This window comes from Roseibium porphyridii, from assembly GCF_026191725.2.
In the GTDB taxonomy this organism is placed as follows: Bacteria; Pseudomonadota; Alphaproteobacteria; order Rhizobiales; family Stappiaceae; genus Roseibium; species Roseibium porphyridii.
Genome location: NZ_CP120863.1, coordinates 1,139,537 through 1,197,207, shown reverse-complemented (window position 1 = coordinate 1,197,207; position 57,671 = coordinate 1,139,537). Strand labels below are relative to the sequence as shown.

Here is a 57,671-nt window from a genome sequence, read left to right as displayed (position 1 = left end):
AATTCGCCTGATCCTGGCGGGGAAGGTTCGGGCAGGATCAACTGGTTGTCCTGGCCCTATCGGTCTGGGAACTGACCGGCCCCTTTCAGTTCGGCTACAAAAAGACGAAGCCCCGGAATTTCTTCCGGGGCCTTGAATGTTGAACCGAGCTGCATGTTAGTGGCTGGCGGGTGTCACCATGGCACTGATGGTGTCCTGGACGTTCAAGACGCCGACTGGTTGTCCATCACCATTGACGACACAGGCTTCGCCCTCGCCGGTCTCTGCGAAGGTTTTCGCGGCTTCTTCGAGCATAATGCCGCTTTCGATGGTCAGTCCGCCTTCAACGGTCTTGGATTTATCCATGACCGTATCGACCAGGATCACGCGGCCGCGATTCACCTCTTTCACGAAGTCGGCGATATAAGCATCTGCGGGATTGAGAACGATGTCTTGGCCCGAGCCCTGTTGAATGACAGCGCCATCTCGAAGAATTGCAATCTTGTCGCCAAGCCGCAGTGCTTCGTCGAGATCGTGCGTGATGAAGACGATGGTCTTGTGCAACTCTTCCTGCAGATCCAGGAGAACCGTTTGCATGTCCATGCGGATCAATGGATCGAGCGCCGAAAACGCTTCGTCCATCAGCAGGATATCGGCGTCGTTGGTCAACGCACGCGCCAGGCCGACGCGCTGCTGCATACCACCGGAAAGCTGGTTCGGATAATGATCCTCAAACCCTTCCAGACCGACACGCGCAATCCAACGGGCCGCCCGCTCTTCCGCCTCTTTCATCGGCACGCCCTGGATTTCAAGTCCATAGACGGTGTTTTTCATGACCGTTCGATGCGGCAACAGAGCGAACTTCTGGAACACCATGGCAGTCTTGTGGCGGCGGAATTCGCGAAGCTCATCCTGGGACATCTTGCAGACGTCCTCGTTGCCATAAAGAACCTCACCGTCGGTCGGATCGATCAGCCGGTTGATGTGCCGGATCAAGGTGGATTTACCCGACCCGGACAGTCCCATCACCACCTCGATTTTGCCACCGGGCATCGAAATGTTGATGTTGTTCAAACCGAGCACGTGATTGAACTTTTCGTTCAATTCCGTCTTGGACATGCCCTCCTTGACCTTCTGGACCATCTCTTTGCCGTTTGGTCCGAAGATCTTGTAGAGATTCTTGATCTCAATGCCGGTTGCCTCAGCCATGGACGACCTCCGAGTGTTTTTGAAGGCGCTTGCCATATGCCTGGGTCGCACGGTCAAAGATAATTGCGATTGAAACGATTGAGAGACCGCTCAGCATTCCAGCCGTCAGGTATTGGTTGTTAATCGCGTTGAGGACCTCTTGTCCAAGTCCCTTCACGCCAATCATCGAAGCAACGACGACCATGGACAGGGACATCATGATGCACTGGTTGATGCCTGCCATTATGGTTGGCAGCGCCAGCGGCAATTGGACATTCATGAGTTTCTGTCGCGCATTGGACCCGAAGGCATCTGCGGCTTCAAGCACATCTTGATCGACAAGCCGGATCCCCAGGTTGGTCAGTCGGATCATTGGCGGGATCGCATAGATAACAACCGCGATCAGACCCGGGACCTTGCCAATCCCGAAGATCATGACGACCGGGATCAGATACACAAAACTCGGCATGGTCTGCATCAAATCCAGCACCGGGTTGACCATCCGTTGGACACGGTCAGAGCGCGCCATGAGAATACCGATGGGAATGCCCAGAACAATTGCCAGCATGGTGCAAACCGTCACCATGGCGACTGTACGCATCGTGTCTTCCCAGAGCCCGAAAACCCCGATCAGAACAAGCGCAACAACCGTGCCGATCACAATGGATACTTTCCGGCTCAACAGGAAAATGATCACAGCAAATGCTGCAAGCACAATTGGCCAGGGAGAGTTTATCAGCAGCTGTTCAAGAAAAATCAGGAAGTCCTGTAACGGATCGAACATCCTGTCGATGATGTCACCATACGCCCTGGTGAACTCTTTGAATGATCCATCAATGGTTTTCTTGATTGCTAGCAAGTTGCCCCGGCTAAGCGAGGGAAATTCGATCCAGTCCATCTGTGTCGTCCCGATGGTTTTGCCCCAAATGAAAAGCCCGCACATTAGCGCGGGCTCCAGTATCGTCTCGGCAGCTTAGAGCGATGCCTTGATTTTTTCGGCAGCTTCCGGGCTGACCCACTTGGTCCATACATCCTCGAAATTTTCCAGGAAGTAGTATGCGCCGTCTTCATTGGCAGCCTGGTTGTCGCTCATCCAAGCCAACACCTTACCGGCTGTCCGGTTGTCCCATGTACGGCCCTTAATGTAGTCCATCGCCGGACCAGCCTTGTTGGCAAAGTCGTCCGTCACAACGGTGAAGACTTCGGACTTGACCCAGGAATTCGGCTTCGGATCAGGACAATCTTCAACAACGGTGCACTTGTCCCACTCGGCTTTGTCATGCGGCACTTCAAAGTCAAGCAATGTCATGTCGTATTTGCCGAGAATGGACGTCGGCGCCCAGTAATAACCAAGCCAACCTTCTTTACGCTCGTTGGCGCGGGCAATTGAACCGTCGAGGCCTGCAGCAGAACCTGGATCAACCATTTCAAACCCGGCTTCATCGAAGCCGAACGCACGGAACAGGTTGCCTGTGGTTATACGGCAGTTCCAGCCAGTGGGGCATGTGAAGAAGCCACCCTTGCTGTCGTCTTCTGCTCCCTTGAAGAGATCAGGACGGGCAAGAGCATCCTTGACGGTTTTGATGCCGTGTTCTTCGGCAATAAACGTCGGCACCCAAAAGCCTTCAACACCACCTTCGTTGAGAATCTCACCGCCGATGATCAAAGAGCCTTCGGAAACAGCCTGGTCGAGCGGTTCGCGCACGGCGTTGATCCAAAGCTCGGGAGCCATGTCCGGCTCACCTTTTTCGTTCATGGAAGTGAACGTCGGCATCGTGTCTCCAGCAACGAGTTCGACATTACAGCCGTAACCGTTCTCGAGGATGATTTTGTCGATCTGGGAGATTGCGCCTGCGGACGCCCAGTTCATTTCGGCAACGGTGATCGTCCCGCAGTCTTCGGCCATGGCTGACGACGCCATCCCGACAAGCGCGGTCGCGGCGACCGTGGCAAACAACTTCTTCATAGGAACACTCCTGTACAGTCTTTTTGCTGATTGTGTTTATGGGCGCAGCTCGCAAATTCTATCCGCGAAGTATTCACGTGCCAGCGCATCCAATTGGAAAGTATATCAAGCAAGAAACGAAGTTCCGACTTGAAGGCATGAATATTGATTATTTTTAATTTAGCCTTCATCTAACGCTTATACGCTACTCTTGCTCTGCAGCCTCTCTGATGAGCCAAACGCTAACGCATGGGATCATCGCCGGTATTTAAACCGGCCCGAAGCTCAACACGCAATACCATTGCACTAAGAAGCCGTTAGCACAACAGTATACTCCCAAATCACACCCCAATCATATTGTTAATTTCAATAGCGCGCCCTCAAGCGACATTTTTATGCCTACAATCGTCATAAAATTTAGTTTTCTTTCAAAAAAGTGATTCTTGCTGACCGAACGGAAGCCCTAAAAATGCACCCAGAGATTGAAAAAACGGGTACAGCAATCGAATTTCAAGGCGCTTTGGAAATCGCAGCGAGCACCAATTCCGTCAGAGAGGCGACAACAGAAGCAGTCGGATGAACAAGAACCAGCTTGCGCACTGCAGTAGTTGTCATTGACAGTTCCTGCAGATTGGATCGTTGAGCATTCAGACCACGCCAATCCGGCACAATTGCTTGACCGGCTCCGCGTGCAACCATCTGCGCAATCGTCTCCAATCCATCCAGTTCGCAAAGGATATGTCCGCTGCGAATTATCCGCTCACAGGCGTTCCAGATCACACGACCACCCCAGGCTTCCCTGTCATAGACGATCCAGGGCAAAACAGCGTCACCGACGTCCTTCTTGACGACACCTGCCGGAAGAATGTGAACCGCCTTTTCTTCGCAGAACAATCTGCTGTGCAGGCTTTTAGGCAATGAAAAGGGCGGTTCAGAAATCAAGACTGCATCCAGGTGACCAGCCACAAGATCCTGGTAGAGGACGCGAGAGGTACCAGGCCGAATAGTGAGCGTTGCCTTTGGCGCATTTTCCTTGAAGGTGTCGATAATTGTTGGACCATAATCAACAAGAACGGTCGAGACCGCACCGAGACGATAAGGTCCACCCAGGCCTTGTGCATCTGTCGCAGAGCTCAGACGCTGCGCAGCCTTCACCAACTCTCGCGCCGCGGGCAAAACGCGAAGGCACTCCGGTGTCGGCTGTGCCGCATGAGAGGTCCGGACGAGCAGCCGAGAGCCAAGTTCTGTTTCCAAGACACGTATTCTTTGGCTGACAGCTGCGGCAGTGAGGTTTTGTGCCCTGGCAGCACCGGCGATAGAGCCACTTTCAACGACGGCAATCAAGCTTTCCAGAAATCTCGTATCCAAAACATTTTCCTACGTAAATCGAAGAAAAAAGATAGTAATTGTTTTGCATGGGTTCTGCTACTACAGGCACGCTCAATTTATGGAGAAACTCATGCAACCCTGCTTCCACCTCGCCTACCACGTAACCGACCTGGATGAAGCACGTACGTTTTACGGTCGCTTGCTCGGCTGCCAGGAAGGACGAAGCGCTGAAACCTGGGTGGATTTCAATTTCTTCGGACACCAGCTCTCTCTGCATCTTGGCAAGCCATTCGAAACAACAAACACCGGCAAGGTCGGTGACCACATGGTTCCGATGCCCCATCTGGGCGTTGTGCTGGCCATGGATGAGTGGAAGGCTCTTGCACAACGGCTCGAAGCCGCTAACCTCGACTTCGTTATTGCCCCGACCATTCGGTTCGCGGGCCAGCCCGGGGAACAAAGCACGATGTTTTTCTTGGATCCGTCCGGGAACCCGATAGAAGTGAAAGGCTTCGCTGACGCTGCAGGGGTCTTCGACAGATGAAACCGATTGTGCCGTTCGTTTCCGAAGCAAGTGAGGACGAGCGAAAGGCCTGGCGCACCGCGTTGCCAATTGCCTTGGCGGGTATTGCCGAAGTCAAAGCCTTCGACACGTTGAGTGAACAGGAACGCTCGCAGGCAACCGTTGCAATTGTTGCCAACCCGGATCCTTCCAAAGTTGCGGCAATGCCAAACTTGGTCTGGGTGCAAAGTCTTTGGGCCGGTGTTGAGCGCTTGACCGCAGAATTGCCCCAGGATGGCCCGTTGATAGTGCGCCTGACCGATCCCCAGATGGCGGAGACCATGTCGGAGGCGGTGCTTGCCTGGTCTCTTTACCTCCATCGGGATATGCCAAGGTACATGGCGCAGCAGCATCAGCGCATCTGGCAGGGACATGAACTACTCCTCCCCGCACACCGCACCGTTGCAATTCTTGGTCTTGGGAAGCTTGGCATCGCATCGGCCAAAAGGTTGATATCAAACGGCTTCAATGTCATTGGCTGGAGCCGGAGCGAAAAGTCGCTCGACGACATCAGAACCTATTTCGGCCAAGACGGTTTGAAGGCTGTCTTGAAACAAGCCGACATTCTTGTGCTTTTGATGCCGTTGACCGATGAAACACGTGGGCTGCTTGACTCAACCGCCTTTGAAAGCTGCAAACCTGGCGCTGCCATCATCAATTTTGCGCGTGGCCCGATCATTGAAACGCCGGCTCTGATCGCAGCACTGAACGGCGGAAAACTGAGCCATGCTGTTCTTGACGTCTTCGACAATGAGCCGTTGCCTCCCGAAAGCCCACTTTGGAGCAACGGCAGTGTGACCATCCTGCCGCATATATCCGCACCAACAATTACATCGACTGCGTCCCAGATCGTCGCAGACAACATCAACCATTATTTCCGGACAGGTTGCCTGCCTGAAAGCGTCGATCGCAAAAAAGGATATTGAAACAAGACGATGCAAACGTCGCAATAGTGTCAAGGGTTGCGACTTATCTGACAGGGAAAAGCCATATTGAACATAGGTGCCACCATGCCAGACCTTCCTATTTTGGGCGCAGCCCTGAACGTGACTTCGCTGAAAACGCATCGGAGCCTGATGCTTGAGAAGCAACGGGACCTCGAACTTCAGGACTTCTGGCCGGCCGAAACGTTGAATGGTGACTGGCAGCCGCTGGTCGACGAGGCCAAGACACTTCTTGACGGACACACCGGCCGCGTTGGCATCCATGGCCCATTCTGGGGCTTTACCATCGACCCGGTTGATGTCGACATTCGTGAGATCGTCAAAAAGCGCCTACTGCAAGGGCTTGAAGTATGTGAAGCCCTGGGCGGAACTCACATGGTGGTTCACAGTCCCTATTCCACTTGGGACCACAACAATCTCGACAACTACGACGGCGCGAGAGATCGCAAGATCGAACTGTGTCATTTGACGATGAAGGACGCGGTCAAACGCGCAGAGGATATCGGCTGCGAACTGGTCATCGAAAATATCGAGGACAAGGATCCCTATGCCCGCATTGAACTTGCGGATAGCTTCGGCTCAAATGCGGTCAGGATATCCATCGACACCGGGCACGCACACTACGCCCACGGCTCTACCGGAGCACCGCCGATCGACTATTTCGTCAAGGCAGCGGGAAGCAAACTCCGTCATATGCATTTACAGGATGCAGATGGCTACGCTGATCGGCACTGGGCTCTTGGTGAAGGCAATATCAACTGGCAGTCAGTCTTCAATGCGATCGGTAAACTCGACAGCGATCCTCGCCTGATTGTTGAGATCAAGGATCACGCAAAGTTCCCGGCTTCGATCGCGAACATGGAAGCACTCGGTCTGGCCCAATAGGATCAGCCAACAAATTTGTGATCAGACTTTAGCGGACAGAAACCCGGCACCGACCTATCTACGGTGCAGAGCCGACCGGCAGCAACCGGCCGGCTTTTGTGATCAACAGACCAGCACTGCCCGGACCATATGCTTGAACTTCCACTCGCTTATCTCGCAGGCCTTTTGACGCTCATAAATCCCTGCGTCCTGCCGGTCCTGCCCATCGTTCTGGCATCCGCTTTGAACGCCGACCGGCGCGCTCCTATCGCGCTTGCCGCAGGCATGAGCGTTTCCTTCGTCACCGTTGGCATGCTGATTGCCACGCTTGGCTACGCCATCGGCCTGACGGAAGAATTGATGTCCAAAGTCGGCGCAACGTTGATGATCGTCTTCGGTCTTGTTTTGCTGGTGCCTGCATTCAGCCAACGCTTTGAGCTTGCAGCAGCAGGCTTTTCCGGTTCCGCCGGCCAGAAAATGCAATCTACCGACACAAGCGGCCTGCGCGGTCAGTTTCTTGGCGGCATCCTTCTGGGTGCCGTCTGGTCGCCCTGCATCGGCCCGACACTGGGTGGCGCAATTGCTCTTGCTTCACAGGGAGAAAGTCTCACCTGGGCTGCACTCATTATGTGCTTCTTCGCTCTCGGTGTGTCGACACTGATCGTCGGGTTGGGACTGGGTGCCGGTGAAACTCTGCGCAATCGAACCAACAAGTTGCGCGGCCTGGCCGAAAGATCCAAACCCATCATGGGCCTCGTATTCCTGACAGTCGGCGTGCTGTTGATCTTCAACGTCCATCACATGGTCGATGCCTGGGCGATGAGCGTCATGCCGATCTGGCTTCAGGACCTGTCTGTTCGTTTCTGACCCTTTACTGGAAAGGATACCCGATGAACCGCCGTCACTTTCTCCTCTCAACCGCTGCAGCCGGACTAACGGCAACAGTTCTGCCCGGCACCGCATTTGCCAGCGAAACCCTTGACTATGCTCCCGGCCTTATCGAAAAAGAGCTTTCTGCAGGCAAGACGGTGTTCGTTGACTACGCAGCGTCATGGTGCGGAACCTGTGCCCGGCAGGAGCGTGTGATCAACGCTCTTCGCGGTGCCAACCCGGCCTACGATCAGGCGATGGTTTTTGTTCGTGTCGACTGGGATGACTACCGGCAGCACGAAGTCACGACTTCGCGGAAAATCCCGCGCAGATCCACTTTGCTCGTGTTGAAAGGCAATCAGGAGCTCGGACGTGTTGTCGCCGGCACGAGCGAAGCTCAAATCAAGTCGCTGATGGACACAGGCCTCCAGGCAGGAAGCTGAAATCTGAACATGCCACGAACCGTTTCGCAATCGCTGTGATGCGGTTCCGCGGAGTTCGTTTCAATCCTGAAACGATGGTTTCAGATTGTTCTATGGATGCGCAATGATGTGCATGGCACGTTCCCGTCGAAACGACAGGAAAAAGCCATGCATATTTTTTCAAAAGAGATCTCGCCACTCGGGATGGGGTGTTGGCCAATCGGCGGCCCAATGTTCAAGGACGGGCGTCCGCTCGGATATTCAAACAGCGACGACTCTGAATCCATTCGCACCATTCACGCCGCTCTGGACGGTGGTATTACCCTATTCGACACGGCCGCAGCTTACGGCGCTGGACATGCGGAGAGGCTTCTCGGCCAAGCTCTTGTCAATCGTCCCGACGCCATGATCGTCAGCAAATTGGGCCTGGCAATCGACGAGACCACAAAGGAAATTCTTGGCGAAGAGGCAAGTCCGGACAGCGTGCTTCCAGCGATTGAAAACAGCCTCGAAAGACTCCAGCGCGACTGCCTCGACATTGTCCTTCTCCATCTGAATTCACTGCCGGTCGATCGCGCGATGCCCATTTTCGAAGAGATGGAAAAAGCGCGCAAAGCAGGAAAGATCCGAGGCTATGGCTGGAGCACTGACTTCACAGGCAATGTCAAAGCCTTGTCGAGGAGAGACGGTGTGGTAGCCATAGAACACGGCACGAACGTCTTTTGCGATACACCCAAAATCCGCAAAGCGATCGCGCACCAAGGCCTTGTTGCCTTCATTCGCTCTCCCTTGGCGATGGGTCTGCTGGGCGGAAACTATCGGAAAGGCTCTGTCATGCCTAAAGATGACATCCGATCAACGGAACAGATGTGGCTGACCTACTACAAGGACGGCAAGCCCAACGCCGAGTTTCTGGAAAAACTGGATACAGTTCGCGACCTGCTCCAGTCAAATGGCAGATCCTTGCCACAGGGCGCACTTGGTTGGCTCTGGGCAAAATCGGATCGCAATTTTCCCTTGCCTGGTGCCCGAACGGTCGCCCAGATCCAGGAACTTGCAGGGGCCCTGGAATTCGGGGCACTCCCGCAAGCCATTGTTTCAGAAATCGACACCCTCATCGGACCAAAGCACGAGGACTATGTAGAAAAGGAACTCTGAATGGGCGTAGCTCAGACGTCATGAGAGTTCGATAAATTCCAACAGCCTATAAAAAACACGGCGGCCACACTGGCCGCCGTGTCCTGTTTCAATCAACCAAATGAACTGCGCTGAAGAACCTTCAGACCGTATGGTCAGCCCATTGCCCAAGGACCGTGGTAGCCGCCGCCATCCCTGTCTGTACGTTCAAAGCCGTGTGCGCCGAAAAAGTCGCGTTGACCTTGCAACATGTTCGCAGTCGACCTGCCGGTGCGCATGATGTCGAAATAGGAAAGTGCCGCTGAAAGGGCCGGAACGGGCAGACCGTGAAGTGCTGCCTGTGCCACGACCTGACGCAGCATTGCCTCTGTTTCCTTGAGCTTGTCTGAGAAGAACGGAGCCAGCATCAGATTGCGTTCTGAATCATCAGCAAGTGCTGCAGACATGTCGTTCAACATGGCAGAACGGATGATACAGCCATTGCGCCAGATACGCGCAATTTGCGGCAACGGCATCGCCCAGCCATATTGCCGTGCAGCTTCCAGGATCAGCCCGAACCCTTGCGCATAACAAACGATCTTGCCGGCAACCAGTGCTGCTTCCAAAGCATCGATGGTCACGGCTTCCCGGTCCATTTCACTGGGTGCGGCGCCGAATTCAGCTTCCCCGGCCTTACGCTCGTCCAATCGTGCCGACATATTTCGCGTCGCGACGGCAGCCTCAATGGCGCTGGCCGGTGTTCCAAGCATCAAGGCCTCGATTGCGGTCCAGCGCCCGGTACCCTTCTGCCCGGCCTTGTCCAAAATGATGTCGAGCATCGGTCGGCCGGTTTCAGGATCAGCGGTCCCGGCGACCTTCCCTGAAATTTCGATCAGGTAGGATTGAAGGATGCCCCCATTCCACTTTTCAAAAACGCGCGCGATTTCAGACGAGTTCATTCCAAAGCCGTCGCGCATAACGCCATAGACTTCAGCGATCATCTGCATGTCGGCATATTCAATACCGTTATGCACGGTTTTCACGAGATGGCCCGCGCCCGCTTCTCCGAGATAGGCCGCACAAGGTTCGTCCTCGTGTTTTGCTGAGATGGCTTCAAGAATGTGGCCAACCTGGTCCCATGCATCCTTCGCACCACCGCCCATGATAGACGGACCGAAACGCGCGCCTTCTTCACCGCCAGACACACCAATACCCATGAAGCGGGGTCCCTTTTCCGCCGCCTCTGACGCCCGGCGGTTGGTATCATGATAGTTGGCATTGCCAGCGTCGATAATCAGGTCTTCGCTATCAAGCAAAGGGCGCAGCGCTTCAATCTGTGCATCGACAGCCTCGCCGGCTGGCACCATCAAAATGACAGCTCTCGGCGATTTGATGGAGGCAACGAATTCCTCAAGCGTTTTCGTCGGTACAAGCTTGTCAGCAAGAGCACCGGCTTTTTCTATGAACTGATCTGTCTTTTCGGTGGTGCGGTTATTGACCGCGATCTGAAATCCGTTCTCGGCAATATTGAGCGCGAGGTTGCCGCCCATTGTGCCAAGACCAATCAGCCCGATTTCCGCGACAGCACTTTCAGAGCTCATGAACAACGCCTTTCTCAAATCGATTTAGAACCGTGTGCAGCGGTGATAGCGGACCGGTGCGCATCCGGCAATCCTTGCATACAAGCGAACACAATTTGAGGAACGCCCTTCAGGCCGAGAACTCCGGCAAACACCAGATCTCGCGCAAGAATCTGAAAGGTCGCATCTATTTGCCTGTCGGTCGAAAAAATCTGTCACACAAGACTGATACCCGATTGCCTGACCGCAACAACCAACGCGGCTCAGCCAAAGGGATCTGTCAAATGAAAAAGCTTCTGATTGCAGCCAGCCTCTTCGCTGCGGCGTCCGTTTCCGCCTACGCTGAGGATTTAACAGGCAAACTCGTCCTCTACACGTCACAACCGAATGCCGACGCACAGGCAACCGTCGACGCGTTCTCTGCAATGCATCCGGGTGTCGAAGTCGAATGGGTTCGCGATGGCACCACCAAAATGATGGCCAAGTTGCGCGCCGAATTCGAGGCGGGAGCACCGAAACCGGACGTCCTGCTGATCGCTGATATGGTCACCATGGAAGGCCTGAAACAAGAAGGCCGCCTGATGGTGCACGAGGGCGCAGACGTTGCTGCGTATGACCCGGCGATCATGGACAAAGACAAAACCTACTTCTCCACCAAGCTGATCACCACGGGCATCGTCTACAACACAAACGCGCCGATGAAGCCGACGTCCTACAAGGATCTCCTGAAAGAGCAAGCCAAGGACAAATTGGCGATGCCGTCACCGCTGACATCCGGTGCCGCTACGATCCATATGACTGCGCTGACATCCAATCCAGATCTGGGCTGGGCTTTCTACGAAGGCCTTGCAGATCAAGGTGCCAATCCGAAGGGCGGCAACGGCGGAACTTACAAGGCGATCGCCGGCGGTGAGAAACTGTACGGTTTTGTAGTCGACTTCCTGCCAATCCGCGAAAAACTAAAGGGTGCCCCGGTTGAATTTGTGTTCCCGGAAGAAGGTGTCTCTGCAGTGACGGAGCCGGTCGCAATTCTCACCACTGCGCAAAACCCCGACGCTGCTAAGGCCTTTGTAGATTTCCTTATCTCTGAGGAAGGTCAAAAACTGGCTGCCTCGCAAGGGTATCTGCCCGCACATCCGGCAGTGACAGCACCAGACGGCTTTCCAGCACGCGATACGATCAAACTGATGGACTTTGACCCGGTCACGGCCCTTGAACAAGATCAGGCCAACAAGTTGAAGTTCAGCGAAATCTTCGGCGGCTGAAAAGACATCCCTTCACCAAAGACAGCGCAGTGCGGACTTTCTCGCCCTGCGTTGTCTTTTTGCCTTTGCGTCCATATGCGCTGCATTCCTGGGCAACAAAAACAGAGTAATTTGAAGACGCATGCTTTCAAAGCTTGCCCCTGAGAAAACAACACTATTGCTGCTTGTGGTCGGTGCGACGACAGTATGCGGCCTGCCACTACTGTTGTTGTTCAAAACCGGACTGGCAAGTGAAGGCAGCCTGGATCTTGGACCGCTTCTGGAGGCGATTCAGAACCGCTCGGTCCAGCGGGCGCTTTGGCATTCCATTGAGAGTAGCCTTTGGTCAGCACTTGGCGCATCTATCCTCGGAACTTGCCTCGCTCTGCTCATCGGCCTGACCGACATTCGCGCGAAAGGCCTGCTGGTCTTCCTCATCCTCTTGCCGATGATGATCCCACCGCACGTCACAGCCATAGCCTGGATACAGGCGCTCGGCCCCGCCAGCCCTGTTTTACAATGGTTGGGCCTGGCACCCGAACTGGGGTCGACACATCCGCTCTATTCACGCGAAGGCCTGGTGCTTTTGCTGACGCTGCAGCACAGTCCACTCGTTTTTCTGCTTGTCCGCGCTGCCTTGCGATCCTTTCCGCGCGAGCTTTCCGATGCCGCCCGCATCTCCGGTGCTAGCGCTGCCTTGATGCTGCGCCGGATAACGCTTCCGCTCCTTGGCCCATCGCTCTTGGCCGGATTTGCGCTGGCCTTTGTTGCTGCGCTTGGCAATTTCGGCATCAATGCGCTGATCGGCATTCCGGCACGTTACACAACCTTGCCGGTGCTCGTGTGGCGGCGCCTGGCCAGCTTCGGACCGGACATTCTACCCAATGTCGCCGTGATTTCCGTCATCCTGGCATTTGTCGCGCTTGCCGCCATTTTTCTACAAAGCTTGTTGCAGCGCCGCATGCGCGCAAGCCTCATCGGGCTGCCGCAGAACCCTCTGGCGATTTCACTCGGCGCCAAGCGGTTCCTTGTCGAAGGCATCGTCTGGGTCTTTGTCGCCGGCGTGCTCTTGCTTCCGGCAGCTTCCCTGCTTGCGACGTCTTTGGTGAAGACCTACGGCCTGCCGCTGTCGCTCGGAACCCTGACATGGGACAACTTCACCGAAGTTCTCTGGCGCCAGACGGTCACGATCAGGGCATTTGCCAATTCGACATTGATTGCCGGGCTAAGCGCATTTGTCATCGCCGTTGTGAGTTTGCTTCTCGGCTATTATCTTGCTCACAGAAGTTCAGGAAACAGGCGCTTGGCCGGACTGGCGTTGACCCAGTCGGAAATCGCTTTTGCGGTTCCGGGCCTTGTCATGTCGATCGCATTCATTCTGGCCTTTATCCGACCGATCCCTTTTCTTGGTATCTCGCTCTATGGCACGATCTGGATCATCCTGATTGCATATGTCTCCGTGTTTCTTGCGGTTGGATTGAAGCCTGTCATGGCCGCATTTTTGCAAATGGACGCTTCTCTGGACGATGCGGCACGGGTATCGGGAGCCGGGTTTTTCAGGCGCATGCGCAAGATATTTGCTCCTCTAGCCGCACCATCCGCAGCTTCCGGTGCAATCCTTGTCTTTCTCACGGCTTACAATGAAGTCACGGTATCAGCGCTGCTCTGGTCAACGGGAAACGAGACCATCGGAACGACTATCTTCAACTATGAAGACGGCGGTTACACCACACTGGCAGCCGCCATGTCAGCCGTTGTGGTAGGTGCAACCATCTTCATCATGCTGGCCATGAACGTTCTGGCCAATCGCGTTCCAAACGGCACCATTCCCTGGAAGGATTGAGTTAGGCTGGCAACACCCAGCCTCGAAGAACGTCGAGACGAAGCCTGTCTCCCGGAGCAGCCTGTCGATGAAGCGACATCATCAAGTGCTGGTCCAAACCGGGCATCGAAACAAAGACGTCCCAGATACCCCCGCGATAGACCGTCCGAACCACACGGGCTTCAAAACCAGATGAGCTGCTTGCCAGAACAATATGCTCTGGTCGAAGCAGCAACGTGCCTTGTCCGGGGACGGCATTGTGCGGACACTCAACTGCCAATTCAATGCCACCAAAACCGATCTCTGCCCGGTTCTCCCAAACACGGTTGATGCTCACGGGCAAGAGCGTGCTTCGGCCAATAAAGCCCGCGACCTCTTTCGACATCGGCCTTCGATACAAGGTGTCAGGATCGTCCACCTGAAGAATTTTGCCGTCCCACATCACAGCCACTTTGTCGGCCAGCGCCATTGCTTCGCGCTGATCATGGGTAATGAAAAGTGTCGTTCCACCGCTGGCCCTGTGGAAGCTTGAAAGCTCTTCTTCCATGACGCCTCTGAGGTGCGGATCCAGATTGGCGAGCGGCTCGTCCATGAGTACCGTGCCTGCCCCTTGCGCAAGGCAACGCGCAAGCGCAACCCTTTGGCGCTGTCCGCCCGACAATTCAGCCGGTTTCCTTTGCCCAAACTCGGAAAGAGCGACAGTCTCCAGACAGTCATCAACACGGGCAGAAACAACCGACCGCCCCTTGCCCGCAGCTTCCAGAGGAAAGGCAACGTTTCCCGCGACGCTCAAATGTGGCCAAAGTGCATAAGACTGGAAGACCACCCCGACCTGGCGCTGCTCGGGAGGGACATGGAACCTCTCGCCCGCCACCTTTCGACCGTCAAGCAAGACCTCACCGGCATCGATGGGCTCAAGGCCTGCAATTGTGCGCAACAAGGTGGACTTGCCACATCCGGAAGGACCAAGAACAACAAAGAAAGTACCGTCTTCGATCGACAGCGAAACGTCATTCAGAACTTTGTGGTCACCGAAGGATTTGGACACGGCATCAAGACGGATGGACATGCCCTCCGGTATCGCTGTCTTGTGACAGGATCATTACATCGTGCGGAGTGACACCTGTTACCTGGCCCGGAGACGTAGCATCAGGTCGACTTCTTCTTCCAGGGCCCGTCCATAGGCCCGCGCCGCAGGTGCATTGCTCGTCATGAGCGTTTCATGTCGGAATAGGCAATAAGCGGCAAAGCACCAATGGTAGCCGACACGCTCCTCCAAGAAGCGCTGAACAGTTTGCTGAACCGGATAGGCCTGCAGGAACATGTCTTCCGCATGTGCGACCAGTGGGTGAAGTCCGTAAAGAGTTGCGAGACCTGGTGAGACAAATCCGACAATGTCTTCAACCGGATCACCCAAACCCGCGAACTGCCAGTCGATCAGTCTCGCACCCTCGCCCGTTGCCAGAATGGTGCCAAGACAAAAACTGCGATGAACCAGCGACCTTTCGACAGGCTTTTGTTCAACCGCATTGTCCTGAGGGCGCAGCCTTTTAAGATTGGCGGCTTTGCGGCTCTGAGGGATCGCCGCCAACATGGCATCACCGCGGCTCAGCACCTCGTGATATCCCGCTGGGACCGTTTGGTGGCCCTGACCCGGTTCTTTGAGAGCGGCAAAGCGCCCGATGAGGGCAGCGGCTTCAGAAACATCAATCTCGTTGTGTTCGGGCGACGGATATCCATAGACCAGCACCGGGGTTCCAGCCGGGCTGACCGCAAAGGCTTCCAACTCTGGTGATAATTGGTGTCGGGAAAGAACGGCAAGAGCATCAGCCTCCTGCCTTGGCAATGTTGGAAAGAGCGGATTGTCTTCAGCTTCGGGGAAGAATTCCTTGATCACATAGCTGCGGCCCGGCACATCAAGACGCCAGAAGCGGCAGGTATAGGCAACCGGTAAAGGACGCAAACGTGCGTTGTCCCAGTCTGCCTCAGGCAACTGCGTTTCCAGGAACCCCAGCAGGGAACTATCGGAGAGCTGCTCCTTCACCGAAACCTCATTGAAAAATAACGCCCCGTTCTGATCGCTTTGATCGCCCCGATCCGTCAAGCCAAAGTTTTTCTGCTGAGGAGGCCTGTCGCTTTCACTCTCTCCGATGTCGGAGTTTGAGCACTCTCCGTCGCACTGAGACTGCCCGTAAAAAGCGGCTCCTCAACTAAGCTTGCAGATCGTGGCGACAGGCCTGTCGCCCGGTTGCCCTGGCCATTCCGCCAACGCCGGCAAGTCCCAAGACAACGGATAGCGAAGCAATGACGAGCGAAATCGAAGCCGTTTCCCAGACCGAGGCACCGCCTGCCCGCCGTGGACGGCGGCGCAGAAGTGGTGACAAGAGCGGTCCGGACCTGTTTCCGCAAAAGCCGTTCAAACAACCCCGTCATCGCTTCAAACCTCTCGAAGTGGTCTCGGAGGACGAATTGGAGGCCATTCACGATGCTTCCATGCGCGTGCTGGAGGAAATCGGCATTGATTTCCTCCACGAAGACGCAAAGGCATGGCTGAAAGCTGCTGGTGCCGACATAAAACCCGGCGAAGACCGTGTGCGAATGGATCGCGCCATGGTCGAAGAGCTTGTCGCCAAGGCACCAAGCCAGTTTACCGTTCGCGCCAGGAACAGGGCACATGATCTTCAGATCGGCGGCGATGCGATTGCCTTTTCCTGTGTTGCAAGCGCGCCCAATGCAGTGGACAAGGACAGGGGCCGACGTGCTGGAAACCAGCAGGACTACCGCAACTTCCTGAAACTTTCCCAGCATTTCAACATCATTCATTGCATGATGGGATACCCGGTTGAACCCGTTGATATCCACGCGTCCGTTCGCCATCTCGATTGCGTTGCCGACATGCTGCGCCTCACCGATAAGGTGTTTCACATCTATTCGCTGGGGCGGGAACGCAATCTCGATGGTCTGGAGCTGACACGTATCGGCTATGGCCTGTCGCCTGAAGAATTTGTGCAGACACCAAGCGTTCTGACCGTCATCAACACCTCGTCACCGTTGCGTCTTGATACACCCATGCTGACGGGCCTGATCGAGATGGCCAAAGCCGGCCAGGTTTCCATCGTCACGCCGTTCACCCTTGCAGGTGCCATGGCACCTGTGACGATCGCAGGCGCACTTACGCTGCAAAACGCCGAAGCCCTTGCCGGCATCGCCTTCGCCCAGCTCGTACGTCCGGGAGCCCCGGTGGTCTATGGCGGCTTTACTTCCAATGTGGACATGAAGTCCGGTGCGCCGGCTTTCGGCACTCCGGAATACATGAAAGCCGCGATTGCCGGAGGGCAACTCGCCAGACGCTATAACCTGCCCTATCGCACCTCGGGGGTCTGTGCGGCCAACACGGTAGACTATCAGGCTGCACTCGAAACCACCTTGTCGGAATGGGGAGCAATAAACGGCGGGGGCAATCTGATCAAACATGCCGCCGGCTGGCTCGAGGGCGGTCTCAGTGCAGGGTTTGAGAAATTCATCACGGACATCGATCTGCTGCAGAAAATCCAGGAGTACCTGACACCTCTGGATGTTTCGGAAGATGCCCTTGCACTTGATGCAATCCGGGATGTTGGCCCGGCAGGACATTTCTTTGGAACCGAACACACACAGGCCCGTTACAAGGACGCCTTTTACGCCCCGATTGTCTCCGATTGGCGCAACTACGAAACATGGGCCGAAGCAGGCAGCCCAATCGCTTTCGACAAGGCGAACACACTCTACAAAAAAGCGCTCGAAGCCTACGAGGCACCGCCTATCGATCCGGCCATTGATGAAGAAATCACTGCCTTTGTCGAAAGGCGGAAAGCCGAAGGCGGCGCACCTACCGATTTTTAGTACCCACGTCAGATGTCGACCTGATCGCCAATTTTGGCGCAGGCCGTTGCGGAGCAGAATGAATGAAAACCCACACACAAGTAGTTGTCATTGGCGGCGGTGTCGTTGGCTGCAGTGTGCTCTACCATCTTACCAAACTCGGATGGACCGACGTGACGCTGGTCGAGCGGGACGAGCTGACATCCGGCTCGTCCTGGCATGCGGCGGGAGGCTTCCACACACTCAATGGCGACCCTAACGTCGCGCAACTGCAAAGCTATACGGTCGACCTTTACGAAGAACTGGAGGAAATTTCCGGCCAATCCTGCGGCCTGCACCTGACCGGCGGCGTCATGCTGGCCGATACGCCGGAACGCATGGATTTCCTGAGACTGGCTCAGGCCAAAGGGCGGTATCTCGGCATGGAACTGGAATTGATTTCCGTTGCCGAAGCCAAAACCATGTTTCCGATCCTGGACGAAAAACACTTCATCGGAGCGCTATGGGATCCGATTGAAGGTCATCTCGACCCGTCCGGAACGACCCACGCCTATGCCAAGGCCGCACGTGTGAACGGGGCGACCGTTTACCGGCACACCAAGGTGGAAGAGCTGGTTCAGACACAGGACGGCGCCTGGGACGTGATCACGAACAAAGGCACCATTCGTGCAGAGCATGTGGTCAATGCCGGGGGACTCTGGGCGCGAGAGTGTGGACGCATGGTCGGACTGGAACTTCCTGTGCTGGCTATGGAACACATGTATCTCCTGACCGATGAAATGCCTGAGGTGACGGCACACAATGCGGCTACCGGCAAGGAACTGATTGGTGTTCTTGATTTTGGCGGCGAGATCTACACACGTCAGGAAGGCAAGGGCATGTTGCTCGGAACTTACGAGCAGAACTGCAGGCCCTGGAGCCCGCGCCAGACACCTTGGGATTTCGGCCACGAATTGCTCGCTCCGGACCTGGATCGCATAGCGCCCGAGCTTGAAGTCGGGTTCGAACACTTTCCTGCGCTACAGTCCGCCGGCATCAAACAGATCATCAATGGCCCGTTCACGTTCGCTCCGGATGGCAATCCGCTTGTCGGCCCGGTACGCGGCCTGCGCAATTATTGGGTAGCGTGTGGTGTCATGGCCGGGTTCAGCCAAGGTGGCGGCGTCGGCCTGACACTTGCGAACTGGCTGGTGAATGGTGACCCTGGCTATGACATCTGGGGCATGGATGTTGCGCGCTACGGCAACTGGGCCACGCTGTCTTACACAAACGCGAAGGTCCAAGAGAATTACAGACGCCGTTTCCGTATCCGGTTTCCCAACGAAGAGCTGCCCGCTGCACGCCCGCACCAGACTACGCCACTCTACGACAGGATGCTCGCTCAGGGAGCAGTCATGGGGGACAGCTGGGGTCTTGAAACGCCGCTCTGGTTCGCACCGGAAGGCACCGAGGCGAAGGATGTGGTGTCTTTCCGAAGATCAAACGATTTCGAACATATCGGCAACGAATGCCGTGCAGTGCGTGAAAGCGTTGGCATCACTGAAATCGCAAACTTTGCGAAATACGAAGTTACCGGATCGGGTGCCGAAGACTATCTCTCACACCTGATGACAAACACCATGCCGAAGATCGGGCGGATCATACTGACCCCGATGTTGAACGAAAACGGCAAGCTGATCGGTGATTTCACAATTGCCCGGGCAGATGAAGACCGGTTCTTCATGTTCGGCTCATCTCAGGCTGAAATCTATCATTTGCGCTGGTTCGAACAGCATCTGCCGCAAGATGGGTCGGTGCAGATCCGGGCCATCAATCTAGGCTGGGTCGGGTTGTCGATAGCCGGACCCAATGCCCGCAAAGTCCTTGAAAAGGTCACGGGCGAAGACGTTTCAAATGAAGCTTTCCGCTTTATGGATTTCCACGAAATGGACGTCGCCAACGCGCCTTGCAAGGTGAATCGGATCTCTTATACCGGTGACCTTGGATACGAGATCTGGATGGCACCCGAATACGAACGGCAGGTGTACGAAGCCCTGATGAACGCCGGAGCCGAATTCGACATCCGGAACTTCGGAATGCGTGCATTGCTGGCCATGCGTCTTGAAAAGAACTTCGGCACCTGGTTTCGCGAATTCCGCCCGATCTACGGCCCATACGAAGCCGATCTTGGGCGGTTTGTGAAACTTTCCAAGGAAAGTTTCATCGGAAAGAACGCTGCTCAGAGTGAACATGACCAAGGGCCAAATCGTTTGCGCGTCAGTTTTGTCGTCGAGACCGGTGATGCCGATGTGATGGGCGATGAACCGATTTGGCATGCAGACAAAGTGATCGGCTGGGTCACGTCAGGCGGCTATGCACATTTTGTCGCCCGCTCACTCGCACAAGGATATGTGCCTGCGGAACTGGCCAAGAATCTGGACGAAGGCGCCTTCGAAATCGAAATCCTCGGAGAGCGCCGGAAAGCGACAATCAATCCCGACCCCTTGTTCGATCCCGGTGCTGACCGCATGCGCATGTGATCGCACCGGCAACTGATCGTGACTGCACTGGGAGGTGTCGGCAATCATGAATACGGAGCATTTCGGCCGGCATCGGCGCAAGATCATGCCATCGGCTTTGCCGGTTCATCCCGGAGTGATGTCGGACTACACGGCGTTGTCGGCCTATGCCACCGAAAAAGCCACCGTCCTGAACCGTCACGTGCTCGGATATGGAGACCTGGCCGAAAGCGAATGGGCCGCTCTCGGCCTGGCACCTCCGGACCTGGAAACTCTGCGTGGCTACCGCTTGCGGCGCATCAAAGAGCAATTGGCGGCCTTCGGCCTCAGTGCCGCGATCCTGTGCGATCCGCTCAATGTTCGTTATGCGACAGACGCTACCAACATGCAGGTCTGGTCGACCCACAATGCAGTCAGATACACGTTCGTTGCGCTCGAGGGACCTGTTGTCGCCTTTGACTTTCACAACTGCGAGCATCTCAACGCGCACAATCCGCTCGTCACTGAAATACGTCACGGCGTGCCCTGGTTTTACTTTGAATCCGGGCCCCGTTCAGCCGAGCTCTCTCAGAAATGGGCTGATGAACTTGCGGATCTGGTCAAGGCATTCGGCGGGGGCAATCACCGTATTGCACTCGACAAGTGCCGGCGGGAGGGTGTCGCCGCGCTCGAAAGACACGGCATAACCATCCATGACGGTGAAGAGGTCATGGAATTGGCCCGGGCCATCAAATGCCACGATGAGATCAAGGCCATGCGCCGGGCCATTGCAGCTTGTGAGGCGGCAATGCGGGAAATGGAAGAGGCACTTGTGCCCGGCATCACGGAATGGGACCTGTGGGCATACCTGCATGCCGGCAATATCAGGCGTGGAGGCGAATGGATCGAAACCCATCTGCTTTCATCAGGGCCACGCACGAATCCGTGGTTTCAGGAGGCCTCGGCACGTCAGATCAACGAAGGTGAGCTTGTCGCGTTCGATACCGATCTCGTTGGTCCTTACGGCATGTGTTGCGATATCTCCCGCACGTGGCTGTGCGGCGACGGAGTGCCGACCAATGAACAACGCGCGCTTTATGAGATGGCAGTCGACCAGATTGAAACCAATATTCAGATGCTGGCGCCGGGCCGGAGCTTCCGCGAGCTGTCACATCGGGGCAAAAGCCTACCGGATGACTGTCTGGCAAATCGCTACTCGGTCCTGTTCCATGGCGTTGGACTTTGCGATGAATATCCGGCGGTGCCCTATCCGGCGGATTGGGAGGCTGGCGGCTATGATGGTGTGCTGGAAGCAGGAATGGTGGTGTGTGTCGAAAGCTACGCGGGACGCCACGGCGGGTATGAAGGGGTGAAACTGGAAGAACAGCTTCTCATCACCGATACCGGCTCAGAGCGCCTGAGCACCTATCCTTGGGACGCAAGACTGATGGGCCGCCCGCGTTGACGGCCCTCAGAAACGGGACGGCAATGGTGTCACTTCAGGCGAAGGATCTTGGCACCGAGGTTCCGTGCATAATCATCTTGGGTAACCACAACGACCTTGGTTTCACGCACGTCGGTATGCTTCAGCTCAAGCGGAGTTTTGCCGCCTGGATTGACCACGACCTTGCGTGTCGGTGGCAAAGCGCGAAACACCAGAACACCTGCCTCCTTGGTGACAATTGCTCCGTAAGGCTCATCATGAAGAATACGAACCGTACCGCTTTCAGCCAGGACCGCAGTGCTTGAAACCGCTGCCAGAGCGGCAACCGCACACAGTGTTTTCAGAAATACTTTCATGACGCTTCTCGCAGTTAAGTTTTTATTTGCCTAGAATCGTAACCCTTTCTTAACTTCTGCACCAGTGTTTCTGCGACGTTAACCAATAAAAAGAAACGCCCCGGCACCAAAACCGGAGCGTTTGTCTTAAATTGAAACACTTCTGATCTTAAGCGGCTGCCTTGGGGTGTATTTCAACACCGTTTTCAACGAAATTTGCATTCGCTGACAGCAGATCAGACAAGCCTTTTCTGAATTGTCTCTTGAGCAACGGTGTCAGCAACCAGCCGATGGGCCCGAACTTGGGCGTGAACTCTATCCGCATCGTTACTTGCGTCTGCCTGACTGACAATGCTGCAAAGTCCAACGTAACCCGAGCGGTCTTCAACGGCACATTGGCGTCGAAGATGTCGATGACCAGATGCTCTTCGGGCTGATAGCTGATAATCCGCTCTTTCAGATAGGTTTTTCCGTCCACATGTTTGCAATGCCGCTCAGCTCCAAGCCCGGTCGCCACACTGTTTGACAGCAAAGGCGACTGATTGATTTGAGGATTGAACCGGTAGATTTCGTCAAACCGATCCCAGCTTTGCCAGACTTCGGAAATGGGTGCATTGACGGTTTGAAAAACAGCAGCTTCAGGCATGCTCATTTCCTCCTTTTGTACGGGGCTTCAAAGACGGCGCAACCAATCGGCAATGCCCTGCCCGATCTGATGTGGGTGTTCTTCCTGCAGAAAGTGCGTGCCAGCTCCCACGAAGCGGACTTCGAGGTTGGAGGCGTTCAATGCCATATACTCGGCAACCGCCTTGGGTGTGATGGCTCCCGGCTCGGCGTAAAAGAGCAGCTTCGGAATGTCGGTGGTAAAGAGCCACTCACCGTTCAGCGTTACTTCCTTTGCCACGTCAGCCGGATTGCCGCCGATCGGCACCTGGCGGGGCCAGGCAAGAACCGGTTTGCGTGAATCAGGTGTTGGAAAAGGTTCGCGATAATGGTCCATTTCCTCTTGACCAAGCTTCCTGATCACCCCGAACTCAGGCAACGTCACTTCAACGAAGAAGTTCTCTTGAAGAACCAGCCGCGCACCTTCATCGCTATTCATCAACCGGAAGAAATCAGCGATCTGTTCAGGCATCGCTTCGTAACTTGGTGCCGGCATGGCCGGCGGTACGATGGCTTCCATAAGCACCAGTGCACTGACCCGTTCCGGATGAAGGCGCGCGTACCGCATGCCGAGCGCTGATCCCCAATCATGCACGACAAGAACAACGTCGTTGAGATCAAGGTCGGTCAGAAAGGCGTCAAGATAGGCTGCATGATCGGCAAAGCTGTAATCGATATCGGGTTTGCCGCTGTCACCCATTCCGATGAGGTCAGGAGCAATCGCACGATATCCTTCCGGCATGTGCGGGATCACATTGCGCCACAGATAGGATGAGGTCGGATTGCCATGCAGAAAGACGACCGGTTGACCGCTGCCTTCATCAACGTAGCTGATATGCGATCCCTTGATGCCAAGTTGCTTTTTCGCAAACGGAAAGTCAGACCCAATTTCAATGCCGTATGGTGCGGACCCCGTCGGCCTTGACGACGCGGTCTGAGCGTTTGCGGCTCCCGGAATTGCGAGCGCCATCGCGCCCGCCCCGGCTGCCATGCCCTGTAACAGTCCCCGTCGATTTGTTTTGAATTGCTGATTCTTGTTCATTCCCCGTCCACTCCTCGTTCGTGTCCGTCCTTGCCCGGACAAGTACTGATGGCTATTAGATGTGGATAGAAAGTTGCTATGGAATATTCATTCGATAGCCATGGTGGATCAAAAACGATCCACTCAGCAATCATATTCCAGGAAGAGAGTGCTCAGCCATGAAGAAGGAGTTGGACTGGGATCATCTGCGAATTTTTCTGGCGTCGGTGCGCACAGGCAGCTTCCGAAAGGCGGCGGAAAGACTTGCGGTGAACCACGGCACCGTTCACCGCGCAATTTCCGCGCTCGAAACCGACCTGGGTACGCGGCTGTTCGACCGAACTTCGAGTGGACTTCAGCTCACGCAGCCCGGTGAAACACTTGTCGCCCCGGCAGAGGAAATGGAGACACAGGCCAACACCATTACCCGCAAGTTGACCGGCCTCGATATGGTTCCTTCGGGCACCATCCGGCTTAGCCTCCCCCCAGCCTTTTCACACGGATTGCTGTCAGACATGCTGCTTGAGTTTGCAAAGCACTACCCCGAGATCACTGTGCGGGCGATCTCGACAAACCGGGTGTCGGATCTGTTGCGTCTGGAGGCTGACATTTCCCTCAGGGTGGCCACAAATGTGGATGAAGACGTCTTCGGCCGGAAGTTGATCCGTTTCGTGCAGGCCGTCTATGCATCACCCGACTACCTTAAGCGGCATGAAAGCATGGTGGAAAAGAACGGCGAAGGAGCACACTGGATCACCTGGGGCGACAATCATGACTGGATTGCGCAAAGCCCGTTTCCAAAAGCGAAGGTACGCCATGTCCTGCCGGAAGTTTCCATGCAGATTGAAGCCGCGGCCAAGGGTCTTGGCCTGATCAAGGTTCCCGCGTTTGCAGGCGACGCGGACCCGCGAATCCTCCGTGTACCGTCCTTGCCGGTGCTGCCTGGCTACAACTTGTGGCTTCTTTATCGTGGCGACCTGCGACGCGTTGCCAGGATCCGCGCCTTTGTCGACTTCACGACCGCTTATTTTGATCGCAACAAACACCTGTTCACACGCTGACCAGCCGCTGCAGTAACACTAGGCTGAAACACCGAGAGCAAGTTCACGGAAACACTCCTCGACATGCTGCGCAAAAGCATGCGTGGCCTTGCCGGCACGCGCCCGCTCGCGCATGACGATGTGATAGTCGCCGATCTCGGGAAGACCATGGCGCTCGTCCAACACCTGCAACGGCGCTTCGACAACACTTGCCGGAAAGGGCGCAATGGCAAGGTCCGCAAGGAGAGCTGCCTCCTGGCCCGCGCTGTGAAAGCTTGTATAGGAAATCCGGTAAGGTTTTTGCGCATCGTCAAGCGCAACCCGCGCCGCGCGGCGCCAGGGACAGCCAGGTGTGGACACAGCAAGGGGCAAAGGTTCCCGGTCGTAGGCAATTCCGCCTTCGAGGCCGACCCAGACCAAAGGCTCGGTGAAGACGATCTCACCGCCGCTTGCCAGTCCCGTGCCCGGGCGGGCCGTGAAGAGCACTAGATCCAGCTCTCCTGTCTTGACCTTTTCATCCAGCATCGGGCTGCCGTCCAGGTGAACATCCACATTGACGCCGGGATGGGAACGGGCAAAGCGGGACAGAATATTGGGCAAAAGTCGTGTGCCGAAGTCGGACGGGGCTCCAAAGCGAACCTCACCTTCCACGTCAGGCGCAACAAACAGCGAAACCGCTTCCTCGTTCAACATCAAGATCCGGCGTGCGTAGCCAAGCAGGGCCTCACCCTCCGGCGTCAATCGGACGCTGCGTCCTTCCCGTACGAACACGGCAACGTCCAACATGGTTTCCAGTTTCTTAATCTGCATGGACACCGCTGAAGGTGTTCGGCCAATGAGTTCTGAAGCTTTTGAAAAACTTGATGTTTCTGCAATCACCAGGAAGGTTCGATAGAGTTCCAGATCGATGAGCGGCGTCCCGCTGCCGGGCAGTTTATCCATGAAAACGTCCAAACATGTATGAGTTCAATTTTTTTGAACAGTTCGATGAATACAATTCGATTGATTGAAACGCAAGGAAGGCCCATATGTTGCTCAAGCGGCCAGTATATTACGCAGTGGACCGCCCGTACCCACAACATCAAAACAAGGATTGGGATTGCCATGACTTATCTCGCTCAAGCTTTGCGCACCAACCTCATGGGTGTCGTTTCCGGCCATTCCGCTGCAGAATTGGCCAGGATGAACCAGGCCCTGCGCCTGCGCGAAACCGCACAAGACCCGAAGGCTGCACGCTGACAGTCTGACGTGATGGCGTGATTTATGCCAGAACGGGATATCCAAGCACAGAAGCTTCCCGCTCCATGGCAGGGATGCTCGCATAGTCTTCAAGACCGAGTTTAGAAAAGCCGCGAATGCCCAACCGTTCGCGGCTTTTTTGCGTCTTCTGATCTTGGAGCACATCCGCAACGACATCCGCAATCTGCGCGGCCTGTGCGACTGAGAAACGGTTGGATGTGATCATTGGAAGCCCTGGCGCGGGCAAAGTCTGCGCTATTGGTCGCACTTTGTCGGCAAGCTCAGGAAATTCCTGGCAGACAAGCCACCAGCACACTGCATCGATACTTGCGACATCAGCTTCACCGGCGGCAACTGCTTTTACCGACTTCAGGTGCCCGCCGCTCTCAACAACCGACGAGAAAAACGGTTTCCCGTTGGACAAAGGCGCTACGCTGCGGCGAAAGGCGTTCATACCCGATTGGCTGTCCGGTGTGTTGAAGACCGCCCGCGCGCCGCGCAAGTCTTCCAGTGTCTCATGGGAGCTGTTCTTGCCGACAATTATCTGGCTGCAATAAAAGTGGTCACGGCACCCCGGGGCCGCATAATGAGCGGCACCCAGAAGTCTCACCCTTCCATTCAAGGCATGGGTCAGTGGATAGCCGCAGGTTTGAGTGAGCAGAACGCCCGGCTCACTCCAGCTTTCATGAACATCCAGTTCAATCGGCCAAGGCGTGAACTGTTCCGGTCCGATACCCAGAGCAGTGGTGATTGCGTCCTGGAAGGCCTCTTCAAGGGCACTCGTTGCCTTGCGCACTTCCGGCCAGTCATACATCGGCAACCGCACCGGATGATACACAGGCACGGTCAATGCGCGGCCCCACCCGTCGAAGACACTTGGGCAGGCGGTCCTCCTGCAATTTCCTTCCGGTACTTGATGGGATGCACAACCGGCTCCTTCACCTTGAACAAATAGCGTTTTGCCAGATCGAGGTAGCTGTCAAAAACATATCCCTTGTTGCGCCTTTGCCAGGCCGCACGCCCTTCCCGGTAAATGGCCGGAAGCTCATACCAGGGCGCCCTCGGATGGGCATGATGCACGACATGGAGATTGTTGTTCAAAAAAAGCAAAGCAAAAACCGGGCTGTTTTCAACCACGATCGAACGCGCTTCCGCGTCCTCATGTGCCCTGTGCTCAGCAAACGTGCGCAACATCAGGAGACTCAGTGCCGGATAGGCGACACACAGGATGTAAAGCCAAATCGACATGCCGCCAATATAGACAACAAAGAGTAGGACGGGGACGATGCCTGCCACGTGATGGGCCCACGCCTTGAGGACAGCCCCGTCACCCCGCAGCATCAATCGAACTTCCGACCCGACAAAACCGATTGTCGATACAGCGGGACCCATAAGAAGGCGGCCGAGCAGGGTATTGTTCAGTGTTAGAATAAATCGGATGACGCTTGGCAGCCTTTGCCAGTCTGCCCACGCCAGATAGAAGCTCTCCGGATCATCGTAAGGATCGGTCAAGCGGTCGTTGTTGTGGTGCCTCAGATGCAGCGATTTGAACCGGCGATATGGGATGAAGAGATTGAGTGAACAATAGACCAGTGCTTCATTGATGGCCGGGCTGCGCGTTGGATGCCCGTGGAGTACTTCGTGCTGCAGCGATGCCTGAAGTGTCACAAGCACGGCCGCAAGTGGACAAACAATCCAACCACCGAGCATTCCGTAGGAACCGATCAGCAGCATCCAGATTGCCGACACACCCAGTATCAAGGCCAAGGTCGGCCATTCGCAGACATTCTCGCGCGGCACAAAAAACTCCCAAATTATTGAAAAATCGGCAAAAACCGAACTGAACCGCAATTACTATGCGGTGTTGTCTACAGCGCTTCAATTGGGGAGTTTTGAACAAAATCTACATTGTCTAATTTATTTCAATAATTGGGGAATAAAAGAACCAAAGTTTAATATTAATAACAAACTAAGAGGAATTTCGACAAATTTCCGACTGTTTCTCAACAGGACTGGGCGCTTATGGTTCTGGATAATTGTGAACTTGAGGTCTGTTCCAGCCTGACGCAAGAAAACCGCCACACCAACCGGGAGGACGCGCTTGGTGACCGATCCTGAAAACCGATACGACGCAATAATCATCGGCGCCGGTGTGATCGGGTGCGCAATTGCCTTTCATTTGACGAAGCGGGGCTACAAGACACTAAATGTCGATGCTTTGCCTGCGGCCGGGTATGGGTCCACGTCAAGCTCCGCAGCCGTCATTCGGACCTACTATTCAACACGGGACGGAACTGCGATGGCCTATGAGGGCTATCACGAGTGGAAAAACTGGCAGCAAATACTCGGCACTGACACTCATGATGGCCTTGCTCAATTCATTGAAACCGGCACGCTTGTCATGAAGACGGCCGCCGACAACTACCAAAAACAGGTTCTGGAACATGCTGACGCGCTCGGCATCGCTTATGAACATTGGACGGCCGAGCGGATCGTAAAGGAACTCCCGGGTTATGATCTTGCGTGCTTTGCACCGGCCAAGACAATGGAGGACGATGAATTCGGCACCCGCTCTGGCGGCGAACTGACGGGCGGCGTGTTCTTCTTCGCAGGTGGCTATGTCGACGATCCCCAGATCGCGGCTCGAAATCTCAAGGACGCCGCGGCCAGCAAAGGGGCGGCTTTCCGTTTCAACACGAGGATCGTTGACATCCCGACCAGGAACAACCGCGTTCAGGGCGTTGTGTGTGACACCGGAGAAGAAATATCGGCCGGAATTGTCATCAATGTCGGAGGTCCGCATTCAGGCAAGGTCAATGCACTTCTTGACGTGGATCCCGGCGTCCGGATCGGACATCGCCCCCTGCGCCAGGAAGTCGTGCAGATCAAACCACCGGAAACACTGGGCTATTCACGACAGGGCTTGGTCATCTCCGACAATGACATTTCGGTTTACGTTAAGCCCGGCAGCGGCGGGCAATTGATGATCGGTAGTCAAAACCCGGCCTGCGATCCGCATCTGGAGGCCGATCCGGACGATTTTTCAAGAGACCTGACCGACAGGGCACTCACCTATGCCTATCGCTATTCTCAACGCCTGCCCGAACTCGGCGTCTCTCAGCACCCTGTTGGTGTCGCCGATCTTTATGACGCGACGGACGACTGGTTGCCGATTTACGACTGCAGCGATGTAGACGGCTACTACCTCGCCATAGGCACCAGCGGCAACCAGTTCAAAAACGCCACGGTCGCCGGACGATTGATGGGCGAATTGATAGATTATTGCGAAGGCGGCAACGACCATGACGCTGAACCTCTGCAATTTGCACTGCATCATGTTGAGCACACGCTCAATACGGCAACCTTCTCCCGGCGACGCGAGCTGACAAAGGAAAGTTCCTTTTCGGTCCTGGGCTAGGGTTGATCGTCCGGGGCAGCGGAAAAGGAAACTCTCTTGGTCGAATCGCACAAATCAGGCTAAGCAACGGAGCACACCTTAAAGGAGCTCTTCCGTGGCCTGGTCTCCCCAGCAAGACGACGCCTTGAATGAAACCGCCGCCTGGCTGAAACGCGGTGACCGGCAGGTCTTCCGGCTGTTCGGGTATGCCGGAACCGGCAAAACCACTCTCGCCCGCCATCTGGCAGAAGGCATCGACGGAGACGTCTGCTTCGGTGCGTTCACTGGCAAGGCGGCTCATGTATTGCGTCAGAAAGGGTGCGAGGATGCCGGCACCATTCATTCCCTGATTTATCGTCCCCGATCTGCCAAGGAAGAAGAAGATCTTGATGACGACGACGAAGATACCGGCCCGCAATTCGCGATAAAGCGTGACAGTGCCGCGGCCACGGCCAGCCTGATCGTCATCGACGAATGCTCCATGGTCGACGAGGAGTTGGGCAAGGACCTTCTGTCCTTTGGGACACCGGTACTTGTGCTTGGTGATCCGGCTCAGCTTCCCCCCGTCAAGGGCGGTGGCTTTTTTACCGAAGCAGAGCCGGATGTGATGCTGACCGAAGTTCATCGGCAGGCGCAGGACAACCCGATTGTCCGGATGTCGATGACCATTCGCGATGGTGGTCAACTGGACTATGGCGAGTTCGGCGAGAGCATGGTCATCAACCGACGCCAGATCGACAAGGAACAGATCCTCGGAGCCGATCAGGTTCTGGTTGGAACCAACAAGACCCGCAGGCTCTATAACGCGCGTATCCGCGAGTTGAAGAATTTTGACACGCCCATGCCGGCCGTTGGTGACAAGCTGGTGTGTCTGAGAAACGACAAGACCAAGGGACTGCTGAATGGCGGTCTCTGGACTGTCAAACGCCTGCGTCCACCAAGGGGCAACACCTTGCGTTTCGACGTTCATTCGGAAGACGAACTCAGCAAACTGGCTGTGAAGGTGAAAGTGCTGCCGGCCATGTTTGAAGACGGAGCGGAGAGTATCCCTTATGCCATTCGTCGCAAGGCCGATGAGTTCGACTACGGCTACGCTCTGACCGTTCACAAGGCACAGGGATCGCAGTGGGATAGTGTGGTGCTGTTCGACGAAAGCTGGGCTTTTCGCGAACACAAAAGCCGCTGGCTTTATACCGCCGTCACCAGGGCGGCAGAGCGCATTACTGTCGTAAAATAGGCTGGTCTACTGCGGCAAGTTCATCAAAGACCTGGTCGCTGTTCAGGATCGGTAGCGCGCGCAATCCGGTCTCAATAAATGTTTTGAGGTCACTCTTGCTGCTTCCACCCCGCCCAAGGATGGCGATCGCGGAAAACTGCCCATCAACAAAGGTCGCTGCCCGGTCGAGGTCGGCATCGGACGCAAATTCGCCATTGGACACTGCCTTCAATAAGCGCTCCCGGATCATGGCGTAACGTGAGTCCCGCAACCCGAGGACCAGTTCCCGATGCCGGTCAGACCCATAGGCGCAATCGACCAGCGCATTGACGAGAAAACAGCCTGACGGAGTGTTGGGGTCCATCGTCAAATCGGCAACCGCTCCCAAAAACTCACGCAGATCCGCCACTACATGTTTTCTGGCTGCCATCAGACGGTCGAAGACAGGGCCTGCGTAGGTCTCAAAATAATGCAGCAGCGCTTTTTCGAAGAGAGCTTCCTTGTCGCCGAATGCCGCATAGAGACCAGGCTTTGCCATGCCCGAGACCTCAGACAGATCTGTCATGGACGTTGCGGAATATCCGTTCTGCCAGAAAGCGAGCATGACCGCCTGAAGAGCGTCTTTCGCTTCCACTTTCCTCGGCCGTCCCCGTGGCATCGGCATAAACTCCTTTCCGCAACCAATTCCTGAACAATCCAGCCTCTATTTAGATTGTTATTCAGCAACAGCAATGCGGCTATATGATCACAGCAGTTTGGCAAACATAGCCATGATTTCGGAACGCATAATACGCAATGTGTTGCAAATCGTTCAAGATCAGCAAGAAAACCACTCATGATTGCACCTTGATTGCAACAATTTTTCCAAAACGGACCGAAGCAGACAGGCTGAGGTGAGCTATATCGGCGATGGCTCAATCACGACCAGTTTCCCGGTGGAAGGATTTATTCTGGCTCTTTCATGCCATAGATAGGGACACTATCGTCTGCGGCTTCAAAGGCCTCTTATTGGAAAGCTTCATCGTAAATGGTCAGTGTTTCATCACCCTCGCAATCCCAGACCGGCAACAACAGCACCGTGGCCGCTGGAACGGCAACCAGGATCGCACAGCGAATCTCCGAGGAAATTGGGTGCAAAGCCGGCCAGGTGAACGCAGCAGTGCAATTGCTCGATGAAGGGTCGACCGTTCCCTTTATTGCCCGCTACCGAAAGGAAGCCACCGGCGGCCTGGACGACAGCCAGCTGCGCAAGCTTGAAGAACGCCTGATCTATCTTCGCGAGCTTGAAGACCGCCGAGTGGCCATAACGAAATCGATTGAAGAACAGGGCAAACTCACTGACGTGCTGACCAATGGTATTCAGGCAGCGGAAACCAAATCACAACTTGAAGACTTGTATCTTCCCTACAAGAAAAAGCGGCGGACCAAAGCACAGATCGCCAGGGAAGCCGGTCTCGAGCCACTCGCCGATCAGCTGTTGGCTGACCCACAGAAGGATCCGGAAACCGAGGCAAACGCTTTTGTGGACGAAGGCAAGGGCATTGCCGATACCAAGGCTGCCCTGGATGGCGCTCGGCAAATTCTTATGGAGCGGTTTGCCGAAAACGCGGACCTCGTCGGAAGGCTGAGACGCCATGTTGAAGACCGGGGCGTCGTGCAGTCCAAGCTCATCGATGGCATGGCAGACAAGGGTGCGAAATTCGCCGACTATTTCGACTACTCGGAAAAGTGGTCGAAAATTCCGAGTCACAGGGCTCTGGCGCTGTTTCGTGGCCGCAACGAGGGCATTCTGTCCGTTGATCTGACCGTCGACGCCGACGATGTTTCACCCATATTGCCTGCAGTCAGGATGGTGGCCGACACATATGGCATAGCCGATCGTGGTCGACCTGCGGACAAGTGGCTGATGGAAGTTGCAAGGTTTGCCTGGAAGGTAAAACTGGCGCTCCACTTGGAACTTGATCTGATGGGAGTTCTTCGCGACAAGGCGGAAGAAGAAGCCATTCAGGTTTTTGCGAGAAATTTGAAAGATCTGCTTTTGGCCGCGCCGGCAGGTGCCACGGCAACACTCGGGCTCGATCCGGGAATTCGCACTGGGGTGAAGGTCGCCGTGGTGGACGGAACCGGAAAACTGGTCGATACCGCAACAATCTATCCCTTCCAGCCGCGCAACGACATTTCAGGTTCTAGGGCGACATTGCTTGCCCTTATGGCGAAACACAAGGTCGGGCTTCTGGCGATTGGCAACGGCACCGCCAGCCGGGAAACCGACAAGCTTGCCGCTGATGTGTTGTCCGACATTCCTTCTGCACAACGCCCGGTCAAGGTGATCGTCAACGAGGCCGGTGCATCCGTCTATTCGGCATCGGAGCTCGCAGCAAAGGAAATGCCGGACATTGATGTGTCCCTCAGGGGTGCGGCATCAATTGCGAGGCGTTTGCAAGACCCGCTCGCCGAGCTCGTCAAGATCGAGCCGAAATCCATCGGGGTCGGTCAGTACCAGCATGATGTCAATCAAAGCAAACTTGCACGCGCGCTTGATGCTGTTGTCGAAGACGCAGTGAATGCGGTCGGCGTTGATCTCAACACCGCCTCTCCTGCACTCCTCTCACGCATTTCCGGCCTATCCGAAAGCCTTGCCACGGCCGTTGTGGAACATCGGGACGGCATCGGCCGCTTTGACAGCCGCCGCCAACTCAAGGACGTGCCGCGCCTCGGCGCAAAGGCTTTTGAACTGTGCGCGGGCTTTCTGCGGATCAACGACGGCAAGGAACCGCTTGATGCGTCTTCTGTTCACCCGGAAGCCTATCCGCTTGCCAAACGCATCGTGAAGGCCTGCGGACGGGATGTCCGGCAGATCATGGGTGACAACGCTTTGCTCAAGGGTCTCGACCCTTCAGAGTTTACCGACGAGACTTTCGGACTGCCGACCGTTGAGGACATTTTCTCAGAACTTGAGAAGCCCGGCCGCGATCCGCGCCCGGAATTCAAGACGGCCGCCCTCCAGGACGGTGTTGAGGAAATTTCGGACCTGAAACAAGGAATGAAGCTCGAAGGCACCGTCACCAATGTCACCAATTTCGGTGCGTTTGTGGATGTCGGCGTCCACCAAGACGGTCTCGTTCACGTTTCACAGCTTGCCGACCGCTTCGTCGACGATCCCCACAAGGTCGTCAAGGCAGGTGACATCGTCAAAGTAACGATCCTCGACGTCGATGTTCCGCGCAAGCGCATCTCTATGACGATGAAATCCCAGACCGACTACCAGGAACAGCGCGAGCGTCCGCGGCAGGATAGAGGTGGTCAGAGCCATAAGGGCTCCGGCAATCGGGGCCCGGCAGGCCGTGGGCCCCGCGGTGGTCCCTCCGGTGGTGGAAAGGGCAACACTCCGAAGGGCTCCGGCGACGGTGGCAACAACGCCATGGCGGCAGCCCTTGCAGCGGCCATGAACAAGAAAAGAACGTGAGGCACATCGGTAGATCAACTGTTTTATCGAAGCCAAAACCGGTTGTGCGCCCGGTTTTGCATGGTCCCGCACGTGCGGAAAAACTAGAAAAGAATACCAGTTGAGGTAGTCTTGTCGTGAGCACGCATGATCAAGGATCAGCTCATGAGCGAGGAAAGCCCCAGGAGAGACTGGCCGAACCAGGAAATAGAATCCGGCACACTCGGTGCGCTGGCGCATCTTTATCGGGCCGAAGTGTTTCGCAGCACGCACTGGCGCACACGGCTGGACAACACTACGAACTGGGCAGTGGTCACCACAGGCATCGCGCTGTCAGCGACCTTTTCCAACAAGGATGCTTCGCCATTGCCAATGGTTCTGGTCGGACTGCTGGTCACGGTCTTTCTGATCTTCGAGGCACGCCGTTATCGATACTACAATATGTTCCGCGCCAGAGCCCGGCTGATGGAGTCCGATCTCTACGCGCCGATCCTCCACGGGCGAAAGGTGCCGTGGGGCAGCGAGTGGAGCAAGATGCTGGCGGATGACTACGAAACGCCACACTACCACATCAGCCTGGCGCGAGCTGCAGGACGTCGGCTGCGATCAAATTATTCCTGGATCCTCGCCATTCAAGCCGTCGCCTATTACGGCAAGATTGCCATTCATCCAGAACCTCTCACCAGTTTCGCAGACGTGTTCGCACGAGCTGCAATCGGCCCTATTCCCGGAAGTTTCGTGATGTTTGCCGGGCTTGTGTTTCATCTGAGCTGGGTTGTTTTTGCTTTCGTTACCCTGCGGCTGGACAAGATTTACCGCGAAAAGCGTCAATCGCCGATGCAGGCGATCTGACCTGGGACCGCGACCGAAATACCGGCAGTTTCATTTCTGATCAGCAACTGATATATCAAAAGACCATCTATTACAGACATAGAGTATATTTTGATGACCAGCGATGTCAGCCAATCCACCCAGGCGTACCGGGACCTGGAAGAAGACATCGTCACCTTGAAGCTGAAGCCCGGTGAAGCGGTTACGGAAACTTATCTGACACAACGGCTCGGTATGGGACGGACACCCATCCGTGAAGCTTTGCAACGGCTCAGTTGGGAAGGCCTTTTGACGATACGTCCAAGGCTTGGTGTGATCGTCGCCGACATGAACCCGGCAGATTTCGTCAAGGTGCTTGAAGCAAGGCATGCGCTGGAGCGCCTGATGGCCGGCTCAGCTGCCAGACTAGCCAGTCAGCAGGAGCGCCAGGCTCTTGAAAAATGCGCGGAGGAAATGAGAGAGGCTGCCTCTGTGCCTGATGTTGAAGCCTACCTGAGACTAGACAAGGCTTTCGACGAGGTGGTTGCTCAAGCAGCCTGCAATCCTTTTGCAGCAAAGGCACTCGCGCCGTTGCAGAGCCACAGCCGACGCTTCTGGTATCGCCATTTCGGTCAGACCGATCTGAACCCTGCCGCATGGAGCCATTTGGAAGTTATGCAGGCGATCGCCGCCGGTGACGAACCGTCTGCGATGGAACATGCTGAAAATCTCATGCTCTACCTGAGGCGGCATGCCATGTCGTTGCTCAGCGGACACAGCTGAGGTCAACGCGGAAGACACGCTGCTTCAAGTGAAGTCACCCACACAGGAGAGGATCGATGCTATCGGCGAGGATTTCCAATGAGAGTGGTGATGAAAGCGCAGAACTTGCCGATGAGATCGAGCGACAATTGCTTCGCTCGCTCCGACAACACAACATCCAATCGCGCAATGAAGCCATTGTTCTGAAGGCAACGTCAAAAGATGGACAGTTGCTTGGCGGTGTAACGGCATCAACGTCCTATGGCTGGTTGCTTTTGAAAGTCCTCTGGGTTGACGAAAAAGCCCGCGGCTCAGGGCTCGGGTCAGAGCTTTTGAATGCCGCGGAAACCGAAGGACGCCGGCTCGACTGCCATGGAGCTTGGTTGGACACGTCCAACCCCCAAGCCTACGAATTCTATCTGAACCGTGGCTACGAGACGTTCGGCACTCTAGAGAACAAGGCGTCTCAGCACCCGGCAAACCATTGCCGCTGGTTCATGAAAAAAGAGCTTTAGGCAAGCGATTGCATTAACTTGGCAACCAACCGAAAGCCAATTGCAACACACTCCAGCAAGAGCCGGTTGAGCTTTACGAATTCGCAGCCTGCTTTTCCGACTTGAGCAGCCAGGAGAAGAGCGCCAGAGCAACAGCTGCTCCTGCAAATTCAGCAATGATGAAACCCGGCAGATCAACGGGCCTGATGCCGGCAAACGTATCGGTAAAAGCTCTTGAGATTGCGACAGCGGGATTGGCAAAGGACGTCGAAGCGGTGAACCAGTATGCTGCCGTGATATAGAGCCCCACCAACCAGGGCACCGCCGCTTCTCGAAACCGAATGCCGGCGAGAATAGTCGCGAGCAGGCCGAATGTCGCAACAATTTCCGCAACCCATTGCCCTGCCCCCGTGCGCACGGTTGTCGAGGCTTGCAGAACCGGCAGTTCAAACATCACATGCGCAACCAACGAGCCTGAGATACCGCCGAGGATCTGCGCGATGATGTAAACTGCAGCGACGGCCAAACCGAGTTCACGTTTCAGCCAGAAGACAAACGTCACGGCTGGGTTGAAATGCGCACCGGAAATCGGGCCAAGCATCGTGATCAACACCACCAGGATTGCACCGGTTGGGATCGTGTTGCCGAGCAGAGAGACGGCGACATCATCAGAAAGCTTGTCCGCCATGATACCGGATCCGACAACAGTTCCCACAAGCATGGCGGTTCCGAGCGCCTCCGCAACGAGGCGCCGGGACAGGCTGAATTCAGACATGTTTTAAATCCTGTGCGTCAGCTGCAGCGCCGATCGCTGCCAGTTTTTGTTTTCCGTCGCCGGTGGTAAAAACGGCATCACCAAGAACAAGCATGGCTTGGATACGCTGTTTGAGGCGCCGATAGGCCAGGTCAAAGGCTTCACCCCTTACAGCATCATCACCTTCTACGGACGCCGGATCCGGAATACCCCAGTGAACGACCAGTGGATGACCCGGCCAGACCGGACACGCTTCTCCGGCAGCGCTGTCACAAACGGTCACGATCAGGTCCATCTGAGGTGCATTCTGTCCAGCAAATTCTTCCCAGCTCTTTGAGCGGAAACCGTCTGTGGGAAGACCATGACGCGCTAGACAGGCCAATGCGTCTGGATTGACCGATCTACGCGGTGTGGACCCTGCCGAATAGGTTTCAAACCTGCCTTCGCCCATGTAACGAAGAAGGCCTTCGCCCAAAACTGAGCGCGCGGAATTCGCCGTACAGACGAACAGAACATTACGCATTTTCAAAAATGCCCCACCATGTTTGTGAAGTCAGGTCGCCTCGTCTTCAATCGAAGTGCAGGAAGTGAAGATATTTGCAATCGGAGCACAAAGATCCGGGTTTCCACCGCAACAGTCTTCCAGAAGATAGGTCACCAGGAGCTGCATTGTGCTCAAGCTGGCCGTGTAATGAATGGACCGCCCATCTCGTTCAGCGGTAACGAGACCAGACCGCGCCAAAGCACTTAGATGCGCCGACAAAGTGTTCGGGAGCACTTTGAGTGCGTCTGCAATGGCACCTGCGCTCATGCCTTCCTTGCCGGCCTTCACCAGCAGACGAAAGACATCGAGGCGGGTTTCCTGGCCAAGGGCGGCCAAAGCATCAAGAGCTTTTTGTTTTTCCATAATTCGAGAATACTCGAAATAACGAAGTAAGCAACTCCTTTTCCGGATGCATTTCAGGCACCTCGAAAGGCGAAAGCGGCATAAATGAATACCAGAGTCGAGAGTAGTGCAGTGAGAGCGAAAACGAGCCCGAACCCGCCAAGAGCGAACGCAGCGCTGGACACTGCAAGTCCGACGGTGCCGCCCGCGATCTGGGATGTCATGGCAATCCCGCCACCCTGTCCATGTTTGTGCTCAGGCAATGCCTCCGAAACAGCGGCTCGTGTCGGTGTGAATAGAAACGGAAACGCCAACCCCGCGATCAAAAGCCCTGGAACGAACAGAAACACATTCTCATAGGACCAGGTCGCGGCTTGCCAGAGGAAGGCAAGCGTCAGCACACCAAGGCCGAAAAGCACTTGCCACCGTTTTGCAATCTTGTCGGCATACCGCCCGCACACCACAGCGGTAATAGGCTGCAGGGCCGGTGCGAGCATGACAACGACACCCGCCTGAAAAGGCGTCAGGTGCAGATCGGTCTGGGCATAAAGCGCAACAAAGACAAAGAGTGGCATCTTGGCATATTGCGCCGTGAAGATCGTCAGATTGCTTCCCGCGAAAACGGGGCTCGAAAACAGATCGACTTCAATCAGCGGCATGCTTTGCCGAAGCTCGAACCTCCAGAAAAGCCCGAAAAGAACCAGCCCGAGGAACATCGAGGCAAGGATCAACGGATTGCGCCATCCAAGATCACTCGCCTCCATGAGACCGAAGACAACGCAAAACATGGCCGTCGCCATCAGAAGCAATCCGATCCAGTCAATTTGCCGTCCCGCTGGTCGTGGCACATCTCGCCAGGTGAGCGTCACCAATACGGCAACGACTACGGCAACAAACGGATTGATCCAGAAGATCCATCGCCAGGACAGAAAGTCGGTAAAGAGCCCTCCAACCAGAGGTCCGAGTGCGAGAAACGTCGTTCCAACGGCACCACTTGTTGCCAATGCCGCCCCTCTGACATCCTTTGGAAAAGTTATCGTGATCATCGCAAGGAACAACGGAAAGATGATCGCGGCACCAAGTCCCTGCAGTGCCCGTGCTGCGATCAACGCGCCTCCCGACGGTGCAAACCCGCACGCAACCGAGCAAATGGCAAAAAGCGCCAACCCGAACAGGAAAACGCGCAGAATTCCAAACAGATCCGCAATCTTTCCGCCAACTGCAACAAAACAGGCAAAGGTCAGGAGATAGGCATTCACCACCCAGTGGGCGTCATTGTTCGAGAGCCCAAGCTCCTTCTGGATGGTCGGCAAGGCAATTCCGACCACCGTCTCGTCCAGAAGCACAAGCCCCAGAACACAGCTGACGGCACCCAGGAGCCACCATTTTCGATTTGCGTCCGAAATTGCCTGCATGAAAAAGGCTCCCGAAGACCAGCTTCAGGAGCCTACATGAACAAGCCAAGTACGTGCACGGCTTAATAGCCTTGCAACAACATCAGGCGGCTTTTGCCGCCAGACGCTTTTTGATGCTCTCAACATCGGCCCGTGGTGTCGCAGCAAACAGTGTTTTGGTGTAGTCGTGTTGAGGATCGTTGAACACCTCGTCCCGAGTGCCGTATTCAACAACTTCACCAAAATACATCACCATCACCTTGTCGGCGATGTAACGCACCACTGACAGGTCATGCGAAATGAACACGTAAGTCAGGTTCATTTCTTCCTGCAGATCGGCAAGAAGGTTGAGGATCTGGGCCTGTACGGAAAGATCCAGAGCGGAGACAGGCTCGTCCAGCACGAGTAGTTTTGGCTTCATCATGATGGCACGGGCAATTGCGATGCGCTGCCGCTGCCCACCGGAAAACATATGCGGGTAACGACCGTAGTGCTCAGGCGGCAACCCGACCTTTTCCAGCATCTGAAGTGCAAGGTCACGACGTTCAGCTGACGGCATGTCCGTATTCAGGAGCAGCGGTTCTTCAAGAACATGTCCTATCTTCTGGCGCGGATTCAGCGATCCATAGGGATTCTGGAAAACAATCTGGACTTTCTGGCGCATCTCCTTGGAAATGCCAGTCTTCGAAATGTCGATCGGCAGACCGTCAATTTCAATCGATCCGGACGATTGTGCGTCGATCATGGTGAGCATGCGGGCAAGGGTAGACTTGCCGCATCCGCTTTCTCCGACAACGGCCAGTGTGGAACCGCGTTCCACATCGAGGCTCACACCTTTGACAGCAGTCAGTTGAGACGCCTTTTTGAACAGCCCGCCCTTGATGTCATAGGTACGATAAACGTCGCGGACTTTGAGGATGATATCGTCGGCCACTTAAAATCCTCCCGCTTGAGCAAAATCGCTGACCGTCGGCAGACGGTCGCCCGTCGCATTTTCCGGCAATGCCGAAAGCAGCGCTTTTGTGTAGGGGTTTTGAGGGTTTTCAAACAGAGAAAGCACATCAGCCTCCTCCATTTTGCGGCCCTGATACTGAACGATCACACGATCGGCGGTTTCGGCGACAACGCCCATGTCATGCGTGATCATGATCAGACCCATGCCGCTTTCCTGCTGGATTTGAACCAGCAGATCCAGGATCTGCTTTTGAATGGTCACATCAAGCGCCGTTGTCGGCTCGTCTGCGATCAACAGTTTCGGCGAACACGCGATTGCCATGGCAATCATCACACGCTGACACTGGCCACCGGACATCTGATGCGGAAAGGCATTGAGCCGTCCCGCCGGGTCAGGGATGCCAACAGCTTCGAACAGCTCGATCACGCGGTCCTTGATCTGTTTGCCCTTCAGACCCGTGTGTGTCTTGAGGGTCTCGTTCATTTGAAAGCCGACCGTGAAACAAGGGTTCAGACTTGCGATGGGTTCTTGAAAGATCATCGAAATATCTTTGCCGATAACCTTCCTGCGATCCTTCGCGGAAAGGGTTCGAAGATCGAGGCCTTCGAACTCCATCTTGTCGGCAGTGATGGTTGCACTGTCCGGCAACAGGCCCATTGTCGCCAGCATGGCGACCGATTTCCCAGAACCGGATTCGCCGACAATTGCCAGGACTTCACCTGCATCGACTGTGTAGTCAACGCCGGACAACGCCCGGAACGGTCCCTTGGCGGTATCGAATTCAACTCGAAGGTTTCTGATTTCCAGAAGAGACATTCAATCAGCTCCTCTTCAGTTTCGGGTCAAGCGCATCACGCAGACCATCGCCGACTAGATTGATGGCAATCACGGTGATCAGAATGGCCAGACCTGGGAAAGTAACCACCCACCAGGCACTCAGGATGAACTCCCGGGCCTCGGCAAGCATCGTGCCCCACTCAGACGCAGGCGGCTGAGCGCCCATCCCGAGAAAGCCAAGTGCGGCTGCATCCAGGATTGCGTTGGAAAAGGAAAGCGTTGCCTGAACGATCAGCGGTGCGAGACAGTTCGGCAATATGGTCTTGAACATCAGACGAAGGTGACCAGCACCAGCAAGCCGTGCGGCGACCACATAATCGCGCGACCGCTCCGCCAAAACGGCTGCACGTGTCAATCTGACGAAATGCGGCTGAAGAACAAGCGCGATGGCAATCATCGCATTTGTCAGCCCCGGACCGAGGATGGCAACAAGAACCAGCGCAAGAAGGAGTGCCGGGAAGGCAAGGATGATATCCATCAAACGCATGATGAATGTATCGACCGCGCCGCCTGCATAACCTGAGATCAGCCCCGTCACGATCCCGACACAAAGCGAAATGGTGACAACGATGACGCCGATCCAGAGCGAGTATGCAGCACCGTGCATAAGCCGGGAAAGAATATCGCGCCCGACAGCATCCGTTCCAAGAATGAAGGTCGACTTGCCACCTTCTTCCCAGAAGGGCGGAACCAGGAAGCTGTCCCGATATTGCATGTCCGGATCATGCGGTGAAATCCAGGGGGAAAGCACCGCGACTGCGACCAGCGCGACAAAGATGCAAAGTCCGATAACCGCGCCTTTGTTCCGCGAGAAGTAGTACCAGAATTCGGCGAGATTGGCCCAGGTAGCGCTTCGGCTCGCCGCCTGAACCTTGTCTGTTTCGGCACCGGTGGCCGGAGAGGTATTTGTCATTTTCTAACCCTCGGCTCAGTTGTGTCGGATGCGTGGATTGATCAGGCCGTAGAGCACATCCACGATCAGATTGACCATCATCACGATGCCGGCAATCAGAAGAAGGCCGCCCTGGACCACAAAGTAGTCCCGGCGCGAAATGCTGTCGAAAAGCCATTTGCCGATACCGGGCCACGAGAAAATGGTTTCTGTCAGGATCGCTCCGCCAAGCAGAACTCCAACCTGCAGGCCAATGGTCGTGACAACCGGGATAAGAGCGTTTCGAAGCGCATGGAGACCTATCACCGATTTTGGTGCGAGGCCCTTTGCGCGCGCGGTGCGCACATAATCCTCTCCGAGGACCTCAAGCATGGCGGATCGGGTCTGGCGGGCAATCACCGCCAGCGGGATGGTCGCCAGAACGATTGACGGCAAGATCAGATGCCGTACCGCCGACAGGAACGCGCCCTTTTCTCCAGACAGCAAACTGTCGATCAGCATGAAACCCGTCACCTGCGGGAAAAAGTAAAGCAGCGAGATCCGTCCGGAAACCGGTGTCCATTGCAACACACCGGAAAACAGGATGATCAGCAACAAGCCCCACCAGAAGATCGGCATCGAGTAGCCGACAAGCGCTGTTCCCATGATCGCCTGATCGGCGATCGATCCGCGTTTCACCGCAGCAAAGATACCTGCCGGAATTCCTATGCAAACTGCAAGAATGATCGCGCAAAGCGCGAGCTCCGCCGTCGCGGGAAAGAGTGTCATGAACTCGTCAAGCACAGGCTTCTTGGACGAAAAGGACGTTCCCAGATCACCTTGGAAGATCCCGAGTATATAGTCGAGATACTGTTGCCAGTAGGGCTTGTCAAAGCCCAGCTGCCTCATGACTTCAGCCTTGCGTTCCGGCGTAATACCGCGTTCCCCGGCAAGGAGTTCAGCTGGATCACCGGGCAAAAGGCGAATGAAGGTGAAGGCGACGAAGGTGACGCCGATAAATGTCGGGATCAACAGGCCGAGACGACCTAGAAGAAAGCGGAGCATGTCAGGTTCCAGATACGAAGAACCAGCGGAAACTGTCCGTACTCCCGGAAGCATCCGCCGGCCATAATATTTGAAGGCGCCGGCATTGCTGCCAGCGCCTCCTTGAGATTAGGCGGATTTATTCCGCGATGTCTACGCCGTCAAACCAATGGCCGCCGAGCGGATCCATTACGTAGCCGGTGACTTTGGAAGACATCGGCATGAAGACGACGGAGTGCGCGATGGTTGCCCAAGGTGCTTCTTCCTTGAAGACAGCCTGTGCTTCTTCGTAGAGCTTGGTGCGCTCCGCCTTGTCCGTAACGGTCTTGGCTTTCTGGATCAGAGCTTCGAACTCGTCGTTGCACCACTGCGCGCGGTTGGAACCACCAACACCGTCACAACCGAGCAAAACGGCAAGGAAGTTGTCCGGATCGCCATTGTCGCCGGTCCAGCCGAGAAGAACGGCACCGTCGCGGTCAACATCCTTGGAACGGGACAGGTATTCACCCCATTCGTAGGAGACGATTTCAACATTAACACCGACATTGGCAAAATCAGCCTGAATGACTTCCGCCATCCGGCGAGCATTCGGGTTGTAAGGACGCTGCACCGGCATCGCCCAGACCTTCATGGAAAGGTTTTCTACACCGGCTGCTGCCAGCATTTCCTTTGCCAGGTCAGGATTGTAGTCGTCGTCCTGGGTCGCTTCGTTGTAGGACCACATGGTCGGCGGGATCGGGTTCTTGGCGGCCTGGCCGGAGCCCTGGAATACCGCGTCAAGGATTGCCTGCTTGTTGACGGCATGGTTAAGCGCCTTGCGGACTTCCTTCTTGTCGAACGGAGCCACCTTGGTGTTGTAGGCCAGGTAACCGACGTTCAGACCCTGTTGTTCCATCAGCGTTAGGTTGCTGTCAGCCCGGATATCTTCAATGTCAGCCGGTGCCGGATAAGGCATGACATGACATTCGCCGGCTTTCAGCTTCTGCAGTCGAACGGCTGCATCCGGTGTGATTGCGAAGATCAGGTTGTCGATCTTTTCCTTGCCGTTCCAGTAGTCGGCATGTGCCTGATACCGGATCACTGCATCTTTCTGGTAACCGACAAATGCGAACGGACCAGTGCCTACCGGCTGCTGGTTCAGCTGTTCCTTGGTACCGGCAGCTTCAAGCTGCGCAGCATATTCGGCAGAAACGATGGACGCGAAATCCATGGCGAGGTTCGCGATCATCGGAGCTTCCGGGCGGTTCAGCACGAACTTGACCGTATGGTCGTCAACCTTGACGATTTCCTTGATCAGGTCCGGCATGGACATGCCGTTGAAGTATTCCCAGGCAGTACCGGGTGTGTACTCGTGCCACGGATGATCTTTCTTCAGCTGACGCTCGAAAGAAAAGACGACATCGTCAGCGTTGAAATCACGGGTCGGTGTGAAGAAGCCGGTGGTGTGATACTTCACGCCCTGACGCAATTTGAAGGTGTACTCCAAACCGTCTTCAGAAACTTCCCAGCTTTCAGCAAGACCTGGCAGGACCTCTGTCGTGCCACGCTTGAACTCGACAAGCCTGTTGTAGATCGGCTTGGAGGAAGCATCGAAAGTTGTACCGGCGGTGTAAAGTGCGGTGTCGAAGCCTTCAGGTGAACCTTCAGAGCAATAAACCAGGGTTTTTGCGGACGCGCCAGTTGCTGCGATCACAGCAAGGCTGGCGCCAAGAAGGCTAGCCTTCAAGGTTTTTTGGAAATTCATCAAACTGTTCTCCCCTTGATGAAGAAGCAAGGGCCCTGCATCGTTGAACCGTGCAAAGGAGTTAAGCCCGAGCCAGCGCAAACTAAGGCGTTTTTTTGGCGGAAAATCAACTGCCAACATATTTCTAATTTCACCTGTTTTTTGAAATTTTTTTTCTAGGTAAGCCATGCTGCCGTAAATTTTTGACGCAAGACCCTAGGCACAATGGAAACAAATACCGCTACGGCACTATTTTTTGGACTTAGTATAAGTGTTTGAAAACAAAAAAGCTCCCGCCTTGGCGGGAGCTTGTGAATCTAGCAACCTTACGTAGATCTTGTTCGCCTGACCGCATCCTGCCAGCCGGACAGCAATCGACGTCTTTCTGCCTCATCCAGCCGAGGTTCGAACCTTTTTTCCAGTTTCCATTGCGCTGAAAAGGATTCAGCTCCCGGCCAGACGCCTGCTTTCGAGCCTGCAAGCCAGGCGGAGCCGAGTGCCGTCGTCTCGGCAACCGTTGGACGGTCAACGGGCGCTCCAAGAATGTCGGCCAAAAACTGCATGGTCCAGTCGGATGCCGTCATCCCGCCATCCACCCTCAGGACAGGCTTTTCGGCATCCGGCCAATCCGCCTGCATCGCATCAATCAGATCGCTGGTCTGGTAGCCAACGCTTTGCAGCACGGCTCGCGCGATTTCCTTCGGGCCTGTGTTCCGGGTGAGACCGAACATTGCTCCTCTGGCGTCCGCATCCCAGTGCGGCGCTCCCAGACCGACAAAAGCCGGAACCAGAAAAATATCCTGGTTGGCATCTGCCTGTTCAGCAAGTCCTTGCGTGTCGCCTGCACTTTCAATGATGCCAAGTCCGTCCCGCAGCCATTGCACCGCGGCACCTGCGACGAAGATTGACCCTTCCAGGGCATAAGTCGTCTTGCCGTTCAAGCGGTAGGCGATGGTTGTCAGCATCCTGTTGTTGGACCTGACCGGCGCATCGCCGGTGTTCATGAGTGCGAAACAGCCGGTTCCGTAGGTCGACTTTACCATTCCGGGCTTGAAACAGGCCTGGCCAACGGTTGCCGCTTGCTGATCACCGGCAACACCAAGGATCGGGATCGACCGGCCAAACAGATCAGCCTCGGTAACGCCAAACTCGTCAGCACTGTCTTTCACGTCCGGCAGCATGTTGAGAGGGATCTTCAACAAACTGCAGAGTTCTGCGTCCCAGGCGTTTTTGTGAATATTGTAGATCAGTGTCCGCGCGGCATTTGTTGCATCGGTTACGTGAACCGTACCGCCCGTGAGCTGCCAGATCAGCCAGGTATCGACAGTGCCGAAAACAAGTTCGCCACGGTCTGCCCGCGCCCGGACGCCGTCAACATTGTCGAGAATCCAGGCAATCTTCGTTCCCGAAAAATAAGGGTCGAGCAGCAGGCCGGTCTTTGACGTGAATTTGTCTTCCAGTCCATCGGCGCGCAGCTGTGCGCAAAAATCGGATGTTCGCCTGTCTTGCCACACGATCGCGTTGTAAACCGGCTCACCGGTTGAACGATCCCAGATCAACGTGGTTTCCCGCTGATTGGTGATCCCGATCGCAGCAACATCCGCGCCACCTGACGGAGCCTTTTCCATGGCTTCGCGGCAAACGCGCAGCGTACTGGTCCAGATGTCCGTCGGTGAATGCTCCACCCAGCCTGATTTCGGGAAATGTTGCGGAAATTCCTGCTGGCCGACACTAAGCGGCTGATAGTCATCGCCAAAGACGATCGCTCGGCTTGACGTCGTGCCCTGGTCTATAGCCAACACACATCCTGCCATGGCCCACCTCCCATTGATTTTGTTTGTTCGAGAAACTGTCGGCGCTACCGTCAGCTATTTCGGTTAGAGAAAACTATGCAGCAGCGCCAGGTCTGTCCGCAAGATAGTCTGAAATGAAGCCATCCAGTCTTGCAGCCTCCTCCTTGGAGATCCGAAGACCAAGCTTGGATCGGCGCCAGAGCACATCGTCCGCGCTTCGCGCCCACTCGCGTTCGATCAGCCATTTCACTTCAACTTCATAAAGGTCATGACCGAAGCAAGGGCCAAGCGCATCAAGTGACGCTGCATCGCCAAGCATAAGCCGGGCATCGGTGCCGTAGTGGCGCATCAGGCGTGAGGCGAACTGCTTCCCGATAAAGGGATAGTCTCGAACAAGTTCATCAACTTGCCGGTCAAAGTCCGTCACCCTGAAATCACCGCCCGGCAAGGGAGCATACGCCGTCCAGACGCCGCGCTTGAAAGGAAGATACGGTTCCAGTTTGGCCAGGACATTTTCTGCCAATTTTCGATAGGTGGTGATTTTGCCGCCAAACACCGACAAAAGGGCAGGCTTGTCTTCGCCGCCATCCAGTTCAAGCACATAGTCGCGGGTGGCCGCCTTGGCGTCTTTCGCACCATCATCATAAAGAGGCCGCACGCCCGAATAAGTGTGAACGACATCTTTGGGCTCGATCGCTTCCGCCAGATACTCGCTAGCGGACTTGCAAAGATAAGCAATCTCATCGTCGGAGATGCGCACGTCGCCCAGGTCGTCCTGGTAGTCGACATCCGTTGTTCCTATCAACGTGAAATCGTCTTCATAGGGGATAGCGAAAATGATGCGGCCATCGCCATTTTGAAAAATGAAACAGCGATCGTGTTCAAACTGGCGCGGAACGATGATGTGACTGCCTTTGACCAGCCGAACGGCAGAAGTGTTGTTCGCACCAACAACGCCGTTGAGCATTTCAGCAACCCAGGGCCCTGCGGCATTGACAAGAACGCTGGCGGAAACAGTCCGTTCCTCTCCGGTATCCTGATCCTTTAGAACGACATTCCAGACATCATTGTCCCGACGCGCGCTGATGCATTTGGTGCGTGTAAGAACCTCCGCACCACGGTCCGCCGCATCGCGCGCGTTCAGGACAACCAGCCGGGCGTCATCCACCCAGCAATCCGAATACTCGAACCCCTTCTTGAAGAGATTTTTGAGACCTTGAGAAAAAGGTGCCTGATCAAGGCGCACTGTTTTGGTCGCAGGCAGAAGTTCACGCCCTCCCAGATGGTCATACATGAACAAACCCAACCGCAGCAGCCAGGCCGGACGAAGATCTTTGTGGTGAGGCAGAATGAAGCGAAGTGGCCAAGCTATATGTGGCGCGGCCCGCCAGAGCACTTCGCGTTCCTTGAGCGCCTTCCTGACCAGATTGAACTCGTAATATTCCAGGTAGCGCAGGCCGCCATGAATGAGCTTCGTTGACGCCGATGAGGTCGCGCCGGCAAGATCACCCATTTCCACAAGCATAACGGAAGCACCGCGGCCGACAGCGTCACGTGCGATGCCCGTGCCATTGATGCCTCCGCCAATGACCAAAAGATCGTAGTCCGCCGCCATAACCTGTCTCCGGCTGATATGAAATTGCAGTTGCCAACCCAAAATGAAAATAAAGCGAAACTCAGTGAAATTCAATCAACAATTTCCTGCTCGCGACGAAACCACCATTTCGTCGAAAGCCCTGTAGAATACTCCAAAAAAGAGCATCATGAGTTCACTTACAAATTATTGAAAAATCTAATGTTCTCCGTCATCCGCCGGCGCATCATCTACAGGTTTCGACTTCTGAGATCCGGTTTTCACTTTCTCTTTCGCTTTCGCGGTATCGGTTGCAAAAGGTGGTGTCGCCGCATGATAGGTCACTTGCGGGAATGGAATCTCGATATCGCGCTCGTCAAAGACCTGCTTCACAAATTCATTGTAAGCTCTGCCGACAGACCACTGATCGCCGGGCCTTGTCTTGATACGCGCCCTGATATCGATTGAGCTGGCGCCGAAATTGGTCACTCCGTGCATTTCAAGGTCACCGAAAATGCTCGATTTGAAATCTGTCTCGTTCAACCGTCGGAATGCCTCCGCCATTGCCTCTTTGGCATAGGTGATGTCGGTATCGTACGACACGCCGATCAAGGCAACATGATAAGAAAAGCCGCGCATGAAATTGGACACCATGTCCACGGAGGAAAACGGAATGATATGAGTGGTGCCATCCAGATCCCGCATCCTGACGGATCGCACCGTGATACCTTCCACTGTTCCCGTTATGCCTGCCACGGTCACCACATCGCCTTCATTGATCGCGTTCTCAATCTGAATGAAAGCACCGGTGATGATGTCTTTCACCAGGGTTTGCGCACCGAAGGAGATCGCCAGGCCCACAACACCGGCACCGGCGATCAGCGGACCGATATCAACACCGATTTCCGAAAGTGAAAGCAGGATCGCCATAACGATAATCACGACTGTAAAGGCGTTGCGGAACAGCTGAAAAAGGGTCCTCTCCCGCGCCGTAACAATGTATCCGGCTCGGGACTGCAGGCGAAGATCCACCCAGGACATAACAGCAAGCCAGACGACAAAGGCAACAATCAGCACCATAAAGGCCGCACCATAACTGCTGACCAGGCGGGCTCCGGTTTCACTATAAACCCAATCTATGACGCTCAGGAGGCCCCAAATGTCGAAGAGCAGCAAAATGGTACCGAAGAACACGATTGTTCTGATGAGCTTGAGCAGCCTTGGAACGAAGGCGTTGAGCCTGGACTGAAGCGCAGGAAGTTTTTCGCGAAGCTCGCTAGGAATGCGAATGCCGCCTTTGATCGCACGCGTCATCACAAGCGAAATTGCCATGCCCGCCATTATTGTGATGATTGAAAGACCAGTTGCCCGAAGAATGATTGTCGTAGCATCGAAGGGGCGGGTAACCCAGACCAGAAAAATCGCGATGATGTAACCATAGGCACCGACATGCCAGAGGTTGCCAAGATTGGTGAGGGCGCTCTGGGCAAGTCCGCTTTGAAGGGTTTGTGCATAAGTGCGCGTGCCTTCGCGAACATTCAGCCGGTTCCGTGCGATCAGCACCATCAGATAGAGCATCCCGATGAGGACAATCAGAAAGCGCAACGCGTTCCCGAGAACAAAGGAGACGGCGATATTCGCCACCGGAACGGCAAGGAAAACGCCGTAGTTGACCCAGAACATGTAGTAGCGGAGCTTGACATACCAGTAGTCGGCACTCGCATTGGAAAACGGAAGAAGACGCAATTCCGGTCGCTGTGGTGCAAACACAAATCTGAGAGAAACATTGGCCATACCGGTGATGAAAAACGCATTTAGCGCCAGGCTCTCCTGAAGTGACACACCGGCCTGAAAGCCACCATAGGCAAGAAGGGCAACCAGATACCCGACGCCTAACCCGATTGCGACGGTGAGCCCGTCAATGATGGAAGTCAGGACAAGAATGAAGCTTCGGGTGAGCCCTCCACCATAGCGGGCCCGAACGGACAATTTCGGATAAATCAGCCGGGCGACCGCCTGACCGGCCCAAAAGGCTAGATAGGCGGATCCAAGGACGACCACAACCTGGATGAGCACATCTTGAGCCCGGTCCCATTTGATCGGAATTTCTCCGCTGAAAATGAGCAACAGCCCCCTTAGCGAATGCACTGATCGATCGACAACCACTCCAATTTCGTCTGCAATCGCTTTGGTATATTCACCGACCCGGATAACGAAGCCACGTCCGGTACTTTCGTCATCGCCAGATGCGGTCTGTCCAGTCGCCTGACCTTCTCCGGTCTGCGCATTGCTGTCCGTCCCAGCGCCTTCTTCGGAGGTGCTGTCCTTGAGCAATTTGATGAGCGCTTCGCGACTGGCAGGGTCGTTGAGAACTTTGATAAGAGCTTCATTGGCCTTTTGAACATCCGACGTCTGTGAAGCCTGTTCGCTCGCCTCCTGGCTTGGCGCGTCTTGCGCAAGTGCCAAAGGTGCCCCAAGCACCATCAACCCCAGGATCACGACAAGGATGTTGCCCAAAATTCTCATCATAATTCCTGTACTTGCGGCGCGAAGGTGCGAACACTGTCTCAAGCACAACAATAGAAAACAACCTGCGGAAAAGAAAAGAGAGCTTGAAGGTCGATTGACCTTTTTGCACCGCGATCAAACTCAGCAACCGAGGGCCGACACGCTTCATGTATCAAGTTCAAACTGCAAATTTTCCGTGCCGGGCAACAATAAACCAAGTTTACGCAAGGTAAAAAAGCATCATTCATCCATGGGGTAACGTAATAATAACAATATAGACGTCAATCTAATGGGAAGAGGAGCGTGGATGTCGAATTCCCTGATCGAACTGGCCCAGGATAACACCGAGGGAGCTCGCGAGCGCTTGTTTGCGCAAGTGAGCGAGCTTGTTGTTTCCAATCTGGATCAGCGCACTGATCGGGAGCTGGCAATCTTTGCTGAAGTCATCATCAAGCTTTATGGCGTTGGATCCGCAAAGGATCGCGCTCGCCTGGCCAAAAGGCTGGCGTCGCAAACAAACACCCCCTCGGAGCTTGCAAAGCGTCTGGCGGAAGACAATGTCAACGTGGCCATGCCCGTCCTTGCCAATTGCCCTGTGTTTTCGCAAGAAGACCTGCTGGACTTTGTTGAGCGTCTGAGCGCTTCCCATCTCCAGGTGATCGCGCGTCGCGCCGACCTCTCACCGCAGATTTCAGATGTTATCGCCGAGAGAGGTGACCGACCGGTTCAGCGGATCCTGGCCGGCAACCGCGAAATCAAACTGTCTCGAGAAACGATGCTCAAATTCGTGCAGCTGGCGACGGAGGACGTGGTTCTGCGGGAAGACCTGTGTTTGAGAACCGATTTGTCACCTACCGTCTGCCGCCAGTTGCTGCCGCTTGTGAATGAGGAAACAAAAAAACGGCTTCACGGGATCATAGAGGGTTCACTTTCACAAGATCAGCTCAATCAGATCGCGCGGCTCAAGGCGTTACGCCGAGAATTCGGCGATGCGCTCGAAACCACCGATATGGAGCTGCTTTGGCGGGATGCCGAACGCAACGGAATTTCGATTAGTGAATTGATGATCCTGCTGTTGCAGGATGGCCGGTTCAATCACACGATTGAACTGCTCAGCGCACGCGGCCGTATTGCCCAAAAAGCTCTGAAAGACGCAGTCTTTGAAGGCAAGCTCGATCTTGTCTTGAAAACAGCTGCCAAGGCGCAACTCGACACATCAACCTTCGCTCTTTTTGCAAAGGTGCGCTGCGATCATCTCAAGATTCCCTCTGCAAGCGCCTCTGAGTGGACGGTTGCCTATAAGAAACACATCGAAAGCGCGGCCTCGGCTCGTCAGTCGAGATGTGGAGACTTTCAGGCAAAGCGCAAAGAAAAAAAGGCAAAACCGGGCACAGAACGCGCGTCCCGTCTGGCTGCGATGTAGTCTGCCTCCAGGCGATCAGGCTCGTGCGCAAAGGTTGGCTGCCACCGCGGTCGACAGGGTTGCGGCAGCATAAAACCAAAGACCAGGCAAAATGGCCGCTGCGGCCAAACCACTGGTTTTGGCAGCGAAAAGCACCAGAGCAACCAGCATCACATCCAGCATCGACCATTTGCTGACCATGGACAGCAGTGCCAGAGATCTGGACTTTCCTCCAGTCAGAACCGCGATGTGAATCAACAGGATCTTGATTGCAGGAAACCCGACGGAAAAGAGCGCGACAATACCTGCGAGCGCGGCATCGCCATCCTGCCATAGTTCAGTGATCATCCTGATGAGGCTTGGACGATCCTCCAAAAAATACAGCCGTTCAAACCGCATCAGCGGTTGGGTGAGGCCGAGTGCAAAGGAAAATGTGGAGATCGGGAGCAGCAGAGCCAGAAATAGTCGCATTGATCTTGCCGAGCTCCGGCTCTTTGTTGTGACTGGGCGGTTCGGTGACCGTCAACAGATGGTATCGACGCCACCATTTGCCTATACCATTGCCACCACAAAGCACAAAACCCGACCGCCACCGGGGCGATCAGGCTGATTGGGGAAATATTTTCATCGCCGCGCACTCCAAAAGAGATGCAGTACTTTGCAGCTTCAGGCGCATTGCCTAACGCATGCGAGCACGAGCGGCGACTTCATCCAGCTGTTCTTGTTCGGCAATCTCTTGCGCAGTGCGTTCCCGTTGCTGGTCACGCTCTTCAAGTTGCTCGAACTTCTTCAATTCTTCGATCGCCTCACTGAGCTCGTCTTGAGCTCGCTGCAGCTGGTCGTCGAGTTCGTGCGCGGAATTGCGCAGATTGTCTCTTCGGTCAGCGGCTGCTTTGGCAAATGTCGGATAAGCAAAATGTGTGACATCGGTAATACCGACCCGTTCCTGTTCGGATCGGATCTGATCGTCAAGTTCGTCGGCCATGCGATTGAACTCGGCGATCATGCCCTCAATCTGGGCAAGCTGACGCCGTTTTTCATCCACTTGAAACCGCTTCAAGCGGATCAAACTGTCTCGGGTTTTCATTACTCAATACTCCCCTAACACGGGCAGTCTACCCCTGAGTCATTTCCAAAAGGTTGGCAAGTTGCAGATAACCATCAGAAAGTGACGTTGATTCGTCTTTTTCCTGATTCAAAAAAGAGTCTATCAACTCGAACCTGTGAATTGCCTCGTCCACGACCGGGTCGGATCCTTTTCGATAAGCGCCAAGACGGATCAGTTCTTCCATATCGGTATAAGTCGATAACAGCTGCCGCGCTTTGCGCAAAACGGGCAGCGATTGTTCCGGCACACAGCGCGGCATCGTCCTGGATACAGACTTTAGCACATTGATCGCCGGATATCGTCCACGCTCTGCAATCGCCCGTTCCATGACCACGTGACCATCCAGAATTCCGCGAACGGCATCCGCAACCGGTTCATTGTGATTGTCACCCTCGACCAGCACCGTAAACAGACCGGTGATCGAACCAGACCCTTCCGGACCGGGACCGGCTCGCTCCAGAAGCCGAGGCAACTCGGTGAAAACAGTCGGCGTATAGCCTTTGGATGTCGGAGGCTCGCCCACCGAAAGGCCGATTTCTCTCTGCGCCATTGCGAATCGCGTAACCGAATCCATCATGCAAAGGACGTTATTGCCCTCGTCCCGGAAGTGTTCGGCGACGGTCATTGAAAGATATGCAGCCTGTCGGCGCATTAATACACTTTCATCAGAGGTCGCCACAACGACCACCGAACGCGCCAGGCCTTCTTCACCCAGATCGTCTTCGATAAACTCCTGAACTTCTCGGCCCCGTTCACCGATCAGACCAATCACGGCAACATCACAATCGGTGTTTCGAGCCAGCATGGACATCAATACCGATTTGCCAACACCAGAGCCGGCAAAGATGCCCATCCGCTGTCCTTCGCAGCAGGTTACGAAGGTATTGAGAGCTCTGACACCAAGATCAAGTGGCGGTCCGACTCGTTTACGTTCAGACGCCGGTGGCGGTGAACTTCGCAATTTGCGAGGCACTCCGCCATTTGGAAGATCTCCTTTACCATCAATTGGTTCACCATGTGCGTTAACGACTCGACCAAGCCACTCGCTACTTGGATGAACGACACTTTCCCGAGCGTTTATGACGGCTTTGCAGCCCATACGGACGCCTTCGAGGCCGGAAAACGGCATGCAAAGGGCATGACCTTCCCTGAAACCGACAACTTCGGCGGGAACCTTCGGGTTATCCTCACCATTATCGATTAAAAGTCGCGAGCCGACACTCATCTCATGAATAGGTCCCGCGATCTCCACAAGAAGGCCCTGAACCGCAGTAACCCGGCCATAAATCTCGGTCGACATGAGCGAATCAATCTCGGCGAAAAGCGCCTTCACGGAAAATTCCTTCACACGTTAACGGTTTTGGTAACCTATCGTTTACGACTCTGGTTAATCTTAACGTTTGGAAGGCTGACAAGCGAGAGCCATTTCGAAGTCATTTCGGCTTTGTTGAAAGGAATCTGAACGGAATCGGTTAGACCCGTTTCTTAAAGTTCAACATTAAGACTTCTGAATCCGGGTTTTTTCTGGGGATTCAACAAGTTGGTCGTTGTTCACAGTTTCCTCTTTTCGAAGCTTGCCGTTGCGAATCATATTTTGTTAACCATTAACCGATAGCTTTGAGTCGGGGTTAACACAGTCCTTCGTAGCAGGCACCGACAGAGCCGTTGCGACTTGCCCAGGAAAGGCAGAACAAGGGGATTGGCATGCGTGTATTGTTGATTGAGGATGATAGCGCTACAGCGCAGAGCATCGAGTTGATGCTGAAGTCCGAGAACTTCAACGTCTACACGACAGATCTTGGCGAGGAAGGTATCGACCTCGGCAAACTGTACGACTACGACATCATCATGTTGGATTTGAACCTGCCGGACATGTCCGGATACGAGGTTCTTCGGACACTCCGCGTTTCGAAGGTCAAGACACCGATCCTGATCCTCTCGGGTAACGCGGGAATTGAAGACAAGGTTCGTGGCCTCGGCTTCGGCGCTGACGATTACATGACCAAGCCCTTCCACAAGGATGAGCTTGTCGCGCGTATCCACGCAATCGTTCGCCGCTCCAAGGGCCATGCACAGTCGGTGATCATCACCGGCGACCTGAAGGTCAACCTGGACACCAAGACCGTCGAAGTTGGCGGCCAGCGTGTGCATCTGACCGGCAAGGAATACCAGATGCTAGAGCTTCTCTCCCTGCGCAAGGGAACGACGCTCACCAAGGAAATGTTCCTGAACCATCTTTACGGTGGTATGGACGAGCCGGAACTGAAGATCATCGACGTCTTCATCTGTAAGCTGCGCAAGAAACTGGCGGCGGCAACATCCGGTAAAAACTATATCGAGACGGTTTGGGGACGTGGTTACGTTCTTCGTGAACCGGAAGTCGAAGCTGCCGCTTAAGCAGCTAAAGACATCTCTGAAGATTAAGAAGCCCCGGTTTTCCGGGGCTTTTTTGTGTCTGCCTACAAGGCTCTGCATACGTTTGGAAGCTTCTAACTGCATCCCCTGCCCCTTCGGCGGTATGGTAGATCGCGGCATCTCCCAGACGGGTCTTGTCGGTAAAAGCACCTAGAACACCGTTTTTCGTTGTGCTTTTCATAAAGTATCTGCAGCTTGCCGAAGTCGGGCCCGGCGCATCAGAAATCAAACCAAGGAATATGATGATGAACACCACATTGCGGGTGATCGGTACCGTGCGACCTTTTGCAGAAGGTTTCCGCGTTACCATCGACAAAGACTATGCGCCTGGCCTGAAAGGTCTTTCGGATTTCAGCCACGCGATTGTTGTTTGGCTTGCCCACGAGACGGACACCGACGGCTCACAGCATGCGTTGAGTTTCCCGTCTCCCTACACAGCGTCTGAAGAAGCCGTTGGAGTGTTTGCCACGCGGAGCCCCCAAAGACCCAATCCTGTCTGCTTCTCGATTGTCCACCTGTTGAGTGTTGACGAAACCAAGGGTGTGATCACGACCCCCTTCATAGATACGCTGCCAGATACACCGGTCATCGATATCAAACCCTATTTTCCGGCAAGTGATCTTGTGAAGTCTGCATCAATCCCGCGGCACTTTGGCCATTGGCCATCCTGCTATGAAGACTCGGCGAGCTTCGACTGGGACGCTGAGTTTCGATAATCACCGCCAAAAACGAGAGAAGCCGGCAAATGCCGGCTTCTCCTGTGCACAGTTGAAAACGAATCAGAGATGCATCTGATAGGAGGCCGGCACATACCGGAACCCATCTCCCTCTGCGGCGACATAACCGACCGCAGGGAAAGGCATGTGGTAACCGACGAACGGCACCTTGTCGGCCGCGAGCATACCGAAAATGCTCTTTCGCGTTGCTGCTGCCGCCTCTTTGTCCATGTCGAAGCGCACTTCCCATTCCGGCTTGGCAAGTGACCAGACATAGTGATTGGCCGTATCTGCTGCCAGAAGTAGCTGCTGACCACCGTTTTCGAGCATGTAAAGCATGTGCCCTGGCGTGTGGCCATGCGCTGCAACTGCAGTAACACCGGAAGCCACCGTGCCGCCATCACCGAGAAATGTCATCTTGTCGGCAAGCGGCTTGACATTTTTGGCCATCAGCTTGGTGACACCATTGGCCTCTGGATCCATAGCCGCCCAGAAATCATATTCTTTCTGCCCGGTTACGTATCGCGCATTGGCAAAAGCAGGTGCGCCGCCCTCCATCAGGCCGCCAATATGGTCAGGGTGCATGTGCGTGATCACGACGACATCAACCTGCTCGGGCGCATAGCCAGCGCTCTCGATCGCCGCGCGCATATTCCCACGGGCTGGCCGCCCGCCCTCACCGACACCTGTGTCGAACAGGATAAGTTCGTTGCCTGTATTGACCAGTGTTGGCGTGAAAAACGCTCGGAACTGATCGGCAGGAATGAAGTTCTCTGCCGAAAAATTATTGAACGCATCGGCCTCAACATTCATCCCAAAGGTTTTTTGCGGTTCGGATGCCGTAACAGCGCCATCTAGCAGAGTGTTGACTTCAAATTCACCGACGGAATATCGCGCCACAGGCGCTGCCATGGCCCCTTGTTTTTCTGCAGCTGCCATAACAGCTCCGGTGGTACCGGCTAGACTGGCACCGGCAACTGCGCCGCCCGCGCCCAGCAATGCGGCCCGCCGTGTCAGTTTCACATCGATTGTCATTCAAATTCTCCCAAACTGCTCTTCAGCTCAACACCCGGTGATGGGGCCCGTGCATCTTCGCCAAGTTGGACATTGGAACCGATTGGAAAAACCAGTTCCTTCCGGCCAGTATCTGGCGCAGCGGCCTGAGAAGAAAAGCCATGCCTTCACAAGCCGGCAGAAGATTTCATCAATTCTTGAACCGCAAGAAGTGGTGATAAAAGATTAATATTTACAATGATTTAGATAAGCCGCATTTCATGCTTCTTGAATGGCAGGCCTGAAATGCCGTAGTTTGCGGTAACTCAGAATTGAGATCGTCCGGATGATCCGATCCTATATCGCGCAGGTAACCTTCCTTTGTTTGGCGGCAGCTCTGCTGTTGGCAGCCTCTCAGGCAATGCGACCGGAAGGTTGGACGCTGGCCAGCCTTTATGGCTATTGGCTGATCAGGGTTCTGATCGAAGCAGCTTTGTTTGTTGCCTTCTTTGAGTTCATCGACCGCGTGCCTGGACTGAAATCCCGCATCTGGCCTGTTGCGGCAATTGCCGCGGTCGTCAGTCTGTTCCCGTTTGCGCTTTCAATAACGGCGCTCGATCTCATCCTAGG

At 55.1% G+C, this 57,671-nt stretch carries 54 protein-coding genes (2 of these 54 running past the window's edge); 24 read left to right on the top strand and 30 right to left on the bottom strand.

All coding sequences use genetic code 11. The annotated features are described in order from the left end of the window. Positions 1–75 carry the 3' end of a TolC family outer membrane protein gene (locus K1718_RS05685; RefSeq protein WP_265682940.1) on the top strand. It extends 1,434 nt beyond the left edge of the window, so 75 of the gene's 1,509 nt are visible here — the last part of the coding sequence; its start codon lies beyond the left edge, outside the window; it ends in the stop codon at positions 73–75. An 81-nt stretch (positions 76–156) separates the two neighbouring features. Here K1718_RS05685 and K1718_RS05680 read toward each other — a convergent pair whose 3' ends face one another. From K1718_RS05680 to K1718_RS05665, 4 genes are all read right to left on the bottom strand, one after another. Then, complete coding sequence (locus tag K1718_RS05680; RefSeq protein ID WP_152500010.1) at positions 157–1,188, bottom strand: quaternary amine ABC transporter ATP-binding protein; 1,032 nt, start codon at positions 1,186–1,188, stop codon at positions 157–159. Then, the gene (locus K1718_RS05675; RefSeq protein ID WP_265684669.1) at positions 1,181–2,065 is read right to left on the bottom strand and encodes an ABC transporter permease; all 885 of its coding nucleotides are present in this window, start codon (positions 2,063–2,065) and stop codon (positions 1,181–1,183) included. The genes K1718_RS05680 and K1718_RS05675 overlap by 8 nt, the downstream gene beginning before the upstream one ends. A 75-nt stretch (positions 2,066–2,140) precedes the next feature. Then, entirely contained in the window at positions 2,141–3,133 is a 993-nt protein-coding gene (locus K1718_RS05670; RefSeq protein ID WP_152500008.1) for an ABC transporter substrate-binding protein, read from the bottom strand. Between the two features lie 489 nt (positions 3,134–3,622). Continuing rightward, entirely contained in the window at positions 3,623–4,480 is an 858-nt protein-coding gene (locus K1718_RS05665; protein ID WP_265682937.1) for a LysR family transcriptional regulator, read from the bottom strand. Positions 4,481–4,571: 91 nt separating this feature from the next. On the opposite strand from K1718_RS05665, the gene K1718_RS05660 reads away from it, so the two are divergent. The 6 genes from K1718_RS05660 (at position 4,572) to K1718_RS05635 (ending at position 9,261) form a co-directional block, all read left to right on the top strand. After that, the gene (locus K1718_RS05660) at positions 4,572–4,985 is read left to right on the top strand and encodes a VOC family protein (RefSeq protein WP_265682935.1); all 414 of its coding nucleotides are present in this window, start codon (positions 4,572–4,574) and stop codon (positions 4,983–4,985) included. After that, positions 4,982–5,929, top strand: a complete 948-nt coding sequence (locus tag K1718_RS05655; protein WP_265682933.1) for a 2-hydroxyacid dehydrogenase — start codon at positions 4,982–4,984, stop codon at positions 5,927–5,929. The genes K1718_RS05660 and K1718_RS05655 overlap by 4 nt, the downstream gene beginning before the upstream one ends. A gap of 84 nt (positions 5,930–6,013) precedes the next feature. Then, a complete protein-coding gene (locus K1718_RS05650; protein WP_265682932.1) occupies positions 6,014–6,832 on the top strand; it encodes a sugar phosphate isomerase/epimerase family protein in 819 nt (272 codons plus the stop codon). Between the two features lie 129 nt (positions 6,833–6,961). Next, entirely contained in the window at positions 6,962–7,678 is a 717-nt protein-coding gene (locus K1718_RS05645) for a cytochrome c biogenesis CcdA family protein (RefSeq protein ID WP_265682930.1), read from the top strand. A 23-nt stretch (positions 7,679–7,701) separates the two neighbouring features. After that, complete coding sequence (locus K1718_RS05640) at positions 7,702–8,124, top strand: thioredoxin family protein (RefSeq protein WP_265682929.1); 423 nt, start codon at positions 7,702–7,704, stop codon at positions 8,122–8,124. 147 nt (positions 8,125–8,271) lie between these two features. Next, entirely contained in the window at positions 8,272–9,261 is a 990-nt protein-coding gene (locus K1718_RS05635) for an aldo/keto reductase (RefSeq protein ID WP_265682927.1), read from the top strand. A gap of 134 nt (positions 9,262–9,395) precedes the next feature. Here the strand turns inward: K1718_RS05635 and gndA are convergent, their stop codons facing one another. Further along, entirely contained in the window at positions 9,396–10,820 is a 1,425-nt protein-coding gene (gene gndA, locus K1718_RS05630; RefSeq protein WP_265682926.1) for an NADP-dependent phosphogluconate dehydrogenase, read from the bottom strand. 263 nt (positions 10,821–11,083) lie between these two features. On the opposite strand from gndA, the gene K1718_RS05625 reads away from it, so the two are divergent. Both K1718_RS05625 and K1718_RS05620 read left to right on the top strand, forming a co-directional pair. Then, positions 11,084–12,064, top strand: coding sequence for an ABC transporter substrate-binding protein (locus tag K1718_RS05625; RefSeq protein WP_265682924.1), 981 nt, complete (start codon positions 11,084–11,086; stop codon positions 12,062–12,064). Between the two features lie 121 nt (positions 12,065–12,185). After that, a complete protein-coding gene (locus tag K1718_RS05620; protein ID WP_265682921.1) occupies positions 12,186–13,886 on the top strand; it encodes an ABC transporter permease in 1,701 nt (566 codons plus the stop codon). Between the two features lies 1 nt (position 13,887). On the opposite strand, the gene K1718_RS05615 is transcribed toward K1718_RS05620, so the two are convergent. Together K1718_RS05615 and K1718_RS05610 are read right to left on the bottom strand one after the other, a co-directional pair. Beyond that, entirely contained in the window at positions 13,888–14,934 is a 1,047-nt protein-coding gene (locus K1718_RS05615; RefSeq protein WP_265682919.1) for an ABC transporter ATP-binding protein, read from the bottom strand. A 57-nt stretch (positions 14,935–14,991) separates the two neighbouring features. Next, on the bottom strand, positions 14,992–15,909 hold the full coding sequence (locus tag K1718_RS05610) for a phosphotransferase (RefSeq protein WP_152499995.1): 918 nt from the start codon (positions 15,907–15,909) through the stop codon (positions 14,992–14,994). A 260-nt stretch (positions 15,910–16,169) separates the two neighbouring features. Between K1718_RS05610 and K1718_RS05605 the strand changes: the two genes are divergently transcribed. The 3 genes from K1718_RS05605 (at position 16,170) to K1718_RS05595 (ending at position 21,668) form a co-directional block, all read left to right on the top strand. Next, positions 16,170–17,747: a trimethylamine methyltransferase family protein gene (locus tag K1718_RS05605; RefSeq protein ID WP_265682916.1), complete on the top strand. Its 1,578-nt coding sequence runs from the start codon at positions 16,170–16,172 to the stop codon at positions 17,745–17,747. Between the two features lie 62 nt (positions 17,748–17,809). Then, positions 17,810–20,245: a GcvT family protein gene (locus tag K1718_RS05600; RefSeq protein ID WP_265682914.1), complete on the top strand. Its 2,436-nt coding sequence runs from the start codon at positions 17,810–17,812 to the stop codon at positions 20,243–20,245. A gap of 46 nt (positions 20,246–20,291) precedes the next feature. Next, positions 20,292–21,668: a M24 family metallopeptidase gene (locus tag K1718_RS05595; protein ID WP_265682913.1), complete on the top strand. Its 1,377-nt coding sequence runs from the start codon at positions 20,292–20,294 to the stop codon at positions 21,666–21,668. A 29-nt stretch (positions 21,669–21,697) separates the two neighbouring features. Here the strand turns inward: K1718_RS05595 and K1718_RS05590 are convergent, their stop codons facing one another. The 3 genes from K1718_RS05590 to K1718_RS05580 form a co-directional block, all read right to left on the bottom strand. After that, on the bottom strand, positions 21,698–22,003 hold the full coding sequence (locus K1718_RS05590; RefSeq protein WP_265682912.1) for a hypothetical protein: 306 nt from the start codon (positions 22,001–22,003) through the stop codon (positions 21,698–21,700). A 148-nt stretch (positions 22,004–22,151) separates the two neighbouring features. Continuing rightward, positions 22,152–22,628, bottom strand: a complete 477-nt coding sequence (locus tag K1718_RS05585; RefSeq protein WP_173005901.1) for an SRPBCC family protein — start codon at positions 22,626–22,628, stop codon at positions 22,152–22,154. Positions 22,629–22,655: 27 nt separating this feature from the next. Beyond that, entirely contained in the window at positions 22,656–23,687 is a 1,032-nt protein-coding gene (locus tag K1718_RS05580; RefSeq protein WP_265682909.1) for a haloalkane dehalogenase, read from the bottom strand. A gap of 158 nt (positions 23,688–23,845) precedes the next feature. On the opposite strand from K1718_RS05580, the gene K1718_RS05575 reads away from it, so the two are divergent. Continuing rightward, positions 23,846–24,727, top strand: coding sequence for a LysR family transcriptional regulator (locus K1718_RS05575; protein WP_265682907.1), 882 nt, complete (start codon positions 23,846–23,848; stop codon positions 24,725–24,727). An 18-nt stretch (positions 24,728–24,745) separates the two neighbouring features. On the opposite strand, the gene K1718_RS05570 is transcribed toward K1718_RS05575, so the two are convergent. Next, the gene (locus K1718_RS05570; RefSeq protein WP_152499988.1) at positions 24,746–25,648 is read right to left on the bottom strand and encodes a LysR family transcriptional regulator; all 903 of its coding nucleotides are present in this window, start codon (positions 25,646–25,648) and stop codon (positions 24,746–24,748) included. Between the two features lie 162 nt (positions 25,649–25,810). Between K1718_RS05570 and K1718_RS05565 the strand changes: the two genes are divergently transcribed. After that, on the top strand, positions 25,811–25,945 hold the full coding sequence (locus K1718_RS05565; RefSeq protein WP_256366676.1) for a hypothetical protein: 135 nt from the start codon (positions 25,811–25,813) through the stop codon (positions 25,943–25,945). A 22-nt stretch (positions 25,946–25,967) separates the two neighbouring features. Here K1718_RS05565 and K1718_RS05560 read toward each other — a convergent pair whose 3' ends face one another. Together K1718_RS05560 and K1718_RS05555 are read right to left on the bottom strand one after the other, a co-directional pair. After that, on the bottom strand, positions 25,968–26,789 hold the full coding sequence (locus K1718_RS05560; RefSeq protein ID WP_247649405.1) for a phosphate/phosphite/phosphonate ABC transporter substrate-binding protein: 822 nt from the start codon (positions 26,787–26,789) through the stop codon (positions 25,968–25,970). A gap of 2 nt (positions 26,790–26,791) precedes the next feature. After that, the gene (locus K1718_RS05555) at positions 26,792–27,745 is read right to left on the bottom strand and encodes a fatty acid desaturase (RefSeq protein ID WP_265682906.1); all 954 of its coding nucleotides are present in this window, start codon (positions 27,743–27,745) and stop codon (positions 26,792–26,794) included. Positions 27,746–28,049: 304 nt separating this feature from the next. On the opposite strand from K1718_RS05555, the gene K1718_RS05550 reads away from it, so the two are divergent. Next, positions 28,050–29,363 carry an NAD(P)/FAD-dependent oxidoreductase gene (locus tag K1718_RS05550; protein ID WP_265682903.1) on the top strand — a complete coding sequence of 438 codons (1,314 nt, stop codon included), beginning with the start codon at positions 28,050–28,052 and terminating at the stop codon, positions 29,361–29,363. A gap of 94 nt (positions 29,364–29,457) precedes the next feature. Continuing rightward, the gene (locus K1718_RS05545) at positions 29,458–30,579 is read left to right on the top strand and encodes an ATP-dependent DNA helicase (RefSeq protein ID WP_152499985.1); all 1,122 of its coding nucleotides are present in this window, start codon (positions 29,458–29,460) and stop codon (positions 30,577–30,579) included. Here the strand turns inward: K1718_RS05545 and K1718_RS05540 are convergent. Further along, positions 30,563–31,216: a TetR/AcrR family transcriptional regulator gene (locus tag K1718_RS05540; protein WP_152499984.1), complete on the bottom strand. Its 654-nt coding sequence runs from the start codon at positions 31,214–31,216 to the stop codon at positions 30,563–30,565. The genes K1718_RS05545 and K1718_RS05540 overlap by 17 nt on opposite strands. A gap of 369 nt (positions 31,217–31,585) precedes the next feature. Here K1718_RS05540 and K1718_RS05535 point away from each other — a divergent pair, with 369 nt between their 5' ends. From K1718_RS05535 to K1718_RS05520, 4 genes are all read left to right on the top strand, one after another. Further along, complete coding sequence (locus tag K1718_RS05535; protein ID WP_265682901.1) at positions 31,586–34,024, top strand: Tex family protein; 2,439 nt, start codon at positions 31,586–31,588, stop codon at positions 34,022–34,024. 144 nt (positions 34,025–34,168) lie between these two features. Beyond that, positions 34,169–34,855: a DUF2270 domain-containing protein gene (locus K1718_RS05530; protein ID WP_265682899.1), complete on the top strand. Its 687-nt coding sequence runs from the start codon at positions 34,169–34,171 to the stop codon at positions 34,853–34,855. A gap of 93 nt (positions 34,856–34,948) precedes the next feature. Continuing rightward, complete coding sequence (locus K1718_RS05525; RefSeq protein WP_265682898.1) at positions 34,949–35,596, top strand: GntR family transcriptional regulator; 648 nt, start codon at positions 34,949–34,951, stop codon at positions 35,594–35,596. Between the two features lie 56 nt (positions 35,597–35,652). Beyond that, the gene (locus tag K1718_RS05520; protein WP_265682897.1) at positions 35,653–36,090 is read left to right on the top strand and encodes a GNAT family N-acetyltransferase; all 438 of its coding nucleotides are present in this window, start codon (positions 35,653–35,655) and stop codon (positions 36,088–36,090) included. A gap of 73 nt (positions 36,091–36,163) precedes the next feature. Here the strand turns inward: K1718_RS05520 and K1718_RS05515 are convergent, their stop codons facing one another. The 12 genes from K1718_RS05515 to K1718_RS05460 form a co-directional block, all read right to left on the bottom strand. Beyond that, positions 36,164–36,844, bottom strand: coding sequence for an aquaporin (locus tag K1718_RS05515; protein WP_265682895.1), 681 nt, complete (start codon positions 36,842–36,844; stop codon positions 36,164–36,166). Beyond that, entirely contained in the window at positions 36,837–37,346 is a 510-nt protein-coding gene (locus K1718_RS05510; protein ID WP_265682894.1) for an arsenate reductase ArsC, read from the bottom strand. The genes K1718_RS05515 and K1718_RS05510 overlap by 8 nt, the downstream gene beginning before the upstream one ends. A 30-nt stretch (positions 37,347–37,376) precedes the next feature. Further along, a complete protein-coding gene (locus K1718_RS05505) occupies positions 37,377–37,730 on the bottom strand; it encodes an ArsR/SmtB family transcription factor (RefSeq protein ID WP_152499977.1) in 354 nt (117 codons plus the stop codon). Between the two features lie 53 nt (positions 37,731–37,783). Then, complete coding sequence (locus K1718_RS05500) at positions 37,784–39,124, bottom strand: MFS transporter (RefSeq protein WP_265682892.1); 1,341 nt, start codon at positions 39,122–39,124, stop codon at positions 37,784–37,786. 82 nt (positions 39,125–39,206) lie between these two features. Next, positions 39,207–40,037, bottom strand: coding sequence for a dipeptide ABC transporter ATP-binding protein (locus K1718_RS05495; protein WP_152499975.1), 831 nt, complete (start codon positions 40,035–40,037; stop codon positions 39,207–39,209). Next, positions 40,038–40,874, bottom strand: a complete 837-nt coding sequence (locus tag K1718_RS05490) for an ABC transporter ATP-binding protein (RefSeq protein ID WP_265682890.1) — start codon at positions 40,872–40,874, stop codon at positions 40,038–40,040. Positions 40,875–40,878: 4 nt separating this feature from the next. Next, a complete protein-coding gene (locus tag K1718_RS05485; RefSeq protein ID WP_265682888.1) occupies positions 40,879–41,808 on the bottom strand; it encodes an ABC transporter permease subunit in 930 nt (309 codons plus the stop codon). Between the two features lie 15 nt (positions 41,809–41,823). Beyond that, positions 41,824–42,831: an ABC transporter permease subunit gene (locus tag K1718_RS05480; RefSeq protein WP_265682886.1), complete on the bottom strand. Its 1,008-nt coding sequence runs from the start codon at positions 42,829–42,831 to the stop codon at positions 41,824–41,826. Between the two features lie 118 nt (positions 42,832–42,949). Continuing rightward, complete coding sequence (locus K1718_RS05475; RefSeq protein ID WP_152499971.1) at positions 42,950–44,554, bottom strand: ABC transporter substrate-binding protein; 1,605 nt, start codon at positions 44,552–44,554, stop codon at positions 42,950–42,952. Between the two features lie 305 nt (positions 44,555–44,859). Then, complete coding sequence (gene glpK, locus K1718_RS05470) at positions 44,860–46,347, bottom strand: glycerol kinase GlpK (RefSeq protein WP_265682884.1); 1,488 nt, start codon at positions 46,345–46,347, stop codon at positions 44,860–44,862. Between the two features lie 73 nt (positions 46,348–46,420). Next, a complete protein-coding gene (gene glpD / locus K1718_RS05465) occupies positions 46,421–47,941 on the bottom strand; it encodes a glycerol-3-phosphate dehydrogenase (RefSeq protein WP_265682882.1) in 1,521 nt (506 codons plus the stop codon). A 177-nt stretch (positions 47,942–48,118) separates the two neighbouring features. Further along, positions 48,119–50,428 carry a mechanosensitive ion channel domain-containing protein gene (locus K1718_RS05460; RefSeq protein ID WP_265682880.1) on the bottom strand — a complete coding sequence of 770 codons (2,310 nt, stop codon included), beginning with the start codon at positions 50,426–50,428 and terminating at the stop codon, positions 48,119–48,121. A gap of 286 nt (positions 50,429–50,714) precedes the next feature. Here K1718_RS05460 and K1718_RS05455 point away from each other — a divergent pair, with 286 nt between their 5' ends. Next, complete coding sequence (locus tag K1718_RS05455; RefSeq protein ID WP_152499968.1) at positions 50,715–51,830, top strand: DUF2336 domain-containing protein; 1,116 nt, start codon at positions 50,715–50,717, stop codon at positions 51,828–51,830. A 15-nt stretch (positions 51,831–51,845) separates the two neighbouring features. Here K1718_RS05455 and K1718_RS05450 read toward each other — a convergent pair whose 3' ends face one another. The 3 genes from K1718_RS05450 to fliI form a co-directional block, all read right to left on the bottom strand. Next, entirely contained in the window at positions 51,846–52,280 is a 435-nt protein-coding gene (locus tag K1718_RS05450; RefSeq protein WP_265682878.1) for a paraquat-inducible protein A, read from the bottom strand. A gap of 208 nt (positions 52,281–52,488) precedes the next feature. Continuing rightward, on the bottom strand, positions 52,489–52,896 hold the full coding sequence (fliJ, locus tag K1718_RS05445; RefSeq protein ID WP_152499966.1) for a flagellar export protein FliJ: 408 nt from the start codon (positions 52,894–52,896) through the stop codon (positions 52,489–52,491). A gap of 28 nt (positions 52,897–52,924) precedes the next feature. Beyond that, positions 52,925–54,250 (bottom strand): flagellar protein export ATPase FliI, encoded by a 1,326-nt coding sequence (gene fliI, locus K1718_RS05440; RefSeq protein ID WP_152499965.1) that lies wholly within the window; start codon positions 54,248–54,250, stop codon positions 52,925–52,927. 371 nt (positions 54,251–54,621) lie between these two features. On the opposite strand from fliI, the gene ctrA reads away from it, so the two are divergent. After that, positions 54,622–55,314 carry a response regulator transcription factor CtrA gene (gene ctrA / locus K1718_RS05435; protein WP_068406317.1) on the top strand — a complete coding sequence of 231 codons (693 nt, stop codon included), beginning with the start codon at positions 54,622–54,624 and terminating at the stop codon, positions 55,312–55,314. 257 nt (positions 55,315–55,571) lie between these two features. Further along, positions 55,572–56,048: a TrmO family methyltransferase domain-containing protein gene (locus K1718_RS05430; protein WP_152499964.1), complete on the top strand. Its 477-nt coding sequence runs from the start codon at positions 55,572–55,574 to the stop codon at positions 56,046–56,048. Between the two features lie 63 nt (positions 56,049–56,111). Here the strand turns inward: K1718_RS05430 and K1718_RS05425 are convergent, their stop codons facing one another. Next, entirely contained in the window at positions 56,112–57,083 is a 972-nt protein-coding gene (locus K1718_RS05425; protein ID WP_152499963.1) for an MBL fold metallo-hydrolase, read from the bottom strand. 304 nt (positions 57,084–57,387) lie between these two features. Here K1718_RS05425 and K1718_RS05420 point away from each other — a divergent pair, with 304 nt between their 5' ends. Beyond that, on the top strand, positions 57,388–57,671 hold the 5' portion of the coding sequence (locus K1718_RS05420; protein WP_265682870.1) for a LytTR family DNA-binding domain-containing protein. The gene runs 628 nt beyond the window's last position; only the first 284 of its 912 coding nucleotides appear in the window; its start codon is at positions 57,388–57,390; the stop codon falls past the right edge of the window.

Bases quoted from the DNA above. Each gene is read 5' to 3' on its own strand.
- K1718_RS05615 (WP_265682919.1), bottom strand. From the start codon at position 14,934: ATGTCCATCCGTCTTGATGCCGTGTCCAAATCCTTCGGTGACCACAAA.
- K1718_RS05595 (WP_265682913.1), top strand. From the start codon at position 20,292: ATGAATACGGAGCATTTCGGCCGGCATCGGCGCAAGATCATGCCATCG.
- K1718_RS05600 (WP_265682914.1), top strand. From the start codon at position 17,810: ATGAAAACCCACACACAAGTAGTTGTCATTGGCGGCGGTGTCGTTGGC.
- K1718_RS05540 (WP_152499984.1), bottom strand. From the start codon at position 31,216: ATGCCACGGGGACGGCCGAGGAAAGTGGAAGCGAAAGACGCTCTTCAG.
- fliJ (WP_152499966.1), bottom strand. From the start codon at position 52,896: ATGAAAACCCGAGACAGTTTGATCCGCTTGAAGCGGTTTCAAGTGGAT.
- K1718_RS05670 (WP_152500008.1), bottom strand. From the start codon at position 3,133: ATGAAGAAGTTGTTTGCCACGGTCGCCGCGACCGCGCTTGTCGGGATG.
- K1718_RS05585 (WP_173005901.1), bottom strand. From the start codon at position 22,628: ATGCCTGAAGCTGCTGTTTTTCAAACCGTCAATGCACCCATTTCCGAA.
- gndA (WP_265682926.1), bottom strand. From the start codon at position 10,820: ATGAGCTCTGAAAGTGCTGTCGCGGAAATCGGGCTGATTGGTCTTGGC.
- K1718_RS05620 (WP_265682921.1), top strand. From the start codon at position 12,186: ATGCTTTCAAAGCTTGCCCCTGAGAAAACAACACTATTGCTGCTTGTG.
- K1718_RS05660 (WP_265682935.1), top strand. From the start codon at position 4,572: ATGCAACCCTGCTTCCACCTCGCCTACCACGTAACCGACCTGGATGAA.
- K1718_RS05520 (WP_265682897.1), top strand. From the start codon at position 35,653: ATGCTATCGGCGAGGATTTCCAATGAGAGTGGTGATGAAAGCGCAGAA.
- K1718_RS05490 (WP_265682890.1), bottom strand. From the start codon at position 40,874: ATGTCTCTTCTGGAAATCAGAAACCTTCGAGTTGAATTCGATACCGCC.
- K1718_RS05425 (WP_152499963.1), bottom strand. From the start codon at position 57,083: ATGACAATCGATGTGAAACTGACACGGCGGGCCGCATTGCTGGGCGCG.
- K1718_RS05625 (WP_265682924.1), top strand. From the start codon at position 11,084: ATGAAAAAGCTTCTGATTGCAGCCAGCCTCTTCGCTGCGGCGTCCGTT.
- K1718_RS05655 (WP_265682933.1), top strand. From the start codon at position 4,982: ATGAAACCGATTGTGCCGTTCGTTTCCGAAGCAAGTGAGGACGAGCGA.
- K1718_RS05605 (WP_265682916.1), top strand. From the start codon at position 16,170: ATGACGAGCGAAATCGAAGCCGTTTCCCAGACCGAGGCACCGCCTGCC.
- K1718_RS05580 (WP_265682909.1), bottom strand. From the start codon at position 23,687: ATGAACAAGAATCAGCAATTCAAAACAAATCGACGGGGACTGTTACAG.
- K1718_RS05650 (WP_265682932.1), top strand. From the start codon at position 6,014: ATGCCAGACCTTCCTATTTTGGGCGCAGCCCTGAACGTGACTTCGCTG.
- K1718_RS05640 (WP_265682929.1), top strand. From the start codon at position 7,702: ATGAACCGCCGTCACTTTCTCCTCTCAACCGCTGCAGCCGGACTAACG.
- K1718_RS05485 (WP_265682888.1), bottom strand. From the start codon at position 41,808: ATGACAAATACCTCTCCGGCCACCGGTGCCGAAACAGACAAGGTTCAG.
- K1718_RS05500 (WP_265682892.1), bottom strand. From the start codon at position 39,124: ATGCAGGCAATTTCGGACGCAAATCGAAAATGGTGGCTCCTGGGTGCC.
- K1718_RS05450 (WP_265682878.1), bottom strand. From the start codon at position 52,280: ATGCGACTATTTCTGGCTCTGCTGCTCCCGATCTCCACATTTTCCTTT.
- K1718_RS05645 (WP_265682930.1), top strand. From the start codon at position 6,962: ATGCTTGAACTTCCACTCGCTTATCTCGCAGGCCTTTTGACGCTCATA.
- glpD (WP_265682882.1), bottom strand. From the start codon at position 47,941: ATGGCGGCGGACTACGATCTTTTGGTCATTGGCGGAGGCATCAATGGC.
- glpK (WP_265682884.1), bottom strand. From the start codon at position 46,347: ATGGCAGGATGTGTGTTGGCTATAGACCAGGGCACGACGTCAAGCCGA.
- K1718_RS05590 (WP_265682912.1), bottom strand. From the start codon at position 22,003: ATGAAAGTATTTCTGAAAACACTGTGTGCGGTTGCCGCTCTGGCAGCG.
- K1718_RS05675 (WP_265684669.1), bottom strand. From the start codon at position 2,065: ATGGACTGGATCGAATTTCCCTCGCTTAGCCGGGGCAACTTGCTAGCA.
- K1718_RS05475 (WP_152499971.1), bottom strand. From the start codon at position 44,554: ATGAATTTCCAAAAAACCTTGAAGGCTAGCCTTCTTGGCGCCAGCCTT.
- K1718_RS05575 (WP_265682907.1), top strand. From the start codon at position 23,846: ATGAAGAAGGAGTTGGACTGGGATCATCTGCGAATTTTTCTGGCGTCG.
- K1718_RS05480 (WP_265682886.1), bottom strand. From the start codon at position 42,831: ATGCTCCGCTTTCTTCTAGGTCGTCTCGGCCTGTTGATCCCGACATTT.
- ctrA (WP_068406317.1), top strand. From the start codon at position 54,622: ATGCGTGTATTGTTGATTGAGGATGATAGCGCTACAGCGCAGAGCATC.
- K1718_RS05455 (WP_152499968.1), top strand. From the start codon at position 50,715: ATGTCGAATTCCCTGATCGAACTGGCCCAGGATAACACCGAGGGAGCT.
- K1718_RS05530 (WP_265682899.1), top strand. From the start codon at position 34,169: ATGAGCGAGGAAAGCCCCAGGAGAGACTGGCCGAACCAGGAAATAGAA.
- K1718_RS05535 (WP_265682901.1), top strand. From the start codon at position 31,586: ATGGTCAGTGTTTCATCACCCTCGCAATCCCAGACCGGCAACAACAGC.
- K1718_RS05565 (WP_256366676.1), top strand. From the start codon at position 25,811: ATGACTTATCTCGCTCAAGCTTTGCGCACCAACCTCATGGGTGTCGTT.
- K1718_RS05515 (WP_265682895.1), bottom strand. From the start codon at position 36,844: ATGTCTGAATTCAGCCTGTCCCGGCGCCTCGTTGCGGAGGCGCTCGGA.
- K1718_RS05525 (WP_265682898.1), top strand. From the start codon at position 34,949: ATGACCAGCGATGTCAGCCAATCCACCCAGGCGTACCGGGACCTGGAA.
- K1718_RS05680 (WP_152500010.1), bottom strand. From the start codon at position 1,188: ATGGCTGAGGCAACCGGCATTGAGATCAAGAATCTCTACAAGATCTTC.
- K1718_RS05570 (WP_152499988.1), bottom strand. From the start codon at position 25,648: ATGGATAAACTGCCCGGCAGCGGGACGCCGCTCATCGATCTGGAACTC.
- K1718_RS05510 (WP_265682894.1), bottom strand. From the start codon at position 37,346: ATGCGTAATGTTCTGTTCGTCTGTACGGCGAATTCCGCGCGCTCAGTT.
- K1718_RS05505 (WP_152499977.1), bottom strand. From the start codon at position 37,730: ATGGAAAAACAAAAAGCTCTTGATGCTTTGGCCGCCCTTGGCCAGGAA.
- K1718_RS05635 (WP_265682927.1), top strand. From the start codon at position 8,272: ATGCATATTTTTTCAAAAGAGATCTCGCCACTCGGGATGGGGTGTTGG.
- K1718_RS05430 (WP_152499964.1), top strand. From the start codon at position 55,572: ATGATGATGAACACCACATTGCGGGTGATCGGTACCGTGCGACCTTTT.
- K1718_RS05460 (WP_265682880.1), bottom strand. From the start codon at position 50,428: ATGATGAGAATTTTGGGCAACATCCTTGTCGTGATCCTGGGGTTGATG.